Genomic DNA, 57,671 nt, shown 5'->3' with positions numbered 1-57,671 from the left:
CGACCTTCACGGCGCTGGTCACGGTGGGCGGTTGGTTGCTCGCCACCGACGGGTACGGCCGTCCGGTCGCCCTCTGGCGGCTGCTCGCCGTCGCGGCCCTGCTCTACCTGGGTCACACCCTCTGCGCGCTGGCCGCGTTGTTGCCCTATGACGCGATGGTGGACCCCGAGTTGATCACCCGGTGGTTGGTGCGGTCGTCGGCCGTGCTGTTGGGTTCCGCAGTCCTCGGCGTGCTGTTGTTGCAGGCGGCGGGGACGGGTGGGGGTGCCGGATACCAGTGGGTGACAGTGCTGGGGCTGCTGGTGGCGGTGGGGACGGCAGTGTTGCTGGGCTGGCTCCTGCGGCGTCGGTGACCACTGCGATCCGAGGGTTACGCAGGTCACATGGGTTGTGCTCCGTCACAGATGGGGGCCGCGAGCGGGATTACCTGAGCCGGCCGGGGAAAGATAGACGACGTGAATCCGAAGCGGATCCTTGTGGTTGGTGCAGGGCACGTCGGTCTGTACGCGGCGCTGCGCCTGTCGAAGAAGCTCAGCTCCCGTGAGGCTGAGGTCATGGTGGTTGACCCCCAACCCCACATGACCTATCAGCCGTTCCTGCCCGAGGCGGCGGCCGGCAACATCTCCCCGCGGCACTCGGTGGTGCCGCTGCGACGGGAGTTGCGCCGGTGCAAGATGGTGGCCGGCACGGTCACGCGGATCGAGCACGACCGCAAGGTGGCCACCGTGCAGCCGATCAGCGGCCCGGCCCGGGAGATCACCTACGACCACGTGATCGTGGCCCCGGGTTCGGTCTCCCGCACCCTGCCGATCCCCGGCCTGCACGAACAGGGCATCGGGTTCAAGACCATCGGCGAGGCGATCTACCTGCGCAACCACGTGCTGGATCGGCTCGACGTGGCGGCCGCCACGCCGGATCCGGACGTCCGCCGTTCGGCGCTGACCTTCACCTTCGTCGGCGGTGGGTACGCTGGCATCGAGGCGCTCGCCGAGATGGAGGACATGGCTCGCGACGCCCTGCGGTACTACCCGGAGCTCAAGCAGGACGAGGTCCGCTGGGTCCTGGTCGAGGCCACCCAGCGGGTGCTGCCCGAGGTCGACCGGGACATGGGTGCGTACACCGTGCAGCAGTTGATGAAGCGCAACATGGACATCCGGCTGGACACCCGTCTGGAGTCCTGCGTCGACGGGGTGGTGAAGCTCTCCGACGGTGACAGCTTCCGCTCTGACACGATCGTCTGGACGGCCGGTGTGAAGCCGTCGCCGATGCTGGACTCGACCGACTTCCCGCGCGACGACCGTCGACGGATCACCTGCCTGCCCACGCTCCAGGTGGTCGACGGTGACCAGGTGCTCGAGGGTGCCTGGAGCGCCGGGGACTGCGCGGCCGTGCCGGACCTGACCAAGGAGCCGGGCAACTTCTGCTCGCCGAGCGCTCAGCACGCGGTGCGTCAGGCCGCCCGGATGGCCGACAACATCGCGGCCGTGATCCGGGGTCGCGAGCCGGTGAACTACAAGCACAAGCACGTCGGCAGCGTGGCGAGCCTCGGCCTGCACAAGGGCGTGGCCCAGGTGTACGGGATCAAGATGACCGGTTGGCCGGCCTGGGTGATGCACCGGACGTACCACATGAGCCGGATCCCGTCGTTCAACCGGAAGGTCCGCGTGGTGGTGGACTGGTCGTTGGCGTTCTTCCTCAAGCGTGAGGTGGTCGCCCTGGGCCAGCTGCACGACCCGCGCGAGGAGTTCGTCGAGGCCTCCCAGCCGGTCGGCGCGCCCCGCGTCTGACCAGAGACAGACGCCAACCCCGTCGATCTTGCACTTCCGGATGCCGTGATGCGCCTTCTGGTGCGTCTTGTCCGGACAGAAAGTGCAAGATCGGCGGGGTTTTGGCTGGTCTAGACCCGCCACGTCCAGGCGTCGGCGATGCGGGTGGGCGGGCCGTAGAGCTGTTCCAGGGTTGCTCGCAGGGCGTCCGCGTGAGGGGTTTCGTCGGTGAGCGCCACGCAGGAGGCGCCCCAGAAGTCCGCGTCGCGGACGGCCTGGCGGCGCTGCTCGTCACCGATGGCCGGTTGGTCACCCCGGCGGGCGACATCCGCCAGTAGTGCCGAGGTGGGCTGCTTGAAGGTGCCCATCGCCGCGGCGCCGCCCCTCCCGTACGGGCCGATGAAGAAGCCTTCCGGTAGCCCGAAACCGGCGTCGGCGGCGGTCGCCCAGCGCATCGGCCAGGGCTCCTTCGGGGTGGGCAGTGGTACCGGGACCAGCACCCCGCCCGGCGGTACGCACTGCCGCCAGTGGCCGCCGGTGATGAATTCCGGCACGGCGGGTCGTCCGGCGGTCGGCAGGGGGGTCGGGAAGATCGGCAGCAGCGCCGCGCCGACGGCCAGCGGCACCAGCCGCCGCGCCCGGCCGGAGGTGCGCAGGGCCCGGTCGACCGCGAGCACCAGCAGCGTGGCGACGATGGGCAGCAACGCCAGCGCGAACCGCATCGGCAACGCCCCGTCCACCACCGGCAGCCCTCCGATCAGGGCGTACGGGCCGGGGACCGCCGTCCTGGTGCCGCCGAGCACCACCTCCGGGCCGAGCGAGAGCGCCCCCATCACCAGGCCCGCCACGACGCAGGCGAAGACCAGCCGGCGCCGCCCGGCCCAGATCGCGCAGACCGCGGCGACCAGCAGCAGTGGCCAGCCGAGGAACGTGTTGTACTCGGCGGGCCCGGTGGTCAGCCGGGCGGATTCGTCGCTGCCGGCCACCGACAGTGGGGAGAGCGTCCACCAGCTGCTCAGGTCGGCGGAGAAGTAGGCAGGGGTGAACATCCCGTCGGCGACTCCCTGCGGCCCGGCGAACTGGAACCACAGCGGATAGCCGAGCACCAGCAGGGCGAGCCCGGCGGCGATCGCCAACCCGCCGGCGAACCCGGGAAGCGCCCGGCGGGCCAGGTCCCGGTCCGCCACGGCGTAGCTGATCGCCATCGCCAGCAGCGTGATCGCGGCGAGGAAGAGCACCTCCTCGCCGATGAAGACCTGCGCGCTGACCGCGCCGGCCAGCCCCGCGGCAGAGGTGAACAGTCGCCGACGGTCCGGCCCGGTGGCCCGGGTACTGCCGGCTTCGTCGGGGGTGCCGGGCCCCGGGTCGGCCGCCCGCAGCAGCCGGACCACCAGCCAGACGATCACCGGCACCAGCCACTGGGCGGTCATGTGCAGGTGGCTGTTCGTCTGCGACACCATGCCGGGTCCGAATCCGCACAGCCCGCCGCCGAGAGCGGCGGCCAGCCGGCGGACGCGCAGCGTCCGGTCGAACAGCAGGTACCAGGCGAGTGCGGTGCCGGCGAGGTTGCCGGCGGCGAGCAGCGCGAAAGTGACCGGCGCGCCCAGCAGCAGGGTGACCGGCGCGAAGAGGATGCCGAGGGCGATCACTGTGGTGTTGGCCATCAGGTTCACGCCGTCGGGAGCGTTGAGCCGGTCGGTGAGCAGGTCGAAGTCGCCGAGCAGCGCGCGGGCGTCCACCGCCAGGAACCACTCGTAGAGGGTCTGGTCCTCCGGGTTGAGCGCCAGGATGCGGCCGCCCGGGTCGGGCCACAGCCCGTGGGTGAGCCAGCCGGCCAGCGCCGCGAAGAGCAGAGCGGCCAGCAGATCCGCCCGGTGGCGGCGGACGGAGGCCAGCAGCCGGGTGGCCCGGGGTCGGCGGTTGGCCCGATCGGCGAGGCGGAATGCCTGCTCAGGGGCGGCGTCGGGGGCCGTGGGGGCTGCGCTGCTCACGGCATCGACCCTAATGCGGCCAGGCCGGCGGGGTACGCCGGGTCGCCGTAGACCGGCTACGGTGACACTGCACCAGGCGTGTCGGCGCGCCGGTGCCACTCGCCCGGGTGGTGGAAAGGCAGACACGGCCGCCTTAAAAGCGGCTGCCGAAAGGCGTGCGGGTTCGACCCCCGCCCCGGGCACCGGTCGACTCACACATTCTCATTCGTGATCTCCAGGACTTGGCTCTGCCGTTTACTCTTGGAGGGCACGTTCACGTGCACACGACCCCCTGAGGGAGGCCAGACAGTGAAGACCTCGAACCCGGTGCTCGCCCGGCTCGGCCAAGCGGCCGAGCGGGAGCGCTCCGCCGGGTACGCCCCGGCCGGGCCGTACGGACAGCCCGGCATTCCCCAGCAGTACCCGTCCCAGGCCGACTACCCGGCCGCGCCACCCACTGTGGCGCCGATGACCGTCGACGACGTGGTCGTCAAGACGGTCGCTCTGCTCGGCATTCTCGGCATCACCGCCGCGGCCGCCTGGGTGCTCGTGCCCGACGCGCTGGTCGGGACCGCCTGGATCGGCGCGGCGGTCGTCGGCCTGGTGCTCGGCTTGATCATTTCGTTCTCCCGGATGGCCAACCCGGCGCTCGTGATCGCGTACGCGGTCGTCGAGGGTGTTTTCGTCGGCATGGTCAGCAAGGCGTTCGAGACGGCCTACGACGGCATCGTGCTCCAGGCCGCCGCAGCCAGCTTCGGCATCTTCTTCCTGATGGCGATGCTCTACCGGGCGAAGGTCATCCGGGCGACCCCGGCCTTCGTCAAGGGCATGATCGCCGTGATGGTCGGCCTCTTCGCGGTCATGATGATCAACCTGGTGCTGGCGCTGTTCGGCGTCAACACCGGCCTGCGCGACGGCAGCCCGCTCGCCATCGGCTTCAGCCTGGTCTGCATCGTGGTCGCCTCGCTGAGCTTCGTGCTCAGCTTCAAGGAGATCGAGGACGGCGTCCGGATGGGCCTGCCCCAGCGCTACTCCTGGACTGCCGCGTTCGGCATCCTGGTCAGCCTGGTCTGGCTCTACATCGAGATCCTGCGCCTGCTGAGCTACTTCCAGGGCGACGACTGACCTCGTCCGCACTGCCGACCGGCGCCCGTCCCCACTTCGGTGAGGGCGGGCGCCGTCGTCCGCGCCGTTTGCCCGCCGCCGCCGGTCCGCCCGGGGCAGAGTGACTTCGGGGGGTACGCGGGCTAAGGAGGCGGCGGTGCGCAGCAACAACCCGGTGCTCAACCGGCTGGACGAAACCGGCCGGGTGGAGGCCCGGGTGCTCGGCGCCCGTGACGTCGAGCCGATGACCGTCGACGACGTGGTGGTCCGTACCGTCGGGTTGCTGCTGGTGACCGGCGCGGCCGCGGCGGTGTCCTGGGCGGTGATCCCCGACGCGGTGTGGCTGGGCGCGGCGCTGGCCGGCAGCGCGCTCGCCTCGATCGCTCTGGTCCTGGTCATCTCGTTGCGGGGGATCACCAACCCGGTGCCGATCGTCGGCTACGCCATCCTCCAGGGGCTGCTGCTGGGGGTGGCGAGCCGCACCTTCGAGCAGGTCTATCCGGGCATCGTGGTGCAGGCGGTGGCGGGTACCTTCGGCGTCTTCCTCGGCATGGCGGCGCTCTACCGGGCCCGGGTGATCCGGGCGACGCCCCGCCTGGCCCGCCTGGTGATCGGCACCCTGCTCGGCATCGCCGTGCTCAGCGTGGTCAACCTGGTGTCGTACCTGATCACCGGGCGGTCGGGCCTGGCGGTCTACAGCGTCAGCGGGCAGGTCGGTTGGCTGCCGTACGCCTTCTCGGTGGTGGCCATCATCGCCGGGGCGTTCAGCTTCATTCTCGACTTCGACCTCGTCGAGCGTTCGGTGCGGGACGGCCGAGCCCGTCGGTACGCGTGGCTGAGCGCGTTCGGCCTGCTCACCGGGTTGGTCTTCCTCTACTGGCAGTTGCTGCGGCTGCTCAGTTATCTGCGCCGCTGACCAAGCCCGACCCGGACGCGGCCGGTGTCGGCCGTAGACTCGGCGGCGATGAGCGCAGCGGAGTTGGACAAGGCCGTGCAGTTGCTGGTCCGTCAGATCGCGCACTGGCAGCAGCCCCGGTGGGCGGCGGTCGCGACCGCCGGCAACGTGTCCCGCGCCGACCTGGTGCACCGCCTGGTGCAGGAGGTGGCCAACCTGGCCGCCGACGCCGAGGGGGAGCCCCGTCGGGTGGTGCCCCGGCTCGACAACGACCTGGCCCTGCCCGATCAGTTGCGGGTGGTCACGGCGGACCTGCTGGCCGCCCACCCGGGGCCCGAGGCGCTGGCCCGGGCCGCCGCCGAGGTGACGGCGACCCGCAGCGCGCTCTGAGGGCTGCTCGGCTCAGCTGAGCCGTTCGAGCACCATGGCCATGCCCTGGCCACCGCCCACGCACATGGTCTCCAGACCGATGGTCTTGTCGTGCCACTCGAGTGCGTTGAGCAGGGTGCCGGTGATCCGGGCGCCGGTCATGCCGAACGGGTGACCGACCGCGATGGCCCCGCCCATGACGTTCAGCTTCTCCTCCGGGATGCCCAACTCGCGGTAGGAGGGGATGACCTGCGCGGCGAACGCCTCGTTGATCTCGACCAGGTCGACGTCGTCGATGGTCATGCCGGCTCGGCGCAGCGCCTGCCGGGACGCCTCGACCGGCCCGAGACCCATGATCTCCGGCGACAGGGCTGTCACGCCGGTCGAGACGATCCGGGCCAGCGGGGTGAGCCCGAGTTCCTCGGCCCGCTGGGCGCTCATCACCACCACTGCGGCGGCGCCGTCGTTGAGCGGGCAGCAGTTGCCCGCGGTGATCCGACCGTCCGGGCGGAACACCGGCTTCAGGCCGCCGACCGCGTCGAGGGTGACGCCGGCCCGGGGCCCGTCGTCGGTGCTCACCACTGTGCCGTCCGGCGTGGTGACCGGGGTGATCTCCCGGGCCCAGAAACCGTCGGTGATGGCCTTCTCGGCGAGGTTCTGGCTGCGTACGCCGAACTCGTCCATGTCGGCGCGGGTGACGTCGTACACCTGGGCCAGGTTCTCCGCGGTCTGCCCCATGGACAGGTAGATGTCGGGCAGCTCGCCGGCCTCCCGCGGGTCGGTCCACACCTCGGCGTCGCCCTGCGCGCGGCGCTTCGAGCGCTCAGCGGCCGTGCCGAAGCGGGGGTTCTCCCAGCGGCCGCCGACCAGGGCCTGCGCCTCGGACGGCAGCCCGTCGGAGCTGCCCCGGGCGTAGCGGGAAACCATCTCCACCCCGGCGGAGACGAACACGTCGCCCTCGCCGGCCCGGATGGCGTGCATCGCCATCCGGGTGGTCTGCAACGAGGAGGCGCAGTAGCGGGTCAGCGTGGCGCCGGGGACAGTGTCCAGACCGAGGAGGGTGGACACCACCCGGGCCATGTTGAAGCCCTGCTCGCCGCCGGGCAGGCCGCACCCGAGGTAGAGGTCGTCGATCGTGGTCGGATCGAGCGCGGGGATCTTGTCCAGCGCGGCCTGGACGATGGTCGCGGCGAGGTCGTCGGAGCGGACGTCGCGCAGGGAACCCTTGTGCGCCCGGCCGATGGGGGAGCGGGCGGTGGCGACGATGACGGCGTCGCGGGACGACTCAATCGGCATGGACCAACGTTAACCCGCCGGTAACATGGCGCGGAAGAAGCCGGCGCGGCGGGAAATGTCACCCTCACCGGGGCGATCTAGCGCCGGGTCGTGGCCGCCGCCGCGGCGACGATGGCGGGCAGCAGCGCGTGCGCCCACACCCGGTAGCCGTCGGCGGAGGGGTGGAAGCCGTCCTGGCAGAGCGTCCCGGCATCGGCCCGGAACACCGGCCCGGTCTCGGTGGCCAGGTCGACCACCGAGCCGCCCGCCTCCAGCACGGCAGTGGTCTGCGCGCGGGCCACCCGACGCCCGGACCAGCCGACCACCTGCCGCAGCGGAGGCGCGATGGCACGCACGGCCCCGAGGTCGGGGCAGGTGCCCACCACCACCTCGACGCGCGCCTCGCGCAGGCGGTGCACCGCAGCGCCGAGATAGGCCGCCGCGTCGGAGGGCCGGCGCAGCCCGGTGGCGTCGTTCGCGCCGATCAGGATCAACGCCACGTCGGGCCGCTCGCCGAGCAGGGCCCGGGCCACCTGGGTGGCGAGGTCCGTCGAGCGGGAACCGGAGACGCCGACGCTGGACAGGTGCACCCGGCGGCCGGCCGGGCCCTCGGCGAGCAGATTGGCCAACTGCCCGCCGATGGTGTCCTCCAGACGGTCGACACCCACGCCCAGTGCCGACGAGTCGCCCAGCAGCACCAGCCGCAGCGGGGCAGCGCCCGCCCGGCCGATCGTGGCGCGCAGGGCAAGGCCGAGCTCCGGTTCGGCGTAGCGTCGGTGCCGGGCGATGAACGCCTCACCCGCGAGGACGGCGGCGCCCCCGACAGTGCCGGCGAACAGCGAGATCGCCGCCGCCCGACCCAGTCGGCCGGCGAGGCCGGAGGTCACGCTCCGCGCGCTGCGCTCGTTCATGCCAGTCCCTCCACTGTCGAGGTGTCCGAGGCGGACCCGTGCTGCGGCACCGCGCCGACACCGAAGAACGCCCGTCGGCGCAGCTGCGCCCACCGGCCGGCCGGCCCCCGATCACGGCCTCGCACCTGGACGCCGCTGACCTCCGTGCCGGCGTGTCGGGCCGCCTCCTGCGCGGCCCTCGGCAGCGACCGTACGCCCTCCCCGAGCGTCGGTGTGGCCCGTCGTTCCGGGGTCGCGCCGAGGGCGGAGAGCATCGTCGGCAGGAGCGCGGCGGCAGCCATCGCGTACCCCTCGGCGGAAGGATGGAACCGGTCCCAGGCGAACATCCGGGTCGGCTCGGCCGCGAACCGGGGGCCGAGCAGGTCACCGAGGGAGACCGTCCGCCCGCCCGCCTCGACCACGGCCACCGTCTGGGCGGCCGCGAGCTGGCGGCTCCAGCGGTGCGCCAGCCAGCGCAGGGGAGGCTGGATCGGGCGGATCGCGCCCAGGTCGGGGCAGGTGCCGACGACCACCTCGCACCCCGCGTCACGCAGGGTGTGCACCGCCTCGACCAGGTAGCGCACCGCCAGGCCGCGCGGGGTGCGGTTGGTGATGTCGTTGCCGCCGATGAGGATCACCGCGATGTCGGGTCGGCACTCCAGCGCCGCCTCCACCTGGTGGCGCAGCGCCGCCGAGATGGCGCCGACCACCGCGAAGCGGTGCAGCTGCACCGGCCGGTGCAGTCGCCGGGACAGGCCGGTGGCGAGCAGCGCCCCGGGCGTCTCGCGACGGCGGTGCACCCCGTAGCCGGCCGCCGACGAGTCACCGAGCACGACCATGGTCAGCGCCGGGCCGGGGAACTTCGCGCCGTACATCCCGTCGCAGCGGGGCGGCGGCGCCTCGGCCATCGGGATGGTCCGTCGTGCCTGGCGGGCCTGGCCGACCAGCACCCCGCCGGTCGCCACCACGGCCGCCGCTGTGGCGCCCGTCCCGATGGCCGCCAGCAGGGCGACGCGCCTGGCCTGCCGCCAGCGCTCATCGGGTACGACGAAACCTGCCACCCCCATATCTCGACATTATCGCGCTGGCCCGACACACCGCTGTCGTCGTGACGGCACGCGGGTGCCTGGAAACCGACGCGACGGGGTACCTGGGTTCCAGAGGCCGGCCGACTTGCGCCGACCCGCCACGCTGATCCGGCGGAGAGGAGCGCGACGATGGGTAAGACACTGAAGCGCAGCGCGGCGTTCACGGCCCTGGCGCGGGCCCTGGCGGCCGGGGCGCGCAACGGGCCGTCGATCGGCACGCGGTTGGCAGCGCTGCCCCGGATGATCAGGGCCACCACCAAGGGGGAGTACGACGGCGGCCTTCGGCTGGCCCTGATGACCGCGGCGACGGCGTACATCGTCTCGCCGATCGACCTGCTCCCGGAGATCCCGCTGGCGATCTTCGGGCTGGCCGACGACGCGGTGATGGTCACCTGGTTGGCTGGCAGCGTGCTCGCCGAGACCGACCGGTTCCTCGAGTGGGAGGCCCGCCGCAGCTCGGTCATCCCCGGGGGGTTGGTGCCCTGACGACACGTACGCTGGCGGTGAGCAATCGTCTTCCCGGTCGCCCACCGCCGGCGCCGCAACGAAGGGCACACCGTGCAGTACTACGACAACGTCGTCGACATGATCGGAAACACCCCGCTGGTGCGTCTGCGTAACGTCACCGAGGGCATCCAGGCCACCGTGCTGGCCAAGGTGGAGTACGTCAACCCGGGCGGCTCGGTGAAGGACCGGATCGCGCTGCGGATGGTGGAGGACGCCGAGGCCGCCGGCCTGCTCAAACCCGGTGGCACCATCGTCGAGCCGACCAGCGGCAACACCGGCGTCGGGTTGGCCCTGGTGGCCCAGCTCAAGGGCTACAAGTGCGTCTTCGTCTGCCCCGACAAGGTCAGCCAGGACAAGCAGGACGTGCTCCGGGCGTACGGCGCCGAGGTGGTGGTCTGCCCGACCGCCGTCGCGCCGGAGGACCCGCGCTCGTACTACAACGTCTCGGACCGGCTGACCCGGGAGATCCCCGGCGCCTGGAAGCCCAACCAGTACAGCAACCCGGCCAACCCGCGCTCGCACTACGAGACGACCGGTCCGGAGCTGTGGAAGCAGACCGACGGCGAACTCACCCACTTCGTGACCGGCGTCGGCACCGGCGGCACCATCTCCGGCATCGGCCGGTACCTCAAGGAGGCGTCCGAGGGTCGGGTGCGCGTCATCGGGGCCGACCCGGAGGGCTCGGTCTACTCCGGCGGCACCGGCCGTCCGTACCTGGTGGAGGGCGTCGGCGAGGACTTCTGGCCGGAGACGTACGACCGGGGTGTCGCCGACGAGATCGTGGAGGTCTCCGACAAGGCGTCCTTCGAGATGACCCGGCGACTGGCCCGCGAGGAGGGGCTGCTGGTCGGCGGTTCCTGCGGCATGGCGGTGGTCGCCGCCCTGGAGGTCGCCCGCCGGGCCGGCCCGGACGACGTGGTGGTGGTGCTGCTGCCCGACGGCGGTCGCGGCTACCTCTCCAAGATCTTCAACGACTCGTGGATGGCCCGGTACGGCTTCCTCGACAACTCAGGCGCAGAGCCGACGGTGGCCGATGCGCTGGCGAGCAAGCCGGGCGGGCTGCCCGAGCTGGTGCACGTGCACCCGACCGAGACCGTCCGCGACGCGATCGACTACATGCGCGAGTACGGCGTCTCGCAACTGCCGGTGCTCAAGGCCGAGCCGCCCGTGGTGACCGGTGAGGTCGCCGGCTCGATCGCCGAGCGGGACCTGCTCGACGCGCTGTTCACCGGCCAGGCCCACCTGCACGACACGATCGAGCGGCACATGGGCGACCCGCTGCCGATGATCGGCGGTGGTCAGCCGGTGAGCGAGGCGGTGGGCATGTTGGAGAAGTCCGACGCCGCGCTGGTCCTGGTCGACGGCAAGCCCAAGGGCGTCCTGACCCGCCAGGACCTCCTGTCCCACCTGGGAGCCCACTAGCCCTCCCCGGACCCCGGAACCCCGGGACCCCGCCCCCCGCCCCGTCGATCTTGCACTTACTGTCGCCCGAACGCGGCTCTTGTCAGGTTTTGTCCCGACAGGAAGTGCAAGATCGGCGCTGGGTGGGTGGGTGGGGTGCGGGGCCAAGGCGGGGGTGGGGTGGGGTGGGTTAGAGGGGGCGGGTGTAGCGGATCTGGGGGGTCAGGGCGTTGCCTATGTGTTCCGCGCGCTCGGCGCCGGTGGGGGTCCAGCCGCCGCGTTCGTAGAAGGAACGGGCGTGGGCATTGTCCCGCAGCACCCAGAGCACGGCACGCCGCCAGCCCTGCGCCCGCATGGCGTCCAGGGCGTCCACCATCAGGGTGCGGCCGACGCCGCGGCCCTGCTCGGCAGGGTCGAGGTGGATCGCGTTGAGCAGCCCGGTGGCGGGGGCGTCCTCGTCGTCCGGGCCCAGGTAGCTGAACCCGACCAGCGCCCCCGCCCGCTCGGCCACTGTCATCCGGTGGGTGTCCCGCTCCCAGATCCACCGCTCGACCCAGTACCGCCCCATCGCCTCCGGTGTCGGGTCGGCCAGTGCCTCGGCCGGCACGAAGGCGGAGTACGCGGCGACCCGGGAGCGCTGGTGCAGGGCACCCACCGCCATCAGGTCGCCTTCGGTCGCAGGGCGGAGCGTGACGGTCACCCGGCCGAGGCTACCCGGCGGGGCGGAACCTGCACCGTGCTCAGATCCTCGGCGATGATCAGTTCGCCGTCGAAGTGCGCGCGCGCCTCGTCGTGGAACCGGCGTGGGTCGGGATAGCGCTGGGAGAAGTGGGTGAGCACGAGCCGGCGTACCCCGGACTCGGTCGCCACCCGGGCGGCCTGCGCCGCGGTCAGGTGGCCGACCTCGGCGGCGAGCGCGGCCTCCGACTCCAGGAACGTCGACTCGATGACCAGCAGGTCGGCGTGCTCGGCGAGGGCGTAGACCCCGTCGCAGAGGCCGGTGTCCATCACGAACGCGAACCGCTGCCCCGGCCGGGGCACGCTCACGTCGGCCCGGGTGACGCGGTGTCCGTCGAGGTCCAGGTGCCCGACGCGGATCAGCTCGCCGACGGCCGGCCCGGCGATGCCGTACGCGGCCAGCTTCTCCGGCAGCATCCGGTGCCCGTCCGGCTCGACCAGCCGGTAACCGTACGTCTCGATGGGGTGCCGGAGCCGGCGTGCCTCCAGCGTGCCGCAGCGCAGGGCGATCCGCTGCCCGTCCGCCTCGATGGGCTCGACCCGCAGCTCGGCGGTCTCGTAGAACGAGGTGGCGTAGCGCAGCCGGGCGAAGTATTCGGCGCCACCGGCGGGAAAGTGCACAGCGACCGGGTGGGCCACCCGGTCCAGGGAGAGCCGCTGGATGGTGCCGGGCAGGCCCAGGCAGTGGTCGCCGTGGAAATGGGTGACGCAGATCCGGGTCAGGTCGGTGGCGGTGACGGTGGTGTGCAGGAGTTGGCGCTGGCTGCCCTCACCCGGGTCGAAGAGGATCACCTCGTCGTCCCAACGCAACACGTACCCGTTGTGGTTGCGCTGACGGGTCGGCGCCTGGCTGGCCGTCCCCAGCACCACCAGCTCGCGCATGGACATCGCCACTCCCGCGGATATGGAGCGACCCCCGGGGCGCTCCGCGCATGTGCGCGGGCCGGCTGGACTTGGCCGGCACCCCGGGGGTCGGGTGGCTGTCGTGGATTCGCCGCACCGCTGCCACACGGTCTCGACGATGGTGCTTGTGCCCGCCTCGCGGCAGGCCGATCACTGTCGAGGACAGCGGCTAGCTGACAGCCACCTCACGAGTCCGATTGCTATACAAGTCTGGACCACCTCCTTTCACGTGTACGGCCACGTTATCGAGTTCTCGTCGGGCTCGGCAACGGATTTCGATCACAGGGCCGAACGGGAATGCCCGGACACCTCCGGGGGTGGCCGAACGGCGGTGCCTCAGGTGGCGAAGGTCGGGTCGGCGCGAGGTACTGCTGGTGGTAGTCCTCGGCGAAGTAGCTGCCGAGCGGGGCGGACACGGCCTCAGCCGCTCTGCCTTGGAGCGTCGATGAGCTCGCGTCGCCAGTGCGCGAAACGCTCGCGGAGAGCGGGTAGCTCCGCGGCCGGTATCCCGTAGCAGTCGAAGTCCGCGTCCGTGATCTGGGTCAACGCGCCCAGGGCGTCTGCGAAGGCACGCGGCTCGAAGCCGGGATCCGCAGCCGCGGCCAGCTCGAGAAGACGTTGCCTCGTGTACCGGCCGCTCAGGAGGGCGGCGTCCACGTCGAGGTAGTCCCGAGCTTCGGCGCGGCCGAAGAGGGCGCACATCTTGTTGGCGACGGCGTCGTCGGGATGGAGGACAGGGCCGACGGCGGACATCACGGGCTCGTGCGCTCGCCAGTCCGCCGACATCTCCAGCTTGTCCGGCTCCCCGTCTGGATCATTCCGATCCGCGACGAGCAGACGGGCGAACGTGTCGTTCCGAATCAGGATGGTGACCGCGTGTTGGTGCTCTTCCAGAGCGACGATGACGTTGTCGACCGCTTCCGGGAACGAGGCGCGCAGGTGCCAGGCCGTGAAGAGATCCACATCGCGGCTGAGTCGACTGCCCATACCGTGCGCGCTCACCGCGTAGCCGCCGGCCAGGGCGAAGCCGAAACGGCCGGCAGCCGCGAGTGCGACTCGAGTGATCTTGATGTGGCTCGGCAGCATCGTTCAGGCGGCGCGTCGAGGGGCGCTGCGGAGTTCGGAAAAGCGTTCTTCCCAGGCTCGGCGCACGGCTTGGGGTAACCACATCGACGGCCAGAGCTTGATCAGGGTGTCGCGGCTGAGGTAGGTGTAGAGGTCGGCCCGACTGGCAGCTTCGTTGAGGACCGTCCGGTACAGGTCGCCAACGCGTCCGGGCTGCGCAAGGTCGTAACGAGAGTTGCCGGACCACTTGAGGTGGCGTGGTAGATCTATCACCCCGGACGTGGGCCCGCGAAGTTCATCGAGGGTTTCGGGCACGACGACCGGCTTGGCGTAGCCGTGCGGACGGCTGGCGCTGTCGCCGCTCATCGTGCCCTCCCATACGTCCGAATCAGGCTAACGCCTCGATTCAGCCGCCGACACGGGCCACGCCGACCGGGCAGCTCAGCCCGTTCGGGCCGTGGTTGCAGTACCCGTTCGGGTTCTTGGTCGGCGCGAGGTACTGCTGGTGGTAGTCCTCGGCGAAGTAGTAGCTGCCGAGCGGGGCGATCTCAGTGGTGATCGCACCCTTGCCGGTCCGTGCCACGATCGGCTGGAACGCGTCGCGGGACGACTCCGCAATGGTCCGCTGCTCGTCGGTGGTCGTGTAGATCGCCGAGCGGTACTGGGTGCCCACGTCGTTGCCCTGGCGCATGCCCTGGGTCGGGTCGTGGTTCTCCCAGAAGACCTTCAGCAAATCCTCATAGTTGATCTTGCCGGGGTCGTACACCACCTGGACGACCTCGGCGTGCCCGGTCCGGCCGGAACACGTCTCCTCGTACGTCGGATTCTTGGTGATGCCACCCGCGTAGCCGGCGGAGGTGGTGTAGACGCCGGGCAGCGTCCAGAACAGCCGCTCGGCACCCCAGAAACAGCCCATGCCGAAGACCGCGACCTGGAGGCCCTCAGGGAACGGGCCCTGCAACGGGGTGCCCAGCACCTCGTGGCGGTCGGCGACCGGCATGGCGATCGGACGGCCCGGCAGGGCCTGGTCGGGCGAGACCATTTCGGCGTTCATACGGCGCAAAAACACGGTGGGGATCTCCTCTCGTACCTCTCCCAGCGTGTAACACCGGAGGGTCCAGCTTTCTTACCCGCGTGACCGTCAGTCAGGCCCCGCCGGGGAGCGCTGCTGCGATCCGGTCCGCGTACGTCTGGGCCTCGGTGTCGTCGTCGTACCTGGTGCGCGGCCAGAAGAAGCCCCGCAACCCGTCGCCCTTGGTGCGCGGGACCACGTGGGTGTGCAGGTGGGGCACCGATTGGGACACCTTGTTGTTCATCGCCACGAACGTCCCACCGGCACCGAGGGCGGTCTCCACCGCCACCGCCAGCCGCTGAACCATGGCGAAGTAGGCGGGCAGCAGGTCGGCCGGCAACTCCGCCAGGGTCACCAGGTGCGGCCGGGGCACCACCAGGACATGCCCCTTGAACACCGGCCGGGTGTCCAGGAACGCCACCCCGTCCGGGGTGTCGGCCACCCGGAACGCCGGCACCTCGCCCGTCACGATCCCGCAGAACACGCAACCGCTCATCGGGCCAGGCTATGCGGCGGCCTCGCGGGCCACGGCGCCCCCCACGCCCGAACCGGCTGTGATAGTCATCTACGTGAATAAATGAGCGCGGGGTGATCCCGGCCGTCGACGTCCGCGTCGACGCTCTGAGAGGACGAAGCTTGCAGATCAGAAGAGGTCTCACCCTGGCGCTGGCGGCGCTGACCGCCGGGCTGCTCACCGGCGCGGCCCCGGGCCACGCCCAGGCGGCCGCTGCGCAGACCGCCACCACACTGCCGCTGAACACGGTGGCCGACGTGGTGTCGGCCGGTGACCGGGTCTTCGTCAGCGGTGGCAGCTCCGCCACCGATGTCGTGGTGACCAGCGCGACCGGCACCGTGGTCGGCACGCTGTCGGGCCTGCCCGGCCCCACCGACCTGCTGCTCAGCGCCGACCGGCGGACCCTCTACGTGGCGCTGCCCACCGCCAACGCCATCGCCGCCTTCGACACCGGCTCGCTGGTCGAGTCGGCCCGGTACGACACCGGCGCGGGCGAGTGCCCGTCGTCGCTGGCGTTGACCGGTCGGTACCTGTGGTTCGGCTACGGCTGTGGCCAGGGAGACGGCAACATCGGTCGGATCGACCTGGGACGCCAGCCGGCCCGGGTCGCCACGGGGGTGGCCGTCGGCCAGTACTTCTACGGCGCTCCGCTGCTCGCCGCCGCCAGCCAGAACCGCTCGGTGCTGCTGGTCGGGCAGCCGGGGTTGAGCCCCGCATCGGTGTACGCGTACGACATCGGTGCCGCAGGCGCACTGAGCGCACCCAGGACCAACGCCTTCAGCGCTGTCGGCAGCAACCTCCGTGACGTCGCCCTCGACCCGACCGGCACCACTCTCTACACGGCCGCCGGTTCACCGCCCCTGGTGCAGGCGTTCCCGTTCGCCGAGATCGCCACGCCCAGCGCGACGTACGCCACCGGCCCGTACCCGCGCGCCGTCGAGCTGTCGCGTACCGGCACCATGATCGCCGCCGGCGCCCACGCCTACTACGCCCCGGACGTCTTCCTCTTCGCCCTGGACGGCACCGAACTGGCCCGCTACGAGTTGGGTGACGAGCTTCCCGCCGGAGGACTGGCCTGGTCGCCGAACGGAGCCCGGCTCTACGCGGTCAGCTGGGACTGGACCGGAGCCCGTCCGGCGATGCTGCACGTGCTGCCGGTCCCGGCCGGCTGACGGGATCGAGGAGCGCGAGGGTCGGGCCGGTCGGTCCGACCCTCGCCCGGGAGCACGGGTTCCGTTCCAGCCTGCGGGACGGGGCACTAGCCTCACCAGAATGAGTCACGGCTTCGAGACGCTCGCCATCCACGCCGGTCAGGACCCCGAGGCCCGCACCGGCGCGGTGATACCACCGATCTACCAGACCAGCACGTACGCCCAGGACGCCGTCGGGGCACCCCGCCTCGGCTACGAGTACAGCCGCTCCGGCAACCCGACCCGTGACGCGCTCCAGGAGTGCCTGGCGGCGCTGGAGGGCGGGCGGGTCGGGCTCGCCTTCGCCAGTGGCCTCGCGGCGGAGGACACCCTGCTGCGGGCCGTGTGCCAGCCCGGTGACCACGTGGTGATCCCGGACGACGCGTACGGCGGCACGTACCGGCTCTTCGCCCGGGTCGCGCAGCGCTGGGGCCTGGAGTTCAGCCCGGCCAAGGTCTCCGACCCGGACGCGGTCCGGGCGGCGGTGCAGCCCGGCCGCACGAAGATCGTCTGGGTGGAGACGCCGACCAATCCGCTGCTCGGCATCGCCGACATCGCCGCCCTGGCCGCCGTGGCACATGACGCGGGCGCCCTGCTGGTGGTGGACAACACCTTCGCCTCGCCGTACCTCCAGCAGCCGATCGCCTTCGGCGCGGACGTGGTGGTGCACTCGACCACCAAGTACGTCGGCGGGCACTCGGACGTGGTCGGTGGTGCCCTCGTCGTCGCCGACGCCGGGCTCGGCGAGGAGTTGCGCTACCACCAGAACGCGATGGGCGCGATCAACGGGCCGTTCGACGCCTGGCTCACCCTGCGCGGCATCAAGACCCTCGGGGTACGCATGGATCGGCACTGCGACAACGCCGAGCGGCTCGCCGCGTACCTCGACGGTCACGCCAAGGTCGCCCAGGTGCTCTATCCGGGGCTGCCCTCACACCCCGGTCACGAGGTGGCCGCCAAGCAGATGCGCCGGTTCGGCGGCATGATCTCTTTCCGCGCCGCCGGTGGTGAGGACCACGCCGTCGAGATCTGCAACCGGGCCAAGCTCTTCGTGCTCGCCGAGTCGCTGGGTGGTGTGGAATCCCTGATCGAGCACCCGGGTCGGATGACACACGCAAGTGCTGCCGGCTCGCCGCTTGAAGTTCCCGGCGATCTCGTGCGACTGTCTGTCGGCATCGAGACGGTCGACGACCTACTCGCCGATCTGGAGCAGGCACTGGGCTGACCGCTGGGGAAGGATGGCCGTGCAGGACATCATGGCGACCTGGGTCGGAGCGACCGCCAAGCAGATCGCCCGGGGCGTACGTCGAGGTGACGTCTCGGCGACCCAGGTCGTCGCCGACCACCTTGAGTACATCTCCCGAGCCGACCGTGAGCTGGCCGCGTTCCGCGCCGTTCGCGGTGGTGAGGCGATCACCGAGGCGGAGAAGGTCGACGAGCAGGAGGACCTGGCCAACCTGCCGCTGGCCGGGGTTCCGGTGGCGGTCAAGGAGAACACCCCGGTCGCCGGCCTGCCCACCTGGAACGGGTCGGCCGCCGCCCGCACCGACGTTGCGGAGGCCGACCACGAGGTGGTGCGTCGGCTGCGCGGCGCCGGCGCGGTGATCCTCGGCGTGACGCGAATGCCGGAGCTGGGGCTGTGGGCGCTCACCGACGACGACAGCGCGGTGACCCGTAACCCGTGGGACAGCACGCGTACCCCCGGTGGGTCCTCCGGTGGTGCCGCCGCCGCGGTCGCGGCCGGGCTGGTGCCGATGGCCCACGCGAACGACGGTCTCGGCTCGATCCGGATTCCGGCGGCCTGCTGCGGACTCGTCGGGCTCAAGCCGGGTCGGGGCGTGGTCCCCTGCCAGCTCGGGGCGGACGACTGGTTCGGCCTCACCGAGCACGGCGTGTTGACCAGCACGGTCGCCGACGCGGCGGTCGGCTTCTCGGTGCTCGCCGGCCGGCGTCCCGAGAAGCTGGTCCCCCCGCAGCGGCTGCGGGTGGGTGTCTCGCTGCGCTCCCCGGTGCGCGGTGTCGCACCGGACGCGCCCAACCGGGACGCGGTCGCCGCCGCCGGTCGGCTCCTCGCCGCCGCCGGGCACGACACCGTGCCCGCCGATCCGGTCTACCCGACCGCGCTCGGCCTGCAGGGCATCGCCACCTGGTTCGCCGCTGCCGCAACCGACGTCCGGGCCTCCGGTCTGGACCGCCGTGGGCTGCAACGGCGTACCCGGCGACACGTCGCGCTCGGCGAGTGGGCGCAGCGTCGCGGCTACGTGCGCGAGGCGGACCGGGCCGCCTGGCGGCAACGGTCTGTCGACTTCTTCACCGACCATTCGGTCGACCTTCTCCTCACCCCGGCGCTGGCCAGCGCGCCACCGGAGGCGGCCCGCTGGTCGGAGCGGTCCTGGCGGGCGAACATGACAGCCAACATCCGGTACGCCCCGTACGCCGCACCCTGGAACATCGCCGGCCTGCCGGCGGTCGTCGTCCCGGTCGGACGCCGCCCCGATGGTCTGCCGGTCGCCGTGCAGCTGGTCGGTCCGCCCGGCTCGGAGCTGCTGCTGCTCGGTGTGGCCGGGCAGTTCGAGATGGCCGCCCCGTGGACGCGCCACGCCCCCGGTTATCCCCGCGTCGAGACGGGGTCGACGGCCACCGCGTGATCGTGTCCCGTACGCCTCGCACCGGTGTCGCCGCAGGGTGCCCCGGGGGCGAATGGCACGATCGGGGCATGACGGAACTGGTCGGTCTCGACGACGTGCGGGCCGCACGGGAGTTGCTCGCTGGCATCACCCGCACCACCCCACTCGAGCCCTCCCGGCCGCTCAGCGCGGCGCTGGGTGGGCCGACGTGGCTCAAGTGCGAGAACGTGCAGCGCGCCGGCTCGTACAAGGTGCGGGGCGCGTACGTGCGGATCTCCCGGTTGTCGGCCGCGGAGCGGGAGCGTGGGGTGGTCGCGGCGAGCGCGGGCAACCACGCGCAGGGCGTGGCTCTCGCCGCCGGCCTGGTCGGCACGCACGCCACCGTCTTCATGCCGGTCAACGCGCCGCTGCCGAAGGTGGCCGCCACGAAGGGGTACGGCGCGCAGGTCGAGTTGGCCGGAAACACTGTCGACGAGTCGCTGGTCGCGGCGCACACGTACGCCGAGCGCACCGGCGCGGTGCTGATCCACCCGTTCGACCACCCTGATGTGATCGCCGGGCAGGGCACTGTGGCGCTGGAGATCCTCGAACAGTGCCCGGACGTGAAGACGATCATTACCGGGGTGGGTGGCGGCGGTCTGATCTCGGGCATGGCGGTGGCCGCCAAGGCGTTGCGTCCGGACGTCCGGATCATCGGCGTGCAGGCGGCCGGTGCGGCGGCGTTCCCGCCCTCACTGGTGGCCGGGGAACCGGTCCGGCTGCCCATCTTCTCCACCATCGCCGACGGCATCGCGGTCGGCCGGCCGGGCGAGATCACCTTCAACCACGTGCGCAAGCTGGTCGACGAGATCGTCACGGTCTCCGAGGAGGACATCTCCCGGGCCCTGCTGATGCTGCTGGAGCGGGGCAAGCAGGTGGTCGAGCCGGCCGGTGCGGTCGGTGTGGCCGCGCTGCTGGCCGGTGTGGTCGAGGTGCAGACGCCGGTGGTCGCGGTGCTCTCCGGCGGCAACATCGACCCGCTGCTGATGATGCGGGTGATCGAGCACGGGTTGGCCGCGGCGGGCCGTTACCTGCGGGTGACCGTCCGCTGTTCGGACCGGCCGGGGCAGCTCGCGTCGCTGCTCAGCCAGATCGCCGAGCACCGGGCCAACGTGGTGGACGTGGAACACCAGCGGGCCAACCCGCACCTCAGCCTCGGCGAGGTGGAGGTGGCGCTGTCGGTGGAGACCCGTGGTGTCGAGCACTCGGACACCCTGATCAGCGCCCTGCGGGCCAGCGGCTACCAGGTGGTCTTCGCGGCCGAGGCGTGACACCTGTGGGTGCCACGCCTCGGATGGGAAGTGTGTCGGCAGCGGGGTGCCGGCGTCGGTCGACCCGGCCGGCAGCCGGTGACGCGATCGGCGACGGTCAGCCGGAGAACGGCTCGAAGCTGACCACTGTCACCTTGATGTCGGCGCCGCTGGGGGCCGTGTAGGTGCAGGTCTGCCCGGCGCGGCCGCCCAGGATCGCCTTGCCCAGCGCGGACTCGGGGCTGTAGACGGTCAGGTCGGTGGTGGCGGCGATCTCCCGGGAACCGAGCAGGAAGGTCTCGGTGTCGTTCGTGTCGTCGTCGAAGTAGATCGTCACCACCATGCCGGGCGACACCGCGTCCGCCGTCGGCGCCGCGCCGACCTTCGCGGTGCGCAGCAGCTCCTGGAGGTAGCGGATGCGGCCCTCGGCCTTGCCCTGCTCCTCGCGGGCGGCGTGGTAGCCGCCGTTCTCCTTCAGGTCGCCCTCCTCGCGCCGAGCGTTGATCTCGGCTGCGATCACCGGGCGGTTGGCGATGTGCTCGTCGAGCTCGGCCTGGAGGCGGTCGTACGCGTCCTGGGACAGCCAGGTGGCGGGCGCCTCGTTGCCAGTGGACACAGGCGTTCTCCTCAGTTGTGCGTGGCTGGCTGACAGGTGAACTACCAAGTTACCAGTGCGGTACGACACAGCGTGTCGGCCATCACCGCCGGTGTCCGGATCACACACCGGGGGTGAACGCCCCGTCAGCCCCACTTCTGGTGCTGTTTGGGCAGCTCAGGAGGGTGCTTGGCAGCGCAGGACCTCGCCGATGAACGGCCGCGCGGTGGTCGTCAGGCGGTGCTGGGTCGTGACGTGCCGATCCCCGGGATCGGCGGTCACGGTGACCTGTTCGCGGCCGACCTCGGCACCGGCACGGTCCCGGGCACGCAGCACGCAGACCGCTGACCCACCGGACGGGACTGTCACCCGAAAGTCGACAAGCACCTGCTTGTCCGTGATGTCGGTGTAGGTGATCACCTGGGCGTCGTAGACCGGGTCGCCGTACTGGCGGTAGAGCCGGACCGAGATCACGGTCAGCGTCGCGACGAGCGCGAACAGCGCCAGCGCGGCCATCAGCGTGCGGCGGCGCTTTCCGCCCGGTGCCCGACGGCGGCCGTAGCGTCCGGCCGGGAACACCGGCGCGCCTGGTGAAATTGTGGCGTGCGTCTCGGTCACCGGCGGGTATCTCCTGGCGTTGTTGTCGGCGGCATCGGCAAGAATGACAGAGCCCCATCCTCCCACCCGGTCCAGCGGCAGGAATGGCAGGTCATGCCCGGCGCTGGTGGCCGGTGACAGGGTGCGGCGAGAAAGATCCCGGCAGGTCAGCCGGTCGAGCCCGGTCGGGTCCACCGTCCGGCACAGACGAGGAGCGCCGAAGTTGGCAGAGCAACTGCGTCTCATGGCCGTGCACGCGCACCCGGACGACGAGTCGAGCAAGGGCGCGGCGACGACGGCGAAATATGTCGCTCAGGGGGTGGACGTCCTGGTCGTGACGTGCACCGGTGGCGAGCGCGGGAGCGTGCTCAACCCCAAGCTCGACCGACCCGACGTGTGGGCGAACATCGGCGAGATCCGGCGTGCCGAGATGGACGCCGCACGGGCGATCCTCGGCGTCGACCAGGCCTGGCTGGGCTTCGTCGACTCGGGTCTGCCCGAGGGCGATCCGCTGCCGCCGCTGCCCGAGGGCTGTTTCGCCCTCCAGGACGTCGAGGTCGCGGCGGGCCCGCTGGTGCGGTTGATGCGCGAGTTCCGTCCGCACGTGGTGACCACGTACGACGAGGAGGGTGGCTACCCGCACCCGGACCACATCATGTGCCACAAGGTGAGCGTGGCCGCGTTCGAGGCCGCCGGTGACCCGGAGCGCTACCCGGAGCTGGGCGCGCCCTGGCAGCCACTGAAGCTCTACTACGACATCGGCTTCTCCAAGGGCAAGATCATGGCCCTGCACGAGGGCATGCTCGCCGCCGGTCTCGAGTCGCCCTACGAGGAGTGGCTCAAGCGGTGGGAGGACCGCCCCGACAAGGGCCCGCGGATCACCACCCGGGTCGAGTGCGCCGAATACTTCCCGGTCCGCGATGACGCGCTGCGCGCCCACGCCACCCAGGTCGACCCGGACGGCTTCTGGTTCCACGTGCCGATGGAGCTCCAGCGGAGCGCCTGGCCGACCGAGGATTACGAGCTGGCGCGCTCGATGGTCGACAGCCCACTGCCAGAGTCCGACCTCTTCGCCGGGGTACGGGAGACGGCGCACGCGCGCTGATTCCCGGCGGGGCTACCCTGGTTACCAACCGCACATCGGAGGAACGCCATGCTGACCGCTGCCCAGGTGCTCGCGGAGAACAACTTCGGGGACACCCGCACGGGTGGTCTGGCCGGGCCGATGGGCCTCTTCCTCATCCTTCTGCTGGCCACCGCGACCATTCTGCTGATCCGCAACATGAACGCTCGGCTGCGCCGTCTGCCGGACCGCTTCCCCACGCAGTCCGGGCCGACCGACCCGACCAGGGCCGATGCGGCAGTCGTCGATCCGACAGACGGGACCGGGGGGCGTGATTCATCCACGCCCGCTCCCAACGGGCACCAGCAGCACCTGAACGGGTAGTCCGCGCGTGAATCACGCCGAACCGGGTGGTCGCCCCCTGTTGCGACCACCCGGTTTGGCTTAGCCTTCCGCCGGGGGACCAAAAGTCCCCGAGCCGTGTGCGGGAGGGGGCGCCGATGACCAGCACAGCACCGGCCGCCCACCGCGACGTCGGTCGGTCGGCTGACGGGGGAGGTCGATGACCTCCGGTCCGGCCGACGACCCGTTCGATCGGCTCGGGGTGCGTGGCACACCGGGCCGGGTGCTCGTGCTCACCGCCGCCGTCACGCTGACCGCCCTGGCCGCCGCCGCGGTCGGGCTGACCCTCCCGGTCCGGCTGCCGGCCGACGACCCCCTCGGCGGTCCGGCCCGTTTCGGCATCGCCGTCGCCGTCCTGGCCCTCGCCCAGCTCGCCCGGCTGCGATTCCGCTCGGCCGCCGGCATGGTCAGCATCACCTGGGGCGAGGCGGCCCTGATCGTCTGCCTCTACCTGACTCCAGCCGGCTGGCTCCCGTCCGCCACGCTGCTCGGCACCGGGCTGGCCTGGACGCTGCTGTCACTGCACAGCGACCGCCGTCCGGCCCTGGAGATCGTCCGGATCGCCGCTTCGCTGGCCGCCGCGTCCGCACTGGCCGTCTCCGTGACCACCGCGCTCGGGCGACCCCTGCTCTCGCCACCCACCCCGATCCTGGCGCTGGCCGTGATCGCCGGTTCGGTGACGTACCTCCTGGTGACCGCCTGGCTGGGCGGCGTGACGCTGGGTCTGCGGCACGGGCTGCCGATCGGGCCGCCGCTGCTCGCCGCACTGCGTGGCAAGCTGCTGATGTTCGTCGGCAACGTGGCGGTCGGCCTCGTCGTGGTCGCCCTTCTGGAACTCGACCCGCGCTGGTTGCTGCTGCTACCGCCGCTGCTGTGGCTGTTGCAGCAGACCTACCGTTACCGGCTGCGCTCCGATCAGGAGCGGCGCACCTGGCGTGCCTTCGCCGAGGCCACCGCGGCCCTCAACCAGCTCGACGAGCGGGGCGTCGCCAGCGCGGCGGTCACCGGGGCGCTGACGCTGTTCAACGCCGAACTGGTGGACGTCGACGTGGCCCGTGCCGACGGCCGGTGGCACCGCTACCGGGGCGACGCCGGCGGTCAACTGGTCGACCGGGAGACCGGCCCACCGGACCAGTCGGAGCCGGACGAGCACGAGCTGAGTCGGGCCCTGTCGGTCGGTGCCACCCCGGTCGGTCGGCTGCGGGTGCGGTTCCCCCGCTCGGCCCCACCCACGGCCCGGGAACGTGACGCGGTGGCCGCGTTCGGCGACGCCCTCGCCGCCGCTCTGCACGACGCCGCGACCCACCACGAGCTGCGGCTGGTGACCGCCCGTTCGTCGTACGAGGCGGTGCACGACCCGCTCACCGGGCTCGCCAACCGGGCGGCGATGCTGAGCAAGGGCGACCAGTCGCTGCGACAGCTCGGCCACGACCACCCGGTGGCGCTGTTGCTGCTGGACATCAACCAGTTCAAGGAAGTCAACGACACCCTCGGTCACGCGGCGGGTGACCAGCTGCTGCGACTGACCGCGAACCGGCTCAACGCGCTGGTCCGCGGCGGTGACCTGCTCGGTCGACTCGGTGGCGACGAGTTCGCCCTGCTGCTCACGGCGGTGCCGGTGCTCGGCGACCGGGCCGCCCCGATGGCCCACGCGTTGCGTCAGGCCCGCGAGATCGCCGAACGGCTGGCCGCACCGACCGAGGTGGCCGGCGTACGGATGTCCATCGAGGTCTCGGTCGGGGTGGTGGTGGCCGCCGCGGGCACCGCGGACCTGACCGAGCTGCTGCGTCGGGCCGACATCGCGATGTACCAGGCCAAGGAGGGCGGTGGCAACGTCGCCGCGTACGACGGCGCACGGGACGCGGCCAGCACCGACCAGCTCGCCCTGCTGGCCGAGCTGCGTGAGGCGTTGACGGTCGACGATCAGCTGGTACTGGCGTTGCAGCCGGCTGTCGACCTGGCCACGGGTGCGCCCACCGGGGTGGAGGCGCTGATCCGTTGGCAGCACCCCAGGCGTGGGTGGCTGAACCCGTCCGACTTCATCCGGCCGGTGGAGAACAGCGAGCAACTCGGCGCCTTCACCCGCTACGTGCTGAACAAGGCGCTCAGCGTGGCCGCCGGTTGGGCCCGGGACGGGCTGGACGTGCCGATCTCGGTCAACCTCTCGGCGCGCAGTCTGCTCGACCCCCGGTTGCCGGCGGAGATCGCCGAGGCGTTGCGCCGCCACCAGGTGCCGCCGCACCGGCTCGTTCTGGAAATCACCGAGACGGTGGTGATGAGCGAGCTGGAGGTCATCGACGAGGTGCTCTCGACGCTCCGGTCGATGGGCGTGCAACTCGCTGTCGACGACTTCGGCACCGGCTTCTCGTCACTGACCTTCCTCACCCGGATCGCGGTGGACGAGTTGAAGGTGGACCGTTCCTTCGTCATCCGGATGGCCGACTCGCCGGAGGCCGCCGCGATCGTCCGGACGACCGTCGGCCTCGCTCACGAGTTGGGGTTGCGGGTGGTCGCCGAAGGGGTGGAGACCGCCGAGCAGCGAATGGCCCTGGCCGAGCTGGGCTGCACCTCCGCGCAGGGGTACCACTTCTTCAAGCCCATGCCGGCGGACAAGATCGGCGCGGTGCTGGGGTCGCTGCGCGACTCGGCGGAGTCGAACGTGTTCCGGCTCCGCGCCGACGGCGCGTCCTGACCGTCCGGGTGGAGCCCGCACGGTCCGCGCCGGGGCTGGCTATGGTCGTCAGGTGAATCGACTCGCCGAGGCCACCAGTCCGTACCTGCTCCAGCACGCCGACAACCCGGTCGACTGGTGGCCCTGGTCGGACGAGGCGTTCGCCGAGGCGAAGCGACGGGACGTTCCGGTGCTCATCTCGGTGGGCTACGCGGCCTGCCACTGGTGCCACGTCATGGCGCACGAGTCGTTCGAGAACGAGCAGGTCGGCGCCCTGATGAACGACAACTTCGTGTCGATCAAGGTGGATCGTGAGGAACGCCCGGACGTGGACGCGGTCTACATGACCGCCACCCAGGCGATGACCGGCCAGGGCGGTTGGCCGATGACCGTCTTCGCCACCCCGGACGGCACCCCGTTCTTCTGCGGCACCTACTTCCCGCGACCCAACTTCGTCCAGTTGCTCCAGTCGGTCGCCACGGCCTGGCGGGAGCAGCGCGAGGCGGTGCTGGGCCAGGGCGCCGCCGTGGTCGAGGCGATCGGCGGCGCGCAGGCCGTGGGCGGCCCCACCGCGCCGCTGGACGCCCCGCTGCTCGACGCGGCGGCCGCGAAGCTTGCCAGCGAGTACGACGCCACGAACGGCGGGTTCGGTGGCGCCCCGAAGTTTCCGCCGCACATGAACCTTCTCTTCCTGCTGCGCCACCACCAACGCACCGGTGACCCGGGCAGCCTGGAGATCACCCGGCACACGGCCGAGGCGATGGCCCGGGGCGGCCTCTACGACCAGCTTGCGGGCGGCTTCGCCAGGTATTCGGTGGACGCGCACTGGACGGTGCCGCACTTCGAGAAGATGCTCTACGACAACGCGCTGCTGCTGCGGCTCTACACCCAGCTGTGGCGACTCACCGGTGACCCGCTGGCCCGCCGGGTGGCCCGCGACACCGCCCGGTTCCTCGCCGACGAGCTGCACCGGCCCGGGCAGGGGTTCGCGTCCGCACTGGACGCCGACACCGAAGGCGTCGAGGGGCTCACCTACGCCTGGACGCCCCCGCAGCTCGTGGAGGCGTTGGGCGAGGAGGACGGCCGGTTCGCCGCCGACCTGTTCACCGTCACCGACGACGGCACCTTTGAGAATGGCATGAGCGTGCTGCGGCTCGCCCGGGACGTGGACGACGCCGCGCCCGAGGTGCGCGCCCGCTGGCAGCAGGTGGTCGGGCGACTCCTCGCCGCCCGGGACACCCGCCCCCAGCCGGCCCTCGACGACAAGGTGGTGGCCGCCTGGAACGGTCTGGCGATCACCGCCATCGCCGAGTTCCAGCAGGTCGCCGCCGTGTACGCGTCCCCGCAGGACGAGGACGCCAACCTGATGGACGGCGTCACCATCGTCGCCGACGGGGCGATGCGCCAGGCCGCCGAGCACCTGGCCGCCGTGCACCTGGTGGACGGCCGGCTGCGCCGGGTTTCCCGGGACGGCAAGGTCGGCGAGCCGGCCGGTGTCCTGGAGGACTACGGCTGTGTCGCCGAGGCCTTCTGCGCGCTGCACCAGCTCACCGGCGAGGCCCGCTGGCTGACCCTGGCCGGCGAGCTGCTGGACACCGCCCTGGCGCACTTCGCCGCGCCCGGTGGCGCCTTCTACGACACCGCCGACGACGCGGAACGGCTGGTCGCTCGGCCGGCCGACCCGACCGACAACGCCACCCCGTCCGGCCGGTCGGCGTTGATCGCCGGGCTGGTGGCGTACTCGGCGCTGACCGGGGAGACGCGCTACCGGGAGGCCGCCGAAGCGGCCCTCGGCACTGTCGCGCCGATCGTCGGTAAGCACCCCCGGTTCACCGGATACGCGGCAACGGTCGGCGAGGCGCTGCTCTCCGGGCCGTACGAGATCGCCGTGGTCACCGACGACCCGGCCGGCGACCCCCTGGTGGCCGCCGCCCGCCGGCACGCGCCGCCCGGAGCGGTGGTCGTCGCCGGGCGTCCGGACCAGCCGGGTGTGCCGCTGCTCGCCGACCGCCCGCTGGTCGAGGGACGGTCCGCCGCGTACGTCTGCCGGGGTTTCGTCTGCCAGCGACCGGTCACCTCGGTCGAGGAGCTGGTAGCCGAGCTGAGCTGAGCGCACGGCCACGCCCGGTAGTCGCCCGCCCCGCCCGCCGGGTGGTCCCGCCAGCGCTTCCGAGGCGGGTCGCCGGCCCTCCCGGTGGGCCCGTCGACGGCCCGGATAGGCTGGCCGCGCTATGGATTCCCGTACCGGTCTGCCAGTTGTCGGCATGGTGGGTGGCGGCCAGTTGGCCCGAATGACCCACCAGGCCGCGATCGCCCTCGGCCAGTCACTGCGTGTGCTCGCGACCGCCCCTGACGACGGCGCGGCGCTGGTCGCCGCCGACGTCCAGTACGGCGACCACACCGACCTGGCCGCGCTGCGCACCTTCGCCAAGGGCTGCGACGTCGTCACCTTCGACCACGAGCACGTGCCCACCGAGCACATCCGCACGCTGGCGGCGGAAGGGGTGCCTCTCTACCCGCCGGCGGACGCGCTGCTGCACGCGCAGGACAAGCAGGTCATGCGGGAACGCCTGACCGAGCTGGGTGCGCCCAACCCGGCCTGGCGGCCGGTCGCGGAGCCCGCCGACCTCGTCGGCTTCGGCGAGCAGGTCGGCTGGCCGGTGGTGCTCAAGGCGGCTCGGGGTGGGTACGACGGCCGGGGCGTCTGGATGGTCGACGACGCCGCCCAGGCCACCGAGTTGGCGACCACGCTGCTCGCCGGCGGCACCCGGCTGATCGTCGAGGAGCGGGTGCCGCTGCGGCGGGAGCTGGCCGTGCAGGTGGCCCGTTCGCCGTTCGGGCAGGTGGCCGCGTACCCCGTGGTCGAGACCGTGCAGCGCGACGGCATCAACGTGGAGGTCCTCGCTCCAGCCCCCGGCCTGGACGAGGAGCTGGCGGTCTCCGCTCAGCAGCTCGCCATCGACCTGGCCACCGCGCTCGGTGTGATCGGCCTGCTGGCCGTGGAGTTGTTCGAGGTGCGCGACGACGCCGGCCGACCCGCGATCGTGGTCAACGAGCTGGCGATGCGACCGCACAACTCCGGGCACTGGACCATCGAGGGTGCCCGGACCTCGCAGTTCGAGCAGCACCTGCGGGCCGTGCTGGACTACCCGATGGGTGACACTTCGCTGACCGCCCCGGTGGTGGTGTCGGCGAACGTGCTCGGCGGTGAGCCGGGCGGGATGTCGATCGACGAGCGGTTGCACCACCTCTTCGCCGCCGAGCCGGGCGCCAAGGTGCACCTGTACGGCAAGCAGGTGCGCCCTGGCCGCAAGATCGGGCACGTCACCGTGCTCGGTGACGACCTGGACGACCTGCGGGCGCGCGCCGCACGGGCCGCGCGCTGGCTGCGCGAGGGCCACGAGTGAGCCACGGGTTCGGGTGAGCCACGGTTTCGGGTGAACCAGGGTCTCGGGTGAACCACGGTTTCGGGAACGAGGAGAGGGCCGTAGTGAGCACTGTTGGCTTGATCATGGGCAGCGACTCGGACTGGCCGACCATGCGGGCCGCAGCCGAGGTGTTGGACGACTTCGGCGTGGCGTACGAGGTCCGGGTGATCTCGGCGCACCGGACTCCGGTCGCGATGATCGAGTACGGGCGCGACGCTGCCGACCGGGGCCTCAACGTGATCATCGCGGGGGCCGGGGGTGCTGCCGCGCTGCCTGGCATGGTGGCCTCGGTGACGCCACTGCCGGTGATCGGCGTACCGGTGCCGCTGAAGCACCTCGACGGCATGGACTCGCTGCTGTCCATCGTGCAGATGCCGGCCGGGATCCCGGTCGCCACCGTGTCGATCGGCAACGCCCGCAACGCCGGCCTGCTCGCCGTACGGATCCTCGGTGCCGCCGACGAGGGCCTGCGCGCCAAGATGGCGACCTACCAGCAGGACCTGGAGAAGCTGGTAGCAACAAAGGAAGCCGCCCTCCAAGCAACCCTGCCCCAGCCCTAACCCCCACAAGCCCCGCCCTAGCCCTCGCGCCGCGAGCCCTGCCTAGCCCTAGCCCTAGCGAGCCCTGCCCTGCCCTCGCGCCGCGACCCCGCCCCGCCGCGACCCCACCCCGCCCCCGCGATCTTGCACTTTCGGTCGTTGTTCTGTGGCTTTCACGGCTTATGTCGCAACAGAAAGTGCAAGATCGCGCAAGGTCAACCGGCGAACCCGGCCCACCCCGCGCCAGCCCCCGCTAACCCGACCTCGACGGGTCGATCATGGAGTTATGGTGCCCGGAGCGAGGGCATTTACGGGTTTTGTCCCTCACCGCAACTCCATGAGCGACACGAGGGTCGCGAGCGCGAGCGCGAGCGCGGGTGCGTGGGGGCGGTGCGCGCGTGCGGTCGCGGTTGCGGCCTGCGCCGTTCACGGGCCGCGACCACTCACCCGGCCTCGTTACTCACCCCGCTGCGGCCCTCCGGTTTATCTCATGCCGCGCAGGGCGGTCTGTAGGCGTTCCTGGGCGCGGCGGCGGCGCTCGTTGCTTGCGCCGAGCACCAGCAGCAGGATGCCCACCGGGATCAGCGCCAACCACGGGCCCAGGCTGAACAGGGCGTGGATCGCCGTGATCGCGGTGACCGACGCGCCGACGATCACCGGGGCCTGCTGTCGACTGGACGAGCCGAAGATGAGCACCGCGACCGCGCCGAGCAGCAGGAGCATCTGCCGCACGGTGCTGGACTCGGTGGCCAGCACGATCGCCAGCGTCGGCACGAAGGCCGCTACCAGCGCCGGGCCGTACGCCACCCAACTGCTCATGTCGGGCCGGTGGCGCAGCTCCAGGACGCCGACGAGGAGGGCCAGTACGGCGAACGGCAGCGTGTACGCCTCGGGCAGCGCCACGTCGGCGACTCGCATCAGGATCCACCACGCGGTGATCTCACAGACCACCACCGCCCAGAACAGGATCCGGCGTTCCACCGGTCGGCGACCGGGTCGGGTCGCCGCCACCCCGAGGACAGCGCCCCAGGCGGCCAGCAGGGCGGCGATGTGGCGGGGCGAGTCGAAGGCGAGGGCCAACGCGATAAGCGCCGCAGCGTACCCGGTCCATTCCACTGTGGAGGCCTCGCGCTGCGCCTCGGGGCGGCGCAGCCGGGGCACTGTCGCGGCGAGCACCTGTAGGACCGCGCCGACGGCGAGCACCCCGAACGCCGACCAGACCGCCGCCAGCCCGGCGACCAGGCCGACGGTGAGCACGAAGAGCTGCGCCATGAGTGAGGCGAAGAGCCAGCCGAGGATGCGCGCCCGCTGCGTGGTGCCGAACAGCGCCGCCACCGCGCCCACCCCGACCGCGCTGCCCAGGGTGAACAGGGTCATCTGCCGGTCGGCCAGGCTGCCGGCGAGCCCGGCGCTGCCACCGGCCAGACCGATGGCGAACACCAGCACCCGGGCCAGCCGCAGCGAGCGGGCCCGTTCGACCAGCGCCGGCGGTGGGGTCAGTGCGAGACCGAGCATCGCGATGGTGAAGACGGAGAGTGCGGCGACGGTGCTGGCGGGCCAGCCCTGGCCCAGCGCGATGGGTGCGATCAGCAGCGTGACGGCCGCCCCGGGCAGCACCACCGGCACGGCCCGGGAACGTCGCCCGCCGCTGAACCCGGTGGCGGCCAGCGCGGCGGTCGCGGTGAGCAGCAACGCCGTCAGCACGTGGGTCGGGTTGACCACGTCCGGTGGAGGGGTGAGCAGCTCCGGCGGCGGGCCCTGCCAGATGCGGGTGAGTGTGCGGTGCGGCTCGACCAGGGCGGTGACCAGCGCGGGTGCGATCGAGGCGAGCGCCAGGGCGGTCGGCAGCGCTGCTGCGGCCAACGCACCCGCGGCCGGGTTGACCCGCCACCGCCGTCGTTCCGCGTCGTCCGGCAGCCGCCGCAGGGCTCCGTCGAGTCGGACCGCCCAGCGCCGGACCGGCTGGGCCGCGCCGGTGGGCGGCACGGTGGCCGCGCGGATCAACTCGGCCAGTACGCCGAGCAGGGCCGCGGCGGCCGCGTAGACGCCGGCGGCGAGGCCGGTGGGGATGGCGGCGAGGGCGCTGATGGTGGCCCCGCCGACGACCGCCACGCTGACCCAGGGCAGATATTGCGGCACCAGTCGGCGGACCGCTGCCACGGCGGCCAGGCCGAGGCTGGTCGCGGCCAGCGCGGCGGTCAGCACCACCTGCGCCGAGTGGTCGAACTCGGCGGACAGTGCCGCCACCGCACCGGGGAGGGCCAGCAGAGCGGCACCGATCGCCGCGCCGCCGATCTGCGCCAGGTGCGGCGGCATTCCCTCGGTGTCGATGTCGGCGACCTGTGGACCGGCGAGGACGCGGGCCAGCGTGGCCACCACCACGCCGATCAGCGCGATGCTGCCCAGAGCCAGGGCCGTGGTCCACGGGCGCACCAGTCCGGCTCCGGCGGCGTGCAGCGCGACGACCCCGGCCACCGTGGCCCGGGACAGCCCGGCGCGTGCCTCCTCCGTGGCCACCGCGGCCATGCCGAACACGGTGGCGACCATTCCGCCGACCAGGACCGGTGACCACCAGGCCAGATCGAATGCGGCCGGTGCGCCGATCGTGGCGAGCACCACCGCCACACCGGACACGTCCCAGCGCCACGGCGGCGGGAGCAGGATGCCGGCGGCGAGGGCCAGCAGTGCCAGCGCGACCGGCGCCTGCCAGGTGGCACCGCCGACGGGGGCGGCCGGCCAGTCGCTCAGGTCGCCCCTCCAGATCGGGCCGGGGGTGGCCAGCACGCCGACCCCGCCGCGCACCGCCGACCAGCCGGCGAGGACGCCGATCAGGACGCCGCCGACGGTGAGGCCGAGGATCGGACCGCGTCGCCACTCCTCCGGCATGCTGCGGGCGGCCACGGCGACCACCAGGAGCAGGGCGGCGGCCACCGCAAGCTGTCCGCCGGGGGCGAGCACCGCCCCGATCCGTACCAGCGTGGCGATCAGTGCGGTGGTGACCGCCGCGGCGGCCAGGTCCGAGCCGTCGAGGGTGAGGTCGGCTCGACGGCCGGCGTCGATGGAGGGGGCCAGGAAGAGCAGCACCGCCGCGACCAGCAGGAGCGCGCCCACCCAGGCGTCGGCGACGGTCGCGCCGGGCGCCCCGAACGCGGCGGCGGTGACCATCAGCGCGCCCAGCCCGGTGCCGACCGACAGTGGAACGGGGATGTGGCGCTGGGAGACCTGCACGACGGCCGCGTAGCCCAGTGTCACGCAGACCGCCAGGAAGCTGGCCGCCAGGATCGGAACGGTCACCTCGCGCAGGCTCGCCGGGGTGAGGAGCGGGTCGTTCGGCATGGTCGCGGCCACGAACGCCGCCACCGCCCCGGGCAGCGCGAACGCGGCCCCACCGGCGGCCCAGGCGGTGACCGTCTCGGAGGCGGCCGAGGCGATCCGGATCCGGGGCGCCAGCGTGACCAGCGTGCCGGCCGCGAACAGGGTGATCAGGACCGCGGCGGTGAGGGTGGGGCTGGCCAGGCTGGCACCCGCGCCGAACAGGCCGACCACGGCCGCCCCGATGGCGTGCGCCACAGCGGCTCGGTCGGTGCGGGCGGACAGCCCGATGACCCCGATGCCGATCGCGGTGATCACCATTGGCCAGGGGGCCGTCGCCCAGCCGAGACCGAACGAGGCCGGAACGGCGAGCGCGGTCAGCGCCGCGCCGGCGACCGCGAACTCCCGGCGGATCTCGGTGGGCAGGGCCAGCACCGCCGCGATGGTGAGCAGGAACGCGGCACCGGCGAGCTGCCAGGTCGTCGGCCCGACGGCGGCGGCCAGCTCGCCCGGGTACCGGCTGAGGTCGGGGTTCCAGGCGGGCAGTGCCGCCCGGACCGGTGCCACCCCGGCGCGTAGCGCGCCGCCGGCGACCACCAGACCACTGACGGTCAGCGCCACCGCTGAGGCCAACTGTGGGCCACGTCGGGCCGCCTCCGGGACCGCGCGTACCGCCAGCCCGGTCACGGTGATGACCGCCGCGATCAGCAGCAGCGCCCGGCCGGGGAGTGCCACCGAGGCGATCCGGCTGAGCGAGCCGATCACCGCCAGGGTGACGATGCCGGCCGCGACGTCCGGCAGCGGCGGGCGACGCAGCACCAACGCGCCGGCCAGCCCGATCACGGCGGCCAGCAGCAGCACCACCCCGGCGCCGGTGGCGGTCGGCACGGTCTGTGCCCGCAGCAGGGCGGTGACCGCGTACGCCAGCGCGACGGCGACCGCCAGGGCGTGCAGCAACCAGGTCAGCTCACGCAGGCCGGGCACCGGCCTGGTGGGCTGCGGGTCGGTCGCGCCGCCACTGGCGTCGATCAGCTCGGCGGCCTCCTCCGGGTCGCCCTCCGGCCGGCTCTCGGCGTCTCGTTGGCGGGGCGTGGGCGGCGTGCCCGGCGATGGCAGGTCCTGCCGGACCTGGCGTTCGACGGTGACGCCGGAGCGGGCCAGGCCGAGGTTGACGAGGGCGACCAGGGCCAGCACCAGCGCCCAGCCGCCCGGGCCGGTGATCTGGTCGTACGCCAGTAGCGGCAGCACCGGCTGGGCGGCGAGGACGGTGGCGAAGCGGGGCGCGCGCAGACCGGTCCAACCGGCGTACCCGAATGCGACGCCGGCGGTGACCGCGAAGATCACCCCGGCGAAGACCGTGCCGGAGCCGCCGCCGACGCCGATCCGGTCCACCGCCCAGAGGGCGTTGCCGGCGAGCGGCACCAGCAGCAGGCCGACCGCGGCGATGGTCTCGGCGGTCGAGGTGAGCCCGCGCCGGGCCAGTGCCGGCGGGGCGAGCAGCATCAGCACGGTGGCCAGGAGCAGGATGCCGAGCCGGGCCAGCGCGTCCATCGAGCTGGTGGCCACCGCGGCGAAGACCACGGCGGCCACGCCGAGCAGCAGCGCGCCCAGCCCCAGCGGGATGTTCTGCACCTCCCGCGAGGACGCCTCCGGTGGGTGCTCCGGGTCGTCCACGTCCAGCCAGGCCGCCCGGGGCGGGGGCGGCGGCGGGTCCTCCGGGGCGGGCGGGGTGCCCTGGCGGGGCACCCGGGGCGGCGCTCCCATGGTGGCAGTCGGTGGCCGCCGGCCGGGGCGGCGGCGCAGCACCCGGCGTGGCCGGGTGGCCTGCTTGAGCCGCTCCTCGCTGGCGTGGGCGAGGATGTCCCGCTGAAAGAGCGCGGCCTGCATCTTGGCGGCGATCTGCCGCTGCTCGCGGGCGATGGCGGCGTCGCGCGCCTTCATCTCCGCGATCGAACGCTCGATGTCGGCCAGGTGTTCGGCCCACTGTGGTTGATCTGCCCCACAGTGCGGGCATCGAACGGCCGGCTTGATCTCCCGGCCGCACGAGGAGCATTGAAAGGTCGCCACGACACCCCTCCACCCGCACTGTGGACTCCCACTGTCGCAGCATGCCCAAAGCTGGCGCGGATTTCGACTCTTGTCGGCGGGTCCGGGGCAAACAACGACACCGGCCGGCCATCGAGATGCTCGATGGCCGGCCGGCGGGGCGTCGGTTGGGTCAGGGGCGACCCATGCCCCGGTACTCCCAACCCGCCTGGGCCCAGAGCGCCGGGTCGAGGCAGTTGCGGCCGTCGACGACCTTGCGGCCCTTGACCAACTCGCCGAGGGCGACCGGGTCGGCGTTGCGGAAGTCGGCCCACTCGGTGAGGACGCAGACCAGGTCGGCCTCGTTGACCGCCTCGTTGATGCTGCTCTCGTACGTCAACTCGGGGACCGCGCGACGGGCGTTCTCGGTGCCCTGCGGGTCGTACACGTGCACGTCGGCGCCGGCCTTGTGCAGCAGCGCGGCGACGGCGAGCGCCGGGGCGTCGCGGACGTCGTCGGTGTTGGGCTTGAAGGTGGCGCCGAGTACGGCGATCCGGGTGCCGGAGAAGTCCGGGCCGGCCGGGCCGGAGCGTCGGCCGAGTAGGTCCGCGGCGAGCTGGAGCACCCGCGTACGCCGGCGCAGGTTGATCAGGTCGACCTCGTGGAGGAAGCGCAGCGCCTCGCCTGCGCCCAGCTCCTGGGCGCGGGCCTGGAAGGCCCGGATGTCCTTGGGCAGGCAGGCGCCTCCGAAGCCGAGGCCGGCCTGGAGGAACCGGTTGCCGATCCGGGGGTCGTAGCCGATCGCGCGGGCCAGCTGGGTGACGTCGCCACCGGAGGCCTCGCAGACCTCGGCCATCGCGTTGATGAAGGAGATCTTGGTGGCCAGGAAGGCGTTCGCGGCGACCTTGACCAGCTCGGCGGTGGAGAAGTCGGTAACCACCAGGGGCACCTCGCGGTCCTCCGTGGCGGCCAGGTCGAACACGCCCTTGTGCGCGGCGTAGAGCATGCCGTTGGCCCACTCGCTCTTGACGCCGACCACGATCCGGTTGGGCCGCAGGACGTCGTCGACGGCGAAGCCCTCCTGGAGGAACTCGGGGCTCCACGCCACCTCGACGTCCAGGTCGTTCGGGGTGTGCTTGCCGACGAGCTGCTCGACCCACTCGGCGGTGCCGACCGGCACGGTGGACTTGCCGACGATCAACGCCTTGCGGGTCAGGTGCTGCGCGAGGCTGGTGACCGACGCCTCGACGTACGACAGGTCGGCGCCCATGCCGTCGGCCCGCTGCGGGGTGCCGACGCAGATGAAGTGCACGTCACCGAACTCGGCGGTCTCGGCGATGTCGGTGCTGAACCGGAGGCGGCCGGCGGCGAGGTTGCGTCGGAGCAGCTCGTCCAGACCGGGCTCGTGGATCGGCACCTGACCGGCGTTCAGCATCGCGATCTTGTCGGCGTCGACGTCGAACCCGAGAACCTCGTAGCCCAGTTCTGCGTAGCAGATGGCGTACGTCGCACCGAGGTAACCAGTCCCTAGGAACGTCACCCGCGGCCGGGGTGCGCCCGAGGGCGGGGTCACCGCGGCGATGGCGGGGGTCGGCTGGATGGTGGGGTAGGGGATCGTCACGCCTGTCTTCTCCGCTCGCGCTGGCGCCGCGTCGTCGCGTCGCATTCTGCTGCGGCGCCTGGGCGGGGCACCGGAGGGTGGCTCACTGTCTCAATCTCCATCATCGCTGAGCGCGTTAGGTGCGCCGTCCTGCCCATACCTACGCGCCGGTAACATCACCTGAACTGCAGTCGCTAGTCTTCAGTCTGCGCCGTCGGCGGTCAGGAGTCGTCACAGACTGCGCATGATAGTGGTGAAGGGGAGGGCCGAGATGGCCGCAGGGGAGTCGTTCGACGTCTACCGGTTGCCGGAGGAGCACCAGGCGATCCGGGAAGCCGTGCGAGAGGTCTGCGCCGCGAAGGTGGCTCCGCACGCCGCAGAGGCCGACGAGACGGGGGAATTCCCCAAGGCGTCCTACGACGCGCTGCGAGCGGCCGACTTCCACGCACCTCACATCCCCGAGGAGTACGGCGGCGCGGGCGCGGACGCGCTGGCCACCGCCATCGTGATCGAGGAGGTGGCGCGTGCCTGCGCGTCGTCCTCGCTGATCCCGGCGGTGAACAAACTCGGCACCATGCCGCTCCTGTTGTCCGGTTCCGCCGACCTCAAGGCTCGCTACCTGACGCCGGTAGCGGCCGGTGAGGCGATGTTCTCGTACTGCCTCTCCGAGCCCGAGGCGGGCAGTGACGCGGCGTCCATGACCACCAGGGCGGTACGTGACGGGGATCAATGGGTGCTCAACGGTGTCAAGCGCTGGATCACCAACGCCGGGGTGTCCGAGTTCTACACCGTATTCGCCGTCACCGACCCGTCCGCCCGGTCCCGGGGCATCTCGGCCTTCGTGGTCGAGAAGTCCGATGCCGGGGTGAGCTTCGGTGCGCCGGAGAAGAAGCTCGGCATCAAGGGCTCGCCCACCCGCGAGGTCTACCTCGACAACGTGCGGATCCCGGCCGACCGGATGATCGGCGCGGAGGGCACCGGCTTCGCGACCGCCATGAAAACCCTGGACCACACCCGGGTCACCATCGCCGCGCAGGCCGTCGGGATCGCGCAGGGCGCGCTCGACTACGCGAAGGGGTACGTGGCCGAGCGTCGCCAGTTCGGCAAGGCGGTCGCCGAGTTCCAGGGGATCCAGTTCATGCTGGCCGACATGGGCATGAAGCTCGAGGCGGCCCGGCAGCTCACGTACGCGGCTGCTGGCAGGTCGGAGCGTGGCGACGCGGACCTCACCTACTTCGGCGCGGCGGCCAAGTGCTTCGCCTCCGACGCCGCCATGGAGATCACCACCGACGCGGTGCAGTTGCTGGGTGGCTACGGCTACACGCGGGACTACCCGGTCGAGCGGATGATGCGGGACGCCAAGATCACCCAGATTTACGAAGGCACGAACCAGGTGCAGCGGATCGTCATGGCGCGGCAGCTCCTGAAGGGCTAATCCAGCTCAGGGCAGGTGTTGCCAAGCGGGTTGGCGCAGCCGGTCGGCCTAGCCGGGCGACCGCCTATCGGGGGTTGAGATCCTGGCCCGGCCCTCTTCGGCGGACGTCGCCTGCGAGGTGGCCATGCAGCCTGTCGAGGGCTTTGGTGATGAGGCGGGAGACGTGCATCTGGGAGACGCCGATCTGCTCGGCGATCTGGGCCTGGGTCATGTTCCCGTAGAAGCGCATGGTGAGGATCTTGCGCTCACGGTCGGGGAGCGTAGCCAACGCCGGGATGAGGGAAACGCGCAGTTCAACCAGTTCGTAGTCGTGTTCCGTGGCGCCGAGGGTGTCGCCGAGTTCGGCGGTGGTGTCTGTGCCGAGCGGAGTGGACAGGGAGGTGGTCCGGTAGGCGCGGGCACCCTCGATGCCTTCCAGGACGGCCTCCTCGGTGACACCGAGATAGGTGGCAATGTCGGCGACCTTGGGTGAACGTCCTAGTGTGTGGGTCAGAGTGCTGTTTGCCGCGGTGATGGCCAGACGGAGTTCCTGCAGACGGCGGGGCACCCGGATGGCCCAGGTGCGGTCGCGGAAATGCCTTTTGAGTTCACCGATGATGGTCGGAATGGCGTACGCCGTGAAGGCGACGCCCCGGGTGGCGTCGAACTGGTCGACGGCCTTGACCAAGCCGATCACGGCGGTCTGGGTCAGGTCGTCGATGTGTTCGCCGCGGCCCGCGTAGCGCTTGGCGAGGTGGTTTGCCAGCGGCAGCCATGCCTTAATCGCTCCTTCCCGCAACGCCGCTCGACGGGGATCGCCGTTGGCGGTCGCGGCCATCTGCCGTAGCAGGTCATCAGCGCTGGCCGTGCTGTGGCGGCTTGTCGCCGGCCGGATGCCGACCGCCCGGTGTGTCGCGTCCCGGATCATGGTGTGGTGCTCCTAGCTGAGGCGAGCGGCTGGTGATCGTTGGCGCGCTCGTGAGCCTCGTCGGTCGGATTGACGGAGGTGCCGGCAGGCGGCGGTGCGCTCGCGTCGGCCCGCTGGTGGGCCTGGTCGGCCGCCTCCTCGGCCGCAGCCTGTTCGTCGTTCGTGGACGTCGTGCCGGGTGGAGTCCGGTCGGATGTGGGCCTGCCGTCGGGGTGATGGGCCAGATAGCGGATGGCGGTGTTGAGCACGGCGAGCAGCGGAACGGCGACCAGACCGCCGACGATGCCCGCGACGACGACGCCGGTGGCGATCGCGAGGATCACGGCGAGCGGGTGCAGCGCTACCGCGCGGCCCATGATCAACGGCTGGAGGAGGTGACCTTCGACCTGTTGGACAGCGATGACGACGCCGAGGATGATCAACGCGCTGACCGGTCCCTCGGTCACCAACGCGACGAGAACGGCGACCGCGCCGGTGACGGTGGCGCCGATCACCGGGATGAAGGCGCCGAGGAACACCAGCGCGGCCAGGGGCAGTGCCAATGGAATACGCAGCACCGCGAGGCCGATGCCGATACCGATGGCGTCGACGAGCGCTACCAGGACAGTGGCCCGCACGTAGGCCACCAGGGTGTGCCAGGAGTAGTGCCCAGCCCGGGCGGTCGGGATCCGCGCGGCGCGGGGAAGTAACCGACACAGGAAGGCCCAGATCTGACCGCCGTCGCGCAGGTAGAAGAACAGGGTGAACAGCACGAGGAAGAACCCGGCGGCAACCTCGCCGACGGTGGCGGCGGTGCTCAGCGCACCAGAGGTGAGAGCGGCCTGATTGTCGGTGATCGACGCCTGGAGGCGGTCGACAGCGTCGTCGAGTTGAGTCTGGGACAGGTGCAGGGGGCCCTGCGCCAGCCACGTCTGGACCTGGTCGACACCTTCCCCGACCTGGGTGCTCAGATCGTCGAGTTGGGAGATGAAGGTCCGGACGATCAGCGCCAGGCCGCCGATGACGACGGTCAGCCCGGCGACGAGGACCAGCACGGCGGCCAGGGAACGGCCCACACCCCGCCGACGAAGGGCCGCGGCCATCGGCTCGAAGAGCGCCGCCAGCAACAGCGCGACCGCAACGGGGATCACCACGACGCGCAACAGGCTGACGACCCGGATGAGCAGGTACGCCGCCGCTATGAACAGAATGATCCGCCACGCCCATGCGCCTGCCGTGCGTACCCCCCGGGGAAGACCGTCATCAACGGTGCGCGACCTCTCGACGACCAGGACCGGCGCGGTCGTGTCGCCGAGATGTGGGCCGGCGGTGAACGTCGGCGGTTCCCACCCCCGCCGTGCCACGGCGAGGCGGGTTCGCGCCCGCCGTCGGGCGGTGTCGACCCAGGTGGTGCCGGGATCCGTGGGGTCAAGAGACGGTACGGGCATCGGAGCTCCTCGACGTGAGGTATGTCGATCAGTCGCAGTGGTGCGACAAAGCGAGGGCTGGAAGACGGCGGCGTGCGCCGGAGGGACCACCGTGAGCTGAGTCAGCCGATGCTCCGGGAGGCAGGCAGTGTGAGCGGCCGTGCGGCTGTGCGTGATGCCCGGTAACCAGGCATGGGCAGGTCGTCGCGCAACGTCGCTATCTGCCCCATCTTTGTCATCTCTAGGAGCCGATGGGTGTTGGTCGTGGGACGGCAGACCACCAGCGCGGAGTTGGGCGGAAGAGTGAGGTGCATCCGAGCGAGGAAGTTGGGCAGCGTGGAACAGGCGAAGGTGACATCGGCCAGATCCACGACGACCTCGGTCGGCGCAAAGGCTGACAGTTGGTCGGCCACGTCTGACAGTGCCGGCCCGGCGTCCAGGTCGATCTCGCCCGCGAGGCAGACCAGTGCGCTGGGGCCGTCGGGGGCAGCCAGCAGGGTGATGACAAAGTGGTCGCCCACCACCTGAGCCATAGCCTCACCTCGGCATGATTCGATCTATGCCGGGGGCTGGGGCAACGAACCGCAACGGATCGTGCCCCGAATGCTATCGCGCGGCGATCAATTGCGCGAGGTGACTGTTGATCATGGCGGTTCAGCTCGTCATGCGAAGTATTCGATTCGCCGCTAGGATTAGCAATTCGGCTCTGCGAGTCTTGCTGCCCCGGCCTTCGGTGGCACCTCAACTGGAAGGTGCTGCTGTGTCACCTCGGAACCTCGCGCTCTCCTGCCGGTCGTCGCGTCACGATCGCGCCATAGCCAGTCGTCACGCTGGTGTGAGCCATGGATGACCGCGTCGCGGTCATCAAGGGCCTCATCCTGGGGCACCCCGCCGAAAATGGCGGAAACGAGAGCCTTCTGCGGCGGGTGTGCAGCACCGCCGCGAAGGAGTTGTCGGCGTCGGGGGTCGGGATCAGCGTGATGACCGAGAGCGGAATCCGGGCGGCGACCGCCGCGTCCGACCCGGCCAGTGAACTCCTGGAGGAGTTGCAGTTCATGTTCGGTGAGGGACCCTGCGTAGACGCCTTCGCCAGCCGTCGTCCGGTGTTGATCTCCGATCTCGGTGACCTCATGACCAGTGAAGACGATCGCTGGCCGTTCTATGCACCCGCCGCCCACGCGAGCGGACTACGCGCGGTGTTCGCGTTCCCGCTGCAGATCGGTGCGGCTCGACTGGGCGTCCTGGACGTGTTCCGGGACCATGTCGGCCCGCTGACCAACGCGGAACTCGCCGACGCCGTCGCCGTCGCCGACGTCACCGTGACCGCCCTGCTCGACCGGCAGGAAGAGAGACCTGACAGTGGTATCGACGACATCGATGATGACGCGGCCGAGTACCGTGCGGAGTTGTTCCAAGCTCAGGGCATGGTCATGGTGCAGCTCGGGGTCACCCTCGCTGAGGCGATGGCGCGGATCCGGGCCTACGCGTACGCCGAGGACCGCCGCCTCAGCGATGTGACCCGGGACATCGTCGCCCGCCGGCTGCGGTTCGACCGCGACGAGCGGTAACCCCGAGGTTGTGATGAGCGCACCCATCAAGGCAGGACAAGCCGGGAGGCAAGCATGACCACCGTCTCAGCCGAACGGATGGCGACGATCTTCGTCGAGGTCGCCGACACCCTGGTGGACGACTTCGACCTTATCGATTTCTTGCACATGCTGACCGATCGGGCGGCCGACCTGGTCGGCGCGGCCGCCGTCGGCCTCCTCCTGGCCGATCAACACCGCCGGCTCGAGTTCATGGCAGGCTCGAACGAAAACGTCAAACTCGTGGAGCTGTTCCAAATCCAGACCCACGAGGGCCCCTGCCTGGAAGCCTTCGAGACAGCTGTGCCCGTCATCAACGTCAACCTGGACGAAGCCGCTGACCGGTGGCCCCGGTTCGCGCCCCGCGCCACGGCGGCGGGCTTCCAGTCGGTGCACGCGTTCCCGCTACGGTTGCGCAACCAGGTGATCGGAGCGTTGAACGTCTTCGGCGGCACCAAGGGCGGTGACTTCGAGGACACCGACGTGCCGGTCATGCAGGCCCTGGCAGACGTTGCCGCGATCGGGCTGCTGCAGGAACGCGCCATCCGACGCGGTGAACTCCTGACCGAGCAACTGCAAGGCGCCTTGAACAGCCGCATCGTCATCGAACAGGCCAAGGGCGCTGTCGCGCAAGCCGCCGGCATCGACGTCGACGACGCGTTCGCGGTCATCCGCAGTTACGCCCGCCGCCACAACCGCAAGCTGACCGATGTGGCGCACTCCTTCCTCAGCGAACCAGCCATGCTGGCCCACATCCTCCACGCCTAGAGGCCGCGCTTCGTCGGGCCCATCCGAACGGCACCTGATCGCGCTGCACCTACGAGCCGCAACAACGGGTCGATCCACGTGACGATGCGAACCGAGACGGCGGCGCCTCACCGCTTTTCGCGCAGAGGCGCACCAATCTCGTGCAGGTGCCGCAGTGCCTGCCGGTACGACTGGATCAGGCTGGTTTGCTCGTATGCGACGCCGATTTCCTGGCAGTAGGCCTCGACCATCGGTTGGGCCCTGCGCAGGTTCGGCGTGGGCATCGCCGGGAAGAGGTGGTGTTCGATCTGGTAGTTCAATCCGCCCAGCGCGGCGTCGGTCAGCCAGCCACCGGTCACATTGCGCGAGGTCAGAACTTGCTTGCGTAGGTAGTCCTCGGTGCCTTCCGGGTGCGGCATGCCCTTGTGGTTGGGCGCGAACGTCATTCCCAGGTAGACCCCGAACACCGCGTGGTGTACGAGGAAGAATGCGAGCGCCTGCCATGGACTGAGAATCAGGAGCAGTGCGGCCACGTAGGCAACGAGGTGGAGGCCCATCAAGGCGGCCTCCAGACCGCGGCGCTTCATTCCCGGGACCCGTAGGGCCTTGATGCTGGAGACACGCAGGTCGATGCTGAGCAGCGTCAGCAGGGGAAAGAACAGGCCGGCCTGGTGGCGGGTGATAAAGCCTTTCAGCCCGCGTCGGCCCCACGCCGACTCGCTGGCCCAGACCAGTACCTCCGGTGCCACATCAGGGTCGAGATCATCGTGGTTGGGGTTGTTGTGGTGGCGGGTGTGCTTGTCCATCCACCAGCCGTAACTCATCCCGACCGCGATATTCGCCGCGATCCGCCCTGCCCGCTCGCTGGGCTTCTTGGTGCGGAAGACCTGCCGGTGCGCCAGATCGTGGGCCACGAGAGCGACCTGCGAGAACGCGATTCCCAGGAAGGCGGCGACCGCGAGGGTCCACCAGGACGAGCTGAACAGGTAAAACGCCACCCATCCGGCCGTCAGCATCGAAGCAACAACGATCATGCGTACGGCGTAGTAGGCGGGGCGTCGATCGAGGAGCCCAGCCCGAATGACCCGTCGGTTCAGCGCGGCAAAGTCACTACCGGCGGCGGGCAGCGTTGCGACGATCAACGGTTCGGGATCGGCGGGCGGGAGATCGGTGAATTCGATAGCGGCCGCGCTCGACATGAGACTCCTCGAATCTCGCGACCCTGGCACGATGACGATCTTCGTCATCGCGTAGGGCATGCGGTGCGGAAGGTGGAGACGAAAGGCCGCAGGAGTCTGGACGGCCGCCACGATCCGGCTCGGAAGAGCGGATGCGGCGTCAAGCTGAGAAAATACCCTCGGTGGTGACGTCACAAACGGGTCGCTACGAGACCGCGGGCGGTGCGCCGAGAACCGGGACAGCGCAGCTGAGGACGCTCGACCGCCGTCCCGTCAAGCAGGGCGGCAGGTCCGCCCGTCCCCGCCCAGATTCCGCTGTCGACCCGCCCGCCTGGGCAGCACGGCTAGGTCGTGTCCGTCATACCGTGGCAGCGCCGCCATGATCCCCGCGTCGGCACCCTCCTTACCTCGGCTCGTCCTGCACACCACCACTCGCAGGCAGGCTGTTCTGGACGGCGGGTGGCGGCCGTGGTCCTGGGATTCGACACCCTCGGCCCGCCCTGCTGGGCGTCACCATCGGCCGCCACGTGCAACGTGACCTGCTCGTGGCGCCGCCCGCCACCCCATCAACGGCAGCCGAACGGAGGTGGCAGCACGCCTCCAACCCAGCCTCCGCCGTCAACGTCCCCCTGACCATTACTACCCGGCGGTGAAGGGGCCCGCGCCGAGCAGCGCCGGCGCCTCCTCTCCCAGCACGGCGGTCAATTCAAGACCGATGTACTCGTCATAGCTGGTGCCCGGTGACGATGAGTGGCCACCGGTTTCGCGAAGCCGGTCAGCAGCCCGGCGATCAGCGATGACGGTCACCCAGGCGAGTCCATCGACCTGATCGGCGGTGGCCTTCGGCGCGAGTCGCCACACCTCGACGAACACCGCACGGGTCACCGCGACCGCGAGCGACGGGCTGCCCACCCTCCTACACACTTGAATGAAGACCCCGCGGACGAGCGAGCGATAGAGGCGACCGAAGGCTGACTGGTCACGCTCGGCGATTTTCTTGAGAAGATCATTCACAGACTCTGGGCCCGGGATGACGTAAGCAGGAGAGACGGGCATCCAATGCTCCCTGGGGTGCGCCCTGCGGATGGGGCACCACCGGGGACCAGGGCGGCCGTTATGTCACCATCTTATGCCCAACTAGGGTCATTCTCTCAAGCATCGCCGACGGATACCGGACGCCTTTGTGAGCGGATCGGGCGGGCGCGCGGTCGATGTGCCCCGCCCTGCCCCGGCACCGATCAGCCGGGTCCGTATTGGTGCCCTCTGCCGGGCGGTGGGTTATCGGGATCGACGGCGTCGGTACGCGACGACCGCGAGGGCGAGCACAGCGCTGGCGGCGAGGGCCGGTACGGGTGTCGAGCGTAGGATTCCGCCGACCTTGGTCGTCGCGGCGCGAGCGGAGCTGACCAGGGTCGACTCGGCCTTGCCAGTGGTCTGCGCTCCGGCTTTCGCCGAGTCACGCACCGCGGTGGTCGCCTGTTGAGCTTTCTGCGCTATCGGTGTGGCGCGCTGGGAGGCCTTTTGGCTCACTCCGCGGGCAAGCTTCGTCGCGCTGGTCATCGCCGACTGGCTGGCCTGGGTGACGCGCTCTCGGAGCCCGGCGGTGGCGGTGGCGGCCTTGGTGCGTGCGCGGGCCTTGACGTCGGTCTTGGCGCTCAGGGCGGCGACGGTCTCGCCGAGTTCCGCGCGGGTCTGCTGGATGTCGCGCCGGGTCTGGTCCGGGTCGCTGCGTCCCGATGAAGTGCTCATGGCTTCCTCCGACTCGCCGCGTCGCGGACCGCCTCGGTGTCGGCTCGTACGCTGTCTCTGGTTGCCGTGGGCGTGGCGGGCATGGCCTTGCTGACCTGCTTCTTGCCGCGTTGGGCCGCGAGAGCGGCGGCGATGGTGAGGACCACCGTGACGATCAGGGCGGCGACAGCGTCGGGCATGATCGCGGCCAGGGCCAGCACGATCGTGGCGACGGCGGTACCGCCGGCGAAGAAGCCGAGCATGGCACCGCCACCGAGCAGTCCGGCACCGACGCCCGCGCGTTTGCCCTTGGCGGTCATCTCCGCCCGGGCCAGCGTAAGCTCGTCGCGCACCAGCCGGGTGATCTGCTCGGTGGCGCGCTGCACCAACTCGGCGACCGGCGTGTCAGCAGACGCCGCGCCGGAGCCGTCGCTGCGACTTCTCATCTCTCTCACAACCGAGTAGGCCGAGGTGCCGTCCAAAGGTCAGCCGTGCTGCGCCTCAGACATGCTTACCGGCTCCTGAGATGGGGTCTCAAGACGTTCGCCGAGCGACGGAGACGGACCCTCGTCGAACCCTCCAGCGACATCGCCGGCCGGCAAGCCACCATCCTGCCGCCGACGTCGCAGAGTGAGCGTGCCCGCCGCCCCCGTCACCGCCCCGGCCGCGAAGGCAAGAATCAGCGCCTGTCGTGCTGTCGACTTCCTCTTGTGTGCCATGACCACCCCGAATCCGATGTCCCTGTATGGCGCTGATTGTCCGACTCGACTGCCTGCAGCGGGCACCTAATCGTCAAACTTGCATCTCCGTGAGCACCGGATAGGTGTCGGTCGCCGGGAGTTGCCATTTCCCGACGCGAGCACCTGGCTGTGAGGAAAACTCGAACTATCAGCGGCGGTTCGCTTTTCGATATCCGTCGTACCACGGATGAATCGCGTGCCTGCCAGGTCGCTCTGGACGCGTAGCAGGCAGGCCGGGTGGCGTGAACTGGGAGTGGGCGAGGGTGAGCGATACGGATCTTGACGCCCGTAGCGAGCGGGGCAGCGAGTACGCCGACCTGTCCCGTCTGGTCCGAGGCGCGGGCCTCCTCGACCGGCGACCTGGTTACTACGCGACGCGTGTGACAGTGGTGCTTGGATGCCTCGCCGGGTGGGCCTGGTGTTCGTGCGGCTCGGACCGTCGTGGTGGCAGGCGGCTATCTCCGCCGTCGTGGCGGTGCTCTTCGCACAGTTGGCGTTTCTCGGGCACGACGCCGGGCATCGGCAGATCTTCCGCTCGCGCCGGGCGAATGACGTGGTCGGCCTGGTCTGTGGCAACCTGCTGACCGGGATCAGCTACGGCTGGTGGGTCGACAAGCACAACCGTCACCACGCTCACCCCAACACGGAGGGCCGCGACCCCGACATCGCGGTGGCGCCGCTGTCCTTCACGCCGGGCCAGGCCGCGACGCAGCGCGGCCTGCGGGCGCTGTTCGTCCGCCACCAGGCGGCGTTGCTCTTCCCCCTGCTGATGGTGGAGGGTCTGCACCTGCATGCCAACAGCGTCCGGGCAATCGTCGGCCGCGACAAGCTCCGGCACCGGCCCGCCGAGGTCGGGCTGCTCATCCTGCACGTCGCCGGCTATCTCACGGCCGTGTTCCTGGTCCTGAGTATCCCGCAGGCGATCCTGTTCATCCTGGTCAACCAGGCCCTGTTCGGCCTCTACCTGGGCAGCTCCTTCGCCCCCAACCACAAGGGCATGCCGATCCTCACCGAGGCCGACAATCTCGACTGCCTACGTCGTCAGGTCCTCACCTCCCGCAACGTGCGCGGAGGCTGGTTTCTCGACGCGCTACTCGGTGGGCTCAACTACCAGATCGAACACCACCTGTTCCCCAGCATGCCGCGGCCCAACCTGCGCCACGCACAGCCGCTGATCCGCCAGTTCTGCACCGAACACGGCATCGCGTATCACGAAACCAGCCTGATCCGGTCCTGGACGCAGGCGCTGGCGCACCTGCGGGCGGTCGGCGCCGCCCGGCACGATCGAGAATCGACTGAGGCCGTTTCCGCGAGCGCCAGGGATGCCGGCCACGGCGGCAACGGCTGACGGAGAGACACTCAAGTCCTGATCCCAGCATCAGTCGTGGCGAGAAAGGCTGCAACGATCGTCGCGGCCCCTCTCGTCGGTCAATGAGGTCAATTCAACCAACACACGTTCAAGCGACAGGCCGCCATCGGCATCACGCCGGAGACCGCCGACGGCCCGGACGCTGGCAGAATCATCGGCTGCGACCGGTGACACGGGCTAGCCGCGCGCCCATGCCGCCGAGCATCTGACTGGGACGTTGCTGCTCTCCCTGCTGCGCACCGAGCGTCACGATCACCGCGGTCAGCGCCGGGGTGACCCACTGCAGGATCCGCTGCTGGCGCTGGTCGGCGGCCACGTCCTGCGGGGTGGCCGGCGATGGATCGGTGGCGCCGTCGGTGGGCACCGCACCGCCGCGGGCGATTCGAGCCCCGAGCAGCCCGCTGTAGGCGGTGGTGGCGATCGCGGCGAGGGTCAGCGCCGTCTTGACGGCGGTGTTGGCGGTGACACCGGCCTGGGTGCTGGCCCGGCGCCGATTCGCGATTAGCAGACCGGCGCCACCGATCAGGTGCGCGCCGATCGCGGCGGCGGATACCGGTGCCCACTTCGCCCACCCCACCGACGCGATCTGAGCGCGTTCGTCGGGGTCGTTGATGGCGCGGGACGCCCCGTTGAGGCCGACCGCACCCATCAGAGATCCCCCGAGCCACAGAGCGGCTCCGACGTCGTGCATGCTGCGAACTACCGTGTGACGGTCATTCATGATTTCCTCCGTTTGTGTCCGGCGCGGGTGCGCCCGAGACAGGTAGCCCTCGTCGTGGGTGAAGGCGAACGTCCGATGGTCGGCCGTCTACTCGATGCAAAATTGGCGCGAGATGCCAGCCGGGCTGTGCTGACCCAGCCGAACCGTTCGACAAGCTCGCCTTGGCCGTGGCGCCAGTCCGCAGCAGCGGGTGACGATCACGATCCGCGGTACGAGATTCGGGAAGGCTGCGAGGTCTGGGCAGCGGTCCGCCGATCGATGCGGCACAACGCGCCGTGCCGGCGGGACGACAACAGGGGTCGTTGGCCCCGACCAAAGACGTGCCCGTCAGTCACGCCGTCAAACACCACACCCGGGACGGCCATCTAACGCTGTGCTGCGCGCATCGGCGCCCTGCCGCCGCTGCCCCCGCCGGGAGGGCGAACGGATGTTTGCCTGAGTCGCCGCGCGGGCAGTTGAGCGTAACCGCGTTACCGCTTACAGCAACGCTTCCGGTAGGTCACCCGGTTTTCGTGACCCGCACCAAACCCATTGATGCTGATGGCATCCGCGCTCGTGTAGCCGCAGATCTACATGGCCTGCACGACTGGGCGCACCCCGATACAGGAGCTTCTTGTGACCGCACCCCCGACCGCCTCGCGCGGCGTCACGACCAACGACCACGCGCCGCGTCGCCTGCACGACGAGACGAAGCCAGCCTTCAAGACCACCGAGTTCATCGCGTACGTGGCAGCCGTCCTCGGTGTGCTGATCGCCTCCTTGGTCGTGGACGGCAACGGCAACGGCGACAACGGCGCCACCGGAGACTTCTTCCGCGCCGACCGCGCATGGCTCTACGTCGTGATGCTGACCATCGGATACATGGTGAGCCGGGGCCTGGCCAAGGCCGGCAGCCGCTCCGCCCGCAACGCCTGAGTCCGGCGCACGATCCCGCTGCCCGGTCGCCCGAACGGCGGCCGGGCAGCGGCGCAGGACGATTGAGGATTTCTACGTCACAGACCTGGGCGCGCTCTGGGGAAATTCTGGGGAGAAGAGCAGATGGGCGCGTTTTACCAGCTCAAAGGCCATCCGCTCGTTGTTCACCCAGATCTACGAGGGCACGAACCAGGTGCAGCGGATCGTGATGGCTCGGCAACTATTGCAGGGCTGACCGAGGGGTTTCCGAACGCCGCCGCACAAGCGTCCGGTGTCGGCGGTCGCCGGTGCCGGCGCGCGGCATCCCGGCGCTCGGTTAAAGGCGGGGCAGCGTCGCGCCGGGGCCGATTCGGCGCGTACGCACACTGATCTTCGTCGATGGGTTCGCGCGCGCGTCCGCCCGGATTCGGGTGGCGGCGGCCGGCTGGGTGCCCGGCGTCGGCGGTGCCTTCGGGTGGGCCGGGTGCCTGCCTTCGCGCCGCGCACGCGTGGTGGCGGGCCTGTGCGACAAAGGGATCCGGCGCTCGACGCGTCGTCTGGGCCTGGTCGGATCCGGTAAGCGAACGGAATCGTCCGGCGGCTCACGCGCCGGCTTGTCGGCCCGGATGGTCGACTGCTTCGCGGGGGCAGTGATCCGGTGACGGTGGCGCTCTCTGTCGTGCGTCGCATGGCGGACGTTAACAACCATTACATTGACCGTTGTCCAACCATTCGGATGCTCGACCAATGGATGATCGGTCGCTCTTTCCGCCTGTCGTGTGAAACTCGTCTCCGTGTCGGATTGTGACCACGAGTTCCGCGATGAATGACTCCCCCCGTCCGGCCAGGTGATCATTGCGACGCGCCCCGTCCGCTGTGGGCGGGGGCGTCGTCGTTGATCGGTCCGCACGGCGCAGAGAGCCCGCCGAGAATACCCCTGTACTGCACAGACGCGTTGCTGGCAACGCATTTCTGGCCGATTCCGGTCGTCCCGCCCGACCGCCCGCAGGCCCGCTCGACGGAGCGCCGGCGGGCCTGCCGGCGTGCTCGGTCGGCCAACCACCTGCGAAGCATTTGTCATAAATACGTCCCGGTTGGCATGGTCGACTTCAGCGGCAGGCAAGGGTCTTGACACGCTCCGTGTCTGGTGGTTTTCTGTGCCTCGCTTGCGTTTACATTCATGAACGCTGTTGGGTCGCAACTTCGGGGGGGAGCGCGACGTGGGCTCAGCGTGGCTTGCCGGAATCTGCTTGACATCGACTTGTTTGCGTCCGCAAAGGGCGCTCGGCCTCGGGTCGGATAGCCGATTAACGTGCAGGTGGCCGGCCGTGGCCGTGGTGGAATCCGATAGCGAGACACGCGGCGGTGAAACCCCGCACGTCCTCTGAGCGACGCATAGCAAAAGTCTCCGCAAACGACAGTTGACGACGCCCGATCTGGGGACGCGCGTCCCGACTGCGACGCCGGCAGGTCTGACCGCCATGGTCCCTGCCTGGCCGCCGTGCCGGTTCAGCGCTTCCTCGTCGGGTCCTGGGACCAGGCGCAGAGTGAGGAAGACGTGAACATTCTCGACAACCCCGACGGACGCTTCTTCGTAGTGGTGAACGACGAGGGGCAGCACTCGCTGTGGCCCGAGTCGCTCAGCCTGCCGGCCGGGTGGACGGTGGCCCACGGACCCGCCGACCGCGCGTCCTGCCTGGACCACGTCACCACCGAGTGGACGGACATGCGGCCGCGCAGCCTCGTGACGCACCTGGAGAGCGCCGCTCGGGGGGTGGCCTGATGACTACCGACGCGAGTGCCAGCCGCCCCGCGCCACACGGCGCGGCGCTCTCGCCCGGCCGGTCACGCCTCGACTCGATGTCGCCCTCGAAGCGGGCCCTGTTCGAGAAGCGTCTCGGCGGCCGGCGCCCCCGGCCGGTCGAGGCGCTCGCCCGGGTGCCGCGCGATGGCGACCTGGCCGTCTCCCCGGCACAGCGCCGGCTGTGGTTCATGGACCAGCTCGTCCCCGGCTCGGCAATGTTCAACGTGCCGACCGCCCTACGCCTGACCGGTGCACTCCGGCTCGACGTGCTCACCGACGCGGTGCGCGCCCTGGTCGGCAGGCACGAGGCGCTGCGGACCGTGTTCGCGGCGAACGAGGGCGACCCGGTGCAGCGCATCCTGCCCGACGTCGAGGTGGACCTCACCCCGCGTCCACTGCCCGTCGACGACGCGGCGGTGCTGGCCGCCGTACGCGACGAGGCGAGTCGTCCGTTCTCCCTCTCCGACGGACCACTGGCTCGCGCCGCGCTGTTCCGGCAGACGCCCACCGCGCACGTGCTGGTGCTGGTGCTGCACCACAGCATCTGCGACGGTTGGTCGGTCAGCCTGCTCATCGACGAGTTGCTGGAGCTGTACCGCGCCGGAGCAGAGGACCGGGCTTCCACGCTCGCGCCCCTCACCGTGCAGTACGCGGACTACGCCGCCTGGGAGAGCCGTCCCGACCGCGCCACCGAGCTGGCCGAGGGGCTCGACTACTGGAAGCGCGCACTGGCGGGCGCGGTACCCGTCATCGACCTGCCGTTGGACCGTCCCCGCCCGCCGGTGCAGTCCTTCCGGGGCGAGCGGCACCGCTTCGCCCTGCCCGACGGCCTGTGGCCGGCGGTGACCCGCCTGGCCCAGGAGGAGCGGGCCACCCCGTTCATGGTGCTGCTCGCCGGGTTCGCCGCGCTGATGTCGCGGTACGCGGCCCAGGACGAGGTCTCGGTGGTGACGCCGGTGGCGAACCGCCCCCGGGTCGAGCTGGAGACGATGGTCGGCTCCTTCGTCAACTCGATCGTCATGCGGGTCGACACCTCCGGTGCGCCCACCTTCCGGGCCCTGGTGGGACGGGTCCGCGACCTCGTGCAGCAGGGCATGGCGCACGGCGAGGTGCCCTTCGACACGGTGGTGGAGGCGGTCGACCCGGAGCGCGACCTCGGCCACACGCCCCTCGCGCAGGTGATGTTCGCCCTCGTCGAGGACCAGGCGTTGGAGGTCGAGGCGGCGGGGTTGCGGGTCACGGCCGTCGAACACCACCTGCCGATCAGCAAGCACGACCTGACGGTCGAGGTGTGGCCGGACGCCGACGGCCGGCTGCGGGGGCTGGCCGAGTACGCGACCGACATCCTCGACGAGCGCACAGTGGCGCGGATGGCCGCCCACCTCGGCGTTCTGCTGGTCGGTCTGACCGCCGCGCCGGACGCCCCGGTCGGGTTGGCCCGCCTCCTGTCCGCTGAGGAGACCCGGGCGGCGGTCGTGGACGGCAACCGCACCGAGGACCCGCTTCTCGGTGACGTGCGCGCGCACGAGCTGTTCGCTCGGCAGGCCGCCCGTACCCCTGACGCGCCCGCGCTCCTGGTCGGCGATCTGACTGTCACGTTCGCAGAGTTGGACCGCCGGGCCGACGCCCTCGCCGCGCGACTGCGCCGGCACGGGGTGGGCCCGGAGACCCGCGTCGGCCTCTTCCTGGACCGGGGTGTCGACCTCGTCACGGCCGTGCTGGCCACCCTCAAGGCCGGCGGCGCGTACGTGCCGCTGGACGTGGGCGAGCCCGCCGAGCGGGTGCGGTTCATGCTCACCGACGCCGAGGTGCGGGTGGTCGTCACCAGCGCGGGCCGGGTCGCGGACCTACCGGACACCGACGTGTCGGTGCTGCTGCCCGACGGCGACGAGGACGCCACCACCGACCTGCCGCCGCTGCCGCGTCCGCACCCGGACAGCGCCTGCTACGTGATCTACACCTCGGGCTCGACGGGGCGACCCAAGGGTGTGGTGGTCACCCACCGCGGCCTCACCAACTACCTGGCGTGGAGCCTGCGGGCGTACCGGGTGGCCGAGGGCGGGGGCGCGCCCCTGGTCTCGCCGTTGCGGTTCGACCTGTCGGTGACGACGCTGTTCTGCCCGCTGCTGGCCGGGCGCCCGGTGGTGCTCGTCGCCGACGGCACCGAGCTGGAGACCCTCACCGAACTGCTCGGCAGCGACCTGGACCTCGGGCTGGTCAAGCTCACCCCGGCCCACCTGGAGGCGCTGGACCGGGCCGTTCCGAGCCGGACCATCGCTGCCGACGGCTATCTGATCGTCGGTGGAGAGTCGCTGCACGGCACCACCGCCGCCGCCTGGCGGCACCGGGCTCCGGGCCTGCGGATCGTCAACGAGTACGGGCCCACCGAGACCGTCGTCGGCTGCTGCGTGCACGAGGTGCACGACGGCACCGACCTGTCCGGTGTGGTGCCGATCGGTCGTCCGATCGCCAACACGCGGCTCTACGTGCTGGACGGCAACCTGCTGCCGGTGCCGCCCGGCACGGTCGGCGAGCTGTACGTGGCGGGTGCCGGTGTGGCCCGTGGCTACCACGGTCGGCCGGACCTGACCGCCGGGCGCTTCCTGCCCGACCCGTTCGCCCCCACACCGGGGGAGCGCATGTACCGCACCGGCGACCTCGTCCGGGTGCGACCCGACGGCGAGCTCGACTGCCTGGGCCGGGTCGACACCCAGGTGAAGATCCGGGGGTACCGGGTCGAGTTGGCGGAGATCGAGGCCACCCTGACCCGGCTGCCGCAGGTCCGCGAGGCGGTGGTCCTGCTGCGTACCGACCGGCCTGGTGAGGAGCGGCTGGTCGCGTACGTCACGGCGGCCGGGGATTCCGCGGCCCACGACCCGCGTGACGCGCTGCGCGCGGAACTGCCGGACTACATGGTGCCGGAGGTCGTCGTCACGCTCGACGCGCTGCCGTTGGCCGCCAACGGCAAGGTGGACCGGGCGGCCCTGCCCGCGCCCACGGCGGCCGAGCCGGCGCCCAGCCTGGCCGCTCCGCAGAGCCGGCTGGAGGAGGCCATCGCCGAGGTCTGGGCCGATGTGCTGGGGCGACCGGTCGAGTCGATCGGGCGGGACGCGAACTTCCTCGACCTGGGCGGGCACTCCCTGCTCGCGGTCCGGGCCATGGCCCGGCTGCGCAAGAAGCTCGACATCGAGCTGCCGCTGGCGGTGTTCCTGGAGTCCACCTCGCTGGCCGACCTGGGAGCCCGGATCGAGGCGCTCGGCGGGCGGGCCCCCCGGCCCGGTCTCGTCGCCGTCCCGAGGACCGGCCCGGTGCCGTTGTCGCACGCGCAGGGACGCCTGTACTTCCTCAACCGGCTCGCCGAGGACAGCGCGTTCTACAACGTGCCCCTCGCGCTGCGCTTCGACGGTGACCTGCGCGCCGACGCGCTGCGGGCGGCCTTCGGCGCGCTGTGGGCCCGGCACGAGGGGCTGCGCACCCGGTTCCCGTCCGTGGACGGCGAACCGGTGCAGGAGTTCCTGCCCGTCGACGCCGTGGCGTACGCCGAGGTGGACGTGCGGGGCGACGCCGACCCGGAGGGTCGGCTGGCCGCCCTCTTCGACGCCGAGGGGCGCACTCCGTTCGACCTGGCCGCCGGGCCGCTGCTGCGCGGCACCCTGGTGCGGGTACGCCCCGACTCGCACGTGCTGCTGTTGACGCTGCACCACACCGTCTCCGACGGCTGGTCCCTGAACATCGTGTTGGACGACCTGGTGACGCTCTACCGGGAGATCGCCCAGGGGCAGCCGTCCTCGTTGCCCGAGCTGACACACACCTATGTGGACTACACGTTCTGGCAGCGGTCCTGGCTGACCGGCGCCGAGCTGGACGACCAGCTCGACTGGTGGAAGCGGCAGCTCGACGGCGTACCCACGCTGGACCTGCCGACCGACCGGCCGCGACCGGCGGTGCAGACCTTCCGCGGCGCGCGCCACGACGTCAGCTGGTCGGCCGAGCGGTCCCGGGCGGTGGCCGACCTGGCCCGGCGGGAGAAGGTCTCCCTGTTCATGGCGTTGCTGGCCGGCTTCGACGTGCTCATGGCCCAGCTCAGTGGCCAACGGGACATCACCGTCGGCACGCCCGTGGCCAACCGCACCAGCACCGAGTTGGAGAAGCTCGTCGGGTTCTTCGCCAACACCCTGGCGCTGCGGGTCGACCTCTCCGGCGACCCCACCTTCCGCGAGGTGCTGCGGCGGGTCCGCAGCACGGCGCACGGTGCGTTCGCCCACCAGGACGTCCCCTTCGAGATGGTCGTCGACGCGGTGGCACCCACCCGCAGCCTCAGCCACTCACCGCTGTTCCAGGTGCGCTTCGCGTTGCAGAACGCCCCGGGCGGCCTGCCCGACCCGGGCCCCGGCCTCACCCTCACGTCGATCGACAACGAGCAGTGCACCGCCCGCTTCGACCTGCTGATCGACCTGTGGGAGACCGAGGACGGCATCGAGGGGCACGCCGAGTACAGCACCGACCTGTTCGACGAGGGCACCGTCGAGGCGATGATGAGCCGCCTCGGGGTGCTGATGGACCGGTTGGTCGATGACCCCGACCAGCGCGTCTTCGACGTGGATCCGCTCCTGCCGGGCGAGCGGGAGCGTCTCGACGCGCTCGCGCACGGTCCGGCGCTGCCGGTTGGCGCAGTGCACCGCACGCTCACCGCCCGGGTGGCCGAGCAGGCGCGACGCCGGCCCGACGCTCCGGCGGTCACCAGCGGTGAGACGACCCTCTCCTACGGCGACCTGCACCGCCGCAGCGGTGACCTGGCGCGGGTGCTCGCCGAACGCGGCGCGGGCCCGGAGACGACGATCGCCCTGCACCTCGACCGGGGCGTCGACGTCGTCGTGGCGGCGTTGGCGGTCCTGGAGACGGGCGCCGCGTACGTGCCGCTGGACCCCGCGTACCCCGCGCAGCGGTTGGCCGCGATCGTGGCGGACGCCCGGCCGGCGATGACGCTCACCACCCGCGACCTGGCGGGTCGTACGCCCGAGGGCGCGGGCGAGGTGCTGACGATCGAGGACCTGCCGGCCCCGGTGGGCCCCCGGCCGACACCGGCGCTGCGACCGGAGCACCCGGCCTACGTGGTCTACACCTCCGGCACCAAGGGGCTCCCCAAGGGTGTGGTGGTGACCCACGGTGGGCTGTCCGCGTACCTGGACGGGCTGCCGGCCGCGCTGGCCCTGCCCGACGAGCCGGTGTTCCTGCACACCGCGTCGTTCGCGTTCTCGTCGTCGGTGCGGCAGTTCGCCGTTCCGCTGACGCTGGGCGGCCACGTGGTCGTCGCCGGGCGTGCGCACCTGGCCGACCCGTTGGCGCTGCTCACCTTCGTCACCGCGCACGGCGTGCAGGTGCTGGACCTGGTGCCGTCGTACCTGCGGGTCCTGCTGCCGGCGCTCACCTCGCCCGGCGGGTGGCGGCCACGGGTGGTGCTCACCGCCAGCGAGCCGCTGCGCTACGAGCTCCCGGAGGCCATCCGCAACGCGCCGGGGACGGCGCCCCGGCTGGTCAACATGTACGGCCAGACCGAGACGACGGGCATCGTCGCCGTGTCGGAGGTCCGCATCGACCGGGCGGGCCGCCAGGCGGTGGTGCCGCTCGGTCGGCCGATCCCGGGCGCGCGGCTGTACGTACTCGACGAGAGGCTGCGGCCGGTGCCGACCGGCCTGCCCGGCGAGATCGTCGTCGGGGGTGCGGGCCTGGCCCGCGGCTACCTGGGGGACGCCGCGTCGACCGCCGAGCGGTTCGTGCCCGACCCGCTGGGCGCGCCGGGCGACCGGCTCTACCGCACCGGTGACCGGGGGCGGCTGCTGCCGGACGGCACCGTTGAGTTCCTGGGCCGGATCGGCGACCAGGTCAAGATCCGGGGCCACCGGGTCGAGCCGGACGAGGTCGCCTCGGCGCTGTCCGCCCTGGACGGCGTGGGCGAGTGCGTGGTGCTCTGCGACGACGACGGTGCGGACGACCGACGGCTGGTGGCCCACGTGGCGCTGCGGCCGGGTGCCGCGCTCTCCACCGACGACCTACGTGCGGCGCTGCGGGAGCGGCTGCCGGACTACATGGTGCCGACGGTGGCGCTCGTCGACCGCCTGCCCCGGTTGCCCAACGGGAAGGTCGACCGGGCGGCGTTGACGCCGTCGACCACCACCGCGGTTCCGGCCACCGCCACCGCCACCGCCGAGACCCGGCGTGGACCGGTGGAGGGGATCCTGACCGGGATCTGGCGGGAGGTGC

The 57,671-nt window shown here is 71.2% G+C and carries 45 protein-coding genes, 1 tRNA gene and 1 pseudogene (1 of these 47 running past the window's edge); 25 read left to right on the top strand and 22 right to left on the bottom strand.

The features are described 5' to 3' along the window. Positions 1–353 carry the 3' portion of a hypothetical protein gene (locus tag ACIBEF_RS03210; RefSeq protein WP_396790723.1) on the top strand. The gene continues 208 nt to the left of window position 1, outside the view, so only the last 353 of its 561 coding nucleotides appear in the window; its start codon lies beyond the left edge, outside the window; it ends in the stop codon at positions 351–353. A gap of 102 nt (positions 354–455) precedes the next feature. Further along, a complete protein-coding gene (locus tag ACIBEF_RS03205) occupies positions 456–1,787 on the top strand; it encodes an NAD(P)/FAD-dependent oxidoreductase (protein ID WP_145787284.1) in 1,332 nt (443 codons plus the stop codon). Between the two features lie 110 nt (positions 1,788–1,897). Here ACIBEF_RS03205 and ACIBEF_RS03200 read toward each other — a convergent pair whose 3' ends face one another. Continuing rightward, complete coding sequence (locus tag ACIBEF_RS03200; RefSeq protein ID WP_396790720.1) at positions 1,898–3,757, bottom strand: hypothetical protein; 1,860 nt, start codon at positions 3,755–3,757, stop codon at positions 1,898–1,900. A 101-nt stretch (positions 3,758–3,858) separates the two neighbouring features. On the opposite strand from ACIBEF_RS03200, the gene ACIBEF_RS03195 reads away from it, so the two are divergent. The 4 genes from ACIBEF_RS03195 (at position 3,859) to ACIBEF_RS03180 (ending at position 6,125) form a co-directional block, all read left to right on the top strand. Continuing rightward, positions 3,859–3,939 (top strand) — tRNA-Leu (locus tag ACIBEF_RS03195). Between the two features lie 106 nt (positions 3,940–4,045). Further along, positions 4,046–4,861, top strand: a complete 816-nt coding sequence (locus ACIBEF_RS03190; protein ID WP_396790718.1) for a Bax inhibitor-1/YccA family protein — start codon at positions 4,046–4,048, stop codon at positions 4,859–4,861. 136 nt (positions 4,862–4,997) lie between these two features. Continuing rightward, positions 4,998–5,756, top strand: coding sequence for a Bax inhibitor-1/YccA family protein (locus ACIBEF_RS03185; protein ID WP_366610327.1), 759 nt, complete (start codon positions 4,998–5,000; stop codon positions 5,754–5,756). Positions 5,757–5,804: 48 nt separating this feature from the next. Then, positions 5,805–6,125, top strand: coding sequence for a hypothetical protein (locus ACIBEF_RS03180; protein ID WP_355005640.1), 321 nt, complete (start codon positions 5,805–5,807; stop codon positions 6,123–6,125). A 12-nt stretch (positions 6,126–6,137) separates the two neighbouring features. On the opposite strand, the gene ACIBEF_RS03175 is transcribed toward ACIBEF_RS03180, so the two are convergent. The 3 genes and pseudogenes from ACIBEF_RS03175 to ACIBEF_RS03165 all read right to left on the bottom strand — a co-directional run. Continuing rightward, a complete protein-coding gene (locus tag ACIBEF_RS03175; RefSeq protein ID WP_396790715.1) occupies positions 6,138–7,400 on the bottom strand; it encodes an acetyl-CoA C-acetyltransferase in 1,263 nt (420 codons plus the stop codon). A gap of 77 nt (positions 7,401–7,477) precedes the next feature. Further along, positions 7,478–8,290, bottom strand: a complete 813-nt coding sequence (locus tag ACIBEF_RS03170) for an SGNH/GDSL hydrolase family protein (RefSeq protein ID WP_396790847.1) — start codon at positions 8,288–8,290, stop codon at positions 7,478–7,480. Then, positions 8,276–9,336: pseudogene (locus tag ACIBEF_RS03165) on the bottom strand (SGNH/GDSL hydrolase family protein); the annotation flags it as partial. The gene ACIBEF_RS03170 and the pseudogene ACIBEF_RS03165, both read right to left, overlap by 15 nt. A gap of 150 nt (positions 9,337–9,486) precedes the next feature. Between ACIBEF_RS03165 and ACIBEF_RS03160 the strand changes: the two are divergent. Together ACIBEF_RS03160 and ACIBEF_RS03155 are read left to right on the top strand one after the other, a co-directional pair. Then, a complete protein-coding gene (locus ACIBEF_RS03160; protein ID WP_112582466.1) occupies positions 9,487–9,843 on the top strand; it encodes a YkvA family protein in 357 nt (118 codons plus the stop codon). A gap of 72 nt (positions 9,844–9,915) precedes the next feature. Next, on the top strand, positions 9,916–11,286 hold the full coding sequence (locus ACIBEF_RS03155; RefSeq protein WP_355005636.1) for a cystathionine beta-synthase: 1,371 nt from the start codon (positions 9,916–9,918) through the stop codon (positions 11,284–11,286). A 169-nt stretch (positions 11,287–11,455) separates the two neighbouring features. Here ACIBEF_RS03155 and ACIBEF_RS03150 read toward each other — a convergent pair whose 3' ends face one another. From ACIBEF_RS03150 to ACIBEF_RS03125, 6 genes are all read right to left on the bottom strand, one after another. After that, complete coding sequence (locus ACIBEF_RS03150; protein WP_396790713.1) at positions 11,456–11,965, bottom strand: GNAT family N-acetyltransferase; 510 nt, start codon at positions 11,963–11,965, stop codon at positions 11,456–11,458. Then, positions 11,962–12,891, bottom strand: coding sequence for a ribonuclease Z (locus ACIBEF_RS03145; protein ID WP_396790711.1), 930 nt, complete (start codon positions 12,889–12,891; stop codon positions 11,962–11,964). The genes ACIBEF_RS03150 and ACIBEF_RS03145 overlap by 4 nt, the downstream gene beginning before the upstream one ends. A gap of 435 nt (positions 12,892–13,326) precedes the next feature. Further along, the gene (locus ACIBEF_RS03140) at positions 13,327–13,992 is read right to left on the bottom strand and encodes a nucleotidyl transferase AbiEii/AbiGii toxin family protein (protein ID WP_396790709.1); all 666 of its coding nucleotides are present in this window, start codon (positions 13,990–13,992) and stop codon (positions 13,327–13,329) included. A gap of 3 nt (positions 13,993–13,995) precedes the next feature. After that, positions 13,996–14,337, bottom strand: coding sequence for a hypothetical protein (locus tag ACIBEF_RS03135; RefSeq protein WP_396790707.1), 342 nt, complete (start codon positions 14,335–14,337; stop codon positions 13,996–13,998). Between the two features lie 40 nt (positions 14,338–14,377). Then, positions 14,378–15,040: a peptide-methionine (S)-S-oxide reductase MsrA gene (gene msrA / locus ACIBEF_RS03130; protein ID WP_396790705.1), complete on the bottom strand. Its 663-nt coding sequence runs from the start codon at positions 15,038–15,040 to the stop codon at positions 14,378–14,380. A gap of 76 nt (positions 15,041–15,116) precedes the next feature. After that, positions 15,117–15,539, bottom strand: a complete 423-nt coding sequence (locus tag ACIBEF_RS03125) for an HIT family protein (RefSeq protein WP_357196754.1) — start codon at positions 15,537–15,539, stop codon at positions 15,117–15,119. 140 nt (positions 15,540–15,679) lie between these two features. Between ACIBEF_RS03125 and ACIBEF_RS03120 the strand changes: the two genes are divergently transcribed. The 4 genes from ACIBEF_RS03120 (at position 15,680) to ilvA (ending at position 20,684) form a co-directional block, all read left to right on the top strand. After that, a complete protein-coding gene (locus tag ACIBEF_RS03120) occupies positions 15,680–16,729 on the top strand; it encodes a hypothetical protein (protein ID WP_396790703.1) in 1,050 nt (349 codons plus the stop codon). 100 nt (positions 16,730–16,829) lie between these two features. Further along, positions 16,830–17,972: a cystathionine gamma-synthase gene (locus tag ACIBEF_RS03115; RefSeq protein WP_396790701.1), complete on the top strand. Its 1,143-nt coding sequence runs from the start codon at positions 16,830–16,832 to the stop codon at positions 17,970–17,972. Positions 17,973–17,985: 13 nt separating this feature from the next. Next, positions 17,986–19,395: an amidase gene (locus ACIBEF_RS03110; protein WP_396790699.1), complete on the top strand. Its 1,410-nt coding sequence runs from the start codon at positions 17,986–17,988 to the stop codon at positions 19,393–19,395. Between the two features lie 68 nt (positions 19,396–19,463). Next, positions 19,464–20,684: a threonine ammonia-lyase gene (ilvA, locus tag ACIBEF_RS03105; protein ID WP_396790697.1), complete on the top strand. Its 1,221-nt coding sequence runs from the start codon at positions 19,464–19,466 to the stop codon at positions 20,682–20,684. 97 nt (positions 20,685–20,781) lie between these two features. Here ilvA and greA read toward each other — a convergent pair whose 3' ends face one another. Together greA and ACIBEF_RS03095 are read right to left on the bottom strand one after the other, a co-directional pair. Next, positions 20,782–21,279 (bottom strand): transcription elongation factor GreA, encoded by a 498-nt coding sequence (gene greA / locus ACIBEF_RS03100; protein ID WP_357196766.1) that lies wholly within the window; start codon positions 21,277–21,279, stop codon positions 20,782–20,784. A 156-nt stretch (positions 21,280–21,435) separates the two neighbouring features. Then, positions 21,436–21,876, bottom strand: a complete 441-nt coding sequence (locus tag ACIBEF_RS03095) for a DUF4307 domain-containing protein (RefSeq protein WP_396790695.1) — start codon at positions 21,874–21,876, stop codon at positions 21,436–21,438. A gap of 202 nt (positions 21,877–22,078) precedes the next feature. On the opposite strand from ACIBEF_RS03095, the gene mca reads away from it, so the two are divergent. The 6 genes from mca to purE all read left to right on the top strand — a co-directional run bounded on the left by mca (position 22,079) and on the right by purE (position 29,979). Then, positions 22,079–22,960 carry a mycothiol conjugate amidase Mca gene (gene mca, locus ACIBEF_RS03090; RefSeq protein WP_396790694.1) on the top strand — a complete coding sequence of 294 codons (882 nt, stop codon included), beginning with the start codon at positions 22,079–22,081 and terminating at the stop codon, positions 22,958–22,960. 48 nt (positions 22,961–23,008) lie between these two features. After that, complete coding sequence (locus ACIBEF_RS03085) at positions 23,009–23,302, top strand: hypothetical protein (protein WP_396790692.1); 294 nt, start codon at positions 23,009–23,011, stop codon at positions 23,300–23,302. Positions 23,303–23,480: 178 nt separating this feature from the next. Continuing rightward, positions 23,481–26,012 carry a putative bifunctional diguanylate cyclase/phosphodiesterase gene (locus tag ACIBEF_RS03080; RefSeq protein WP_396790690.1) on the top strand — a complete coding sequence of 844 codons (2,532 nt, stop codon included), beginning with the start codon at positions 23,481–23,483 and terminating at the stop codon, positions 26,010–26,012. 52 nt (positions 26,013–26,064) lie between these two features. Next, on the top strand, positions 26,065–28,101 hold the full coding sequence (locus ACIBEF_RS03075; RefSeq protein ID WP_396790688.1) for a thioredoxin domain-containing protein: 2,037 nt from the start codon (positions 26,065–26,067) through the stop codon (positions 28,099–28,101). A 121-nt stretch (positions 28,102–28,222) separates the two neighbouring features. Next, positions 28,223–29,398: a 5-(carboxyamino)imidazole ribonucleotide synthase gene (locus ACIBEF_RS03070; protein ID WP_396790686.1), complete on the top strand. Its 1,176-nt coding sequence runs from the start codon at positions 28,223–28,225 to the stop codon at positions 29,396–29,398. Between the two features lie 83 nt (positions 29,399–29,481). After that, entirely contained in the window at positions 29,482–29,979 is a 498-nt protein-coding gene (purE, locus tag ACIBEF_RS03065) for a 5-(carboxyamino)imidazole ribonucleotide mutase (RefSeq protein WP_396790684.1), read from the top strand. A 462-nt stretch (positions 29,980–30,441) separates the two neighbouring features. Here the strand turns inward: purE and ACIBEF_RS03060 are convergent, their stop codons facing one another. After that, positions 30,442–35,337, bottom strand: coding sequence for an SCO7613 C-terminal domain-containing membrane protein (locus tag ACIBEF_RS03060; RefSeq protein WP_396790682.1), 4,896 nt, complete (start codon positions 35,335–35,337; stop codon positions 30,442–30,444). Positions 35,338–35,488: 151 nt separating this feature from the next. Then, on the bottom strand, positions 35,489–36,916 hold the full coding sequence (locus tag ACIBEF_RS03055; RefSeq protein WP_355005619.1) for a UDP-glucose/GDP-mannose dehydrogenase family protein: 1,428 nt from the start codon (positions 36,914–36,916) through the stop codon (positions 35,489–35,491). Between the two features lie 250 nt (positions 36,917–37,166). Here ACIBEF_RS03055 and ACIBEF_RS03050 point away from each other — a divergent pair, with 250 nt between their 5' ends. Further along, positions 37,167–38,330: an acyl-CoA dehydrogenase family protein gene (locus ACIBEF_RS03050; RefSeq protein WP_396790679.1), complete on the top strand. Its 1,164-nt coding sequence runs from the start codon at positions 37,167–37,169 to the stop codon at positions 38,328–38,330. Positions 38,331–38,394: 64 nt separating this feature from the next. Here ACIBEF_RS03050 and ACIBEF_RS03045 read toward each other — a convergent pair whose 3' ends face one another. The 3 genes from ACIBEF_RS03045 to ACIBEF_RS03035 all read right to left on the bottom strand — a co-directional run bounded on the left by ACIBEF_RS03045 (position 38,395) and on the right by ACIBEF_RS03035 (position 41,176). Next, positions 38,395–39,237, bottom strand: coding sequence for a SigB/SigF/SigG family RNA polymerase sigma factor (locus tag ACIBEF_RS03045; RefSeq protein WP_396790677.1), 843 nt, complete (start codon positions 39,235–39,237; stop codon positions 38,395–38,397). Then, positions 39,234–40,664 (bottom strand): AI-2E family transporter, encoded by a 1,431-nt coding sequence (locus tag ACIBEF_RS03040; RefSeq protein WP_396790675.1) that lies wholly within the window; start codon positions 40,662–40,664, stop codon positions 39,234–39,236. The genes ACIBEF_RS03045 and ACIBEF_RS03040 overlap by 4 nt, the downstream gene beginning before the upstream one ends. A 101-nt stretch (positions 40,665–40,765) precedes the next feature. Then, on the bottom strand, positions 40,766–41,176 hold the full coding sequence (locus ACIBEF_RS03035) for an STAS domain-containing protein (protein WP_396790673.1): 411 nt from the start codon (positions 41,174–41,176) through the stop codon (positions 40,766–40,768). 309 nt (positions 41,177–41,485) lie between these two features. Between ACIBEF_RS03035 and ACIBEF_RS03030 the strand changes: the two genes are divergently transcribed. Then, positions 41,486–42,211: a GAF and ANTAR domain-containing protein gene (locus ACIBEF_RS03030; protein WP_396790671.1), complete on the top strand. Its 726-nt coding sequence runs from the start codon at positions 41,486–41,488 to the stop codon at positions 42,209–42,211. Between the two features lie 54 nt (positions 42,212–42,265). Continuing rightward, positions 42,266–42,997: an ANTAR domain-containing protein gene (locus ACIBEF_RS03025; RefSeq protein WP_396790669.1), complete on the top strand. Its 732-nt coding sequence runs from the start codon at positions 42,266–42,268 to the stop codon at positions 42,995–42,997. 107 nt (positions 42,998–43,104) lie between these two features. Here ACIBEF_RS03025 and ACIBEF_RS03020 read toward each other — a convergent pair whose 3' ends face one another. The 4 genes from ACIBEF_RS03020 to ACIBEF_RS03005 form a co-directional block, all read right to left on the bottom strand. Continuing rightward, positions 43,105–44,175, bottom strand: a complete 1,071-nt coding sequence (locus tag ACIBEF_RS03020) for a fatty acid desaturase family protein (RefSeq protein WP_396790667.1) — start codon at positions 44,173–44,175, stop codon at positions 43,105–43,107. A gap of 618 nt (positions 44,176–44,793) precedes the next feature. Then, the gene (locus ACIBEF_RS03015) at positions 44,794–45,210 is read right to left on the bottom strand and encodes a hypothetical protein (protein ID WP_396790665.1); all 417 of its coding nucleotides are present in this window, start codon (positions 45,208–45,210) and stop codon (positions 44,794–44,796) included. A gap of 222 nt (positions 45,211–45,432) precedes the next feature. Beyond that, positions 45,433–45,903, bottom strand: a complete 471-nt coding sequence (locus tag ACIBEF_RS03010; RefSeq protein WP_396790663.1) for a DUF3618 domain-containing protein — start codon at positions 45,901–45,903, stop codon at positions 45,433–45,435. Beyond that, entirely contained in the window at positions 45,900–46,328 is a 429-nt protein-coding gene (locus ACIBEF_RS03005) for a phage holin family protein (RefSeq protein ID WP_396790662.1), read from the bottom strand. The genes ACIBEF_RS03010 and ACIBEF_RS03005 overlap by 4 nt, the downstream gene beginning before the upstream one ends. A gap of 691 nt (positions 46,329–47,019) precedes the next feature. On the opposite strand from ACIBEF_RS03005, the gene ACIBEF_RS03000 reads away from it, so the two are divergent. Further along, the gene (locus ACIBEF_RS03000; protein WP_396790661.1) at positions 47,020–47,970 is read left to right on the top strand and encodes a fatty acid desaturase family protein; all 951 of its coding nucleotides are present in this window, start codon (positions 47,020–47,022) and stop codon (positions 47,968–47,970) included. A 172-nt stretch (positions 47,971–48,142) separates the two neighbouring features. Here ACIBEF_RS03000 and ACIBEF_RS02995 read toward each other — a convergent pair whose 3' ends face one another. Further along, on the bottom strand, positions 48,143–48,640 hold the full coding sequence (locus ACIBEF_RS02995; protein ID WP_396790659.1) for a hypothetical protein: 498 nt from the start codon (positions 48,638–48,640) through the stop codon (positions 48,143–48,145). Between the two features lie 687 nt (positions 48,641–49,327). On the opposite strand from ACIBEF_RS02995, the gene ACIBEF_RS02990 reads away from it, so the two are divergent. The 3 genes from ACIBEF_RS02990 to ACIBEF_RS02980 all read left to right on the top strand — a co-directional run. Continuing rightward, positions 49,328–49,627, top strand: a complete 300-nt coding sequence (locus ACIBEF_RS02990) for a hypothetical protein (RefSeq protein WP_396790657.1) — start codon at positions 49,328–49,330, stop codon at positions 49,625–49,627. A gap of 1,480 nt (positions 49,628–51,107) precedes the next feature. Continuing rightward, positions 51,108–51,389 carry an MbtH family protein gene (locus ACIBEF_RS02985; RefSeq protein WP_396790655.1) on the top strand — a complete coding sequence of 94 codons (282 nt, stop codon included), beginning with the start codon at positions 51,108–51,110 and terminating at the stop codon, positions 51,387–51,389. After that, positions 51,389–57,671 (top strand): amino acid adenylation domain-containing protein (locus tag ACIBEF_RS02980; protein ID WP_396790653.1); only part of this gene is annotated, 6,283 nt, incomplete at its 3' end. The genes ACIBEF_RS02985 and ACIBEF_RS02980, both read left to right, overlap by 1 nt.

The sequence above is a fragment of the Micromonospora sp. NPDC050795 genome, from assembly GCF_044456785.1.
In the GTDB taxonomy this organism is placed as follows: Bacteria; Actinomycetota; Actinomycetes; order Mycobacteriales; family Micromonosporaceae; genus Micromonospora.
The sequence above is the reverse complement of the archived record's forward strand: the minus strand, read 5'-3'. Positions and strand labels throughout refer to the sequence as shown.

What these genes read in the sequence shown, in the direction of transcription:
- ACIBEF_RS03180 (WP_355005640.1), top strand. Translation starts at nt 5,805, where the DNA reads ATGAGCGCAGCGGAGTTGGACAAGGCCGTGCAGTTGCTGGTCCGTCAG.
- ACIBEF_RS03175 (WP_396790715.1), bottom strand. Translation starts at nt 7,400, where the DNA reads ATGCCGATTGAGTCGTCCCGCGACGCCGTCATCGTCGCCACCGCCCGC.
- ACIBEF_RS03170 (WP_396790847.1), bottom strand. Translation starts at nt 8,290, where the DNA reads ATGAACGAGCGCAGCGCGCGGAGCGTGACCTCCGGCCTCGCCGGCCGA.
- ACIBEF_RS03160 (WP_112582466.1), top strand. Translation starts at nt 9,487, where the DNA reads ATGGGTAAGACACTGAAGCGCAGCGCGGCGTTCACGGCCCTGGCGCGG.
- ACIBEF_RS03145 (WP_396790711.1), bottom strand. Translation starts at nt 12,891, where the DNA reads ATGTCCATGCGCGAGCTGGTGGTGCTGGGGACGGCCAGCCAGGCGCCG.
- ACIBEF_RS03140 (WP_396790709.1), bottom strand. Translation starts at nt 13,992, where the DNA reads ATGCTGCCGAGCCACATCAAGATCACTCGAGTCGCACTCGCGGCTGCC.
- ACIBEF_RS03135 (WP_396790707.1), bottom strand. Translation starts at nt 14,337, where the DNA reads ATGAGCGGCGACAGCGCCAGCCGTCCGCACGGCTACGCCAAGCCGGTC.
- ACIBEF_RS03125 (WP_357196754.1), bottom strand. Translation starts at nt 15,539, where the DNA reads ATGAGCGGTTGCGTGTTCTGCGGGATCGTGACGGGCGAGGTGCCGGCG.
- ACIBEF_RS03115 (WP_396790701.1), top strand. Translation starts at nt 16,830, where the DNA reads ATGAGTCACGGCTTCGAGACGCTCGCCATCCACGCCGGTCAGGACCCC.
- ACIBEF_RS03110 (WP_396790699.1), top strand. Translation starts at nt 17,986, where the DNA reads ATGGCCGTGCAGGACATCATGGCGACCTGGGTCGGAGCGACCGCCAAG.
- ilvA (WP_396790697.1), top strand. Translation starts at nt 19,464, where the DNA reads ATGACGGAACTGGTCGGTCTCGACGACGTGCGGGCCGCACGGGAGTTG.
- ACIBEF_RS03085 (WP_396790692.1), top strand. Translation starts at nt 23,009, where the DNA reads ATGCTGACCGCTGCCCAGGTGCTCGCGGAGAACAACTTCGGGGACACC.
- ACIBEF_RS03080 (WP_396790690.1), top strand. Translation starts at nt 23,481, where the DNA reads ATGACCTCCGGTCCGGCCGACGACCCGTTCGATCGGCTCGGGGTGCGT.
- ACIBEF_RS03070 (WP_396790686.1), top strand. Translation starts at nt 28,223, where the DNA reads ATGGATTCCCGTACCGGTCTGCCAGTTGTCGGCATGGTGGGTGGCGGC.
- ACIBEF_RS03050 (WP_396790679.1), top strand. Translation starts at nt 37,167, where the DNA reads ATGGCCGCAGGGGAGTCGTTCGACGTCTACCGGTTGCCGGAGGAGCAC.
- ACIBEF_RS03045 (WP_396790677.1), bottom strand. Translation starts at nt 39,237, where the DNA reads ATGATCCGGGACGCGACACACCGGGCGGTCGGCATCCGGCCGGCGACA.
- ACIBEF_RS03040 (WP_396790675.1), bottom strand. Translation starts at nt 40,664, where the DNA reads ATGCCCGTACCGTCTCTTGACCCCACGGATCCCGGCACCACCTGGGTC.
- ACIBEF_RS03035 (WP_396790673.1), bottom strand. Translation starts at nt 41,176, where the DNA reads ATGGCTCAGGTGGTGGGCGACCACTTTGTCATCACCCTGCTGGCTGCC.
- ACIBEF_RS03030 (WP_396790671.1), top strand. Translation starts at nt 41,486, where the DNA reads ATGGATGACCGCGTCGCGGTCATCAAGGGCCTCATCCTGGGGCACCCC.
- ACIBEF_RS03025 (WP_396790669.1), top strand. Translation starts at nt 42,266, where the DNA reads ATGACCACCGTCTCAGCCGAACGGATGGCGACGATCTTCGTCGAGGTC.
- ACIBEF_RS03020 (WP_396790667.1), bottom strand. Translation starts at nt 44,175, where the DNA reads ATGTCGAGCGCGGCCGCTATCGAATTCACCGATCTCCCGCCCGCCGAT.
- ACIBEF_RS03015 (WP_396790665.1), bottom strand. Translation starts at nt 45,210, where the DNA reads ATGCCCGTCTCTCCTGCTTACGTCATCCCGGGCCCAGAGTCTGTGAAT.
- ACIBEF_RS03010 (WP_396790663.1), bottom strand. Translation starts at nt 45,903, where the DNA reads ATGAGCACTTCATCGGGACGCAGCGACCCGGACCAGACCCGGCGCGAC.
- ACIBEF_RS03005 (WP_396790662.1), bottom strand. Translation starts at nt 46,328, where the DNA reads ATGAGAAGTCGCAGCGACGGCTCCGGCGCGGCGTCTGCTGACACGCCG.
- ACIBEF_RS03000 (WP_396790661.1), top strand. Translation starts at nt 47,020, where the DNA reads ATGCCTCGCCGGGTGGGCCTGGTGTTCGTGCGGCTCGGACCGTCGTGG.
- ACIBEF_RS02995 (WP_396790659.1), bottom strand. Translation starts at nt 48,640, where the DNA reads ATGGGTGCGGTCGGCCTCAACGGGGCGTCCCGCGCCATCAACGACCCC.